Here is a 55,641-nt window from a genome sequence, read left to right as displayed (position 1 = left end):
TCGGGTCGGGCCACCACCGCCGGGTCGGTCACGGTGTCGCCGGCAGGGCGCTTGCCGGTGCGTACCCAGGACACCAGGTCGTCCCAGGCGGCGCCGGCCTCCGCCGGGGTGAACTCGCAGTGTTGCGTGGCCCGGATGGCCCGCTGAACCACCAGCCTGCTGCGACCGTTGCGCGCCACGTCGGTGGCGTACGCCTGCTCCATGCTGAACGGTACGAACAGGTCGCCGAGACCGTGCAGGCTGAGCACCGGCGCGGTGGGCCGACCGGCGATCCGCGGCACCTCGGTCAGCGTCGGCAGGAGCCGCTGCCGCAGGTTCTCCGGGGCGACCCGCTGCACCGTCGCGTTGACGTTCACCGGGCTGTTCGGGGCGTAGCGGGTGAGCAGGTTGGTGGAGAGCTGGCCGGGCCGCTGCGCGGGGGAGTTGCCGCTCCCGGTGGGCACGCTGATCGAGAAGAGGAAGTCCTTCCAGACCGCGAACGCCGCGTCGGCGCCCGGACGTGGCCCACCGGAACGGTTCACCGTGATCGCCCGCAGCTGCTTGCCCCGGTCCGTTGTGGTGTCCGGCCCGGTGGGGGTGAGCCCGGTCAGGCCGAGCGCCACCTGGATGCGGGGCACCGCGTTGGTCAGATAGTCGGCCGGCGTGGGATGCGCCGGCACCCCGGCGAGCGCCTGCGCGACCAGGTTGTAGTCCAGGTAGAAGTCGAGCAGCGTCTGATCACCGAGCACACCGCACATCGGCAACGCGCCGTTGTAGAAGCCGGGATACTGCTCCAGCGAACGACCGATGACGTACCCACCCATCGACACCCCGGCGACGTAGGTGTGCTGCGGTCGGCGGACCGTCCGCCCGAAGTGGTCGGCCAGATCCTTCGTGCCCAGCACCCCGGAGCGGATGTCGAAGCCGTTGCGGTCGTACGAGGACGAGGCCCACGCGTACCCCTGCTCCAGCAGGCGCTGGCGCAGCCCGAAGGCCGGCGGTTCCGGCGAGAGCACAGTGCCCTGGCCGCGGTAACCGTGCGCCCACAAGACCAGGTCGCCGTTCCACCGTGCCGGGACCTCGACGATGTACCCGGCGTGGCGGTGCACGCCCTGGCGGACCGTCGTCGGCTTGCCGCCCACGACCAGCGGCGCCAACGGCGGATTCTCGATGGTGTAGCCGGGCAGCGGCTCGCCGCCCCTCGAGTCGCGACCGGTGGCGTTGGCCGGCGCGGCACCGGCCAGGCCGACCGCGAGGGTCAGCGTCGCGGCGGCGGCGAGCAGGCGGCGGAGGTTGCGAACGGGTGTGGACAGCATCGATGCTCCCCATCGGACGGTCGTCGCCCGGGGGCGACCAGCGGGACGGTTGCCTACCGGCCGGTAGCGTCCTGAACCTAGAACCGCCGTCGACCAGTGTCAATGGGTTCGCTGATCCGTCGGTCAACACGGCGGTACAGCCGTACCCGGTCGTCCGGGCCGGGGGGCCGATCGGGTTGACTGGTCGTCGTGGACGAGTCGATCTGGGAGGCGGCCCGAGCGTCGCGGGGCTGGCTGGACGCCGCGAACGGCACCGGGCAGACCGAGCTGACCTGCCGCATCCTCAAGCTCACCGAGGAAGCGGGGGAGGCCTCGGCTGCCTGGATCGGTCTGCTCGGGCAGAATCCGCGCAAGGGTGTCACCCACACCCGCGAGGACGTCGCGGCGGAGTTGGCCGACGTCGCCTTCACCGCGTTGGTGGCCATCGAAAGCCTCGGACTGGACGCGCAGGCGGCTCTGGACGCCTGCGCCGCAAAGGTGCGCTCCCGCCTGACGGGCCAATAACCGCCCCTGGTGTCCGGTCGCCGTCGTCCCGCCTTCCCGGCGGTCGCCTGCCGACCCGTGTGAGAACTTTGCCGGCACTGGGTGTTATGCGCCGCTCGCTCTATTCGTGATCGACTCGGGTTTCCTGAAGTCGCGGTGTCCGGCCGTCCGGGACGCCCCGACTTCCGTGAACCCGAGTGGATCACGCGGGTGACGGCCGGTCCAACGCCGTGGGCCCGGCGGACGTGGGTGGTATGTCCGTTTGTGGGCGTTCGTGGGGTGTGGTCGGGTGCACTCGTGGGTCGGAATCATGGCCGGGGCGGGGTCGTTACATACCCTGACGATCGCAGTACCACCGACCCGCCGCCCGGACGCTTGAGGGCTGGTCGCGCAGGCTGGAATGCCAGCCTCCACCCGGTCGTTACAGTCCCCACGAACGACCGCAGGCACCGCCACGACGAGGGTGCCGGCAGATGGGCCGACCCCGGAATGACCCCGGCCCCCCGGTCGTTACACAGGGACCCGGCGCCACGAGCCCCCGCTCGGCAGGTCGCCGACCCCCGACGCCCCCACCCGGGCGTCACCCCCCTCAGACTTTCCCCCCTTTGTTAGTGCAGCGCCGGACGAGGTGCTCACACCCTGCCGCCGCCCCCCTTGGCGGTGTGGGTGTTCTACCCCCGAAGGAGCTACCCCCATGAACACGATCATGCGTAAGAGCGTTCTGTCCGTTGCTGGTCTCGCGTTCGCCGGTGGTGTCTTCGCCGGTCCGATCGCCCACGTGGCCAACCCGGTCGACGCCAAGCCCGTCGCGGTTGCGGTGCAGGCCGACAAGCCCGACACCAGCAAGCTGATCCCGCACGGCACCCAGGGCGACCAGTCCCGAATCACGCTGAACGACGAGCAGACCGCCAACGTCAAGGCGATCATCGCCGCCACGAAGAAGGCCGGCCTGCCCGAGCGGGCCGCGGTCATCTCGATCGCGACGAGCCTGCAGGAGTCGAAGCTGGAGAACCTGGGTCACCTGGGCGACATGAACGACCACGACTCGCTGGGCCTGTTCCAGCAGCGCCCCTCCAGTGGTTGGGGTACGCCGGAGCAGATCACCGACCCCGCCTACTCCACCACCGCGTTCCTGAAGGGTCTGAAGCAGGTCGACGGGTGGCAGGACATGGCGCTGACCGACGCCGCGCAGACGGTGCAGGTCTCGGCCTACCCGGACGCCTACGCCCAGTGGGAGCAGCAGGCCGCTGACCTGGTCGGCCAGTACTGGAACAGCTGACCCGCGTCGCAGCACGACCGCAGAACCAGCGCACCTAGGCACCACCGCACGGCACCGACCCGCTGGCCGGCACCCGCAACCCGGGGTGCCGGCCAGCGGCCTATCCGCTCCAGCCGGCCGCTGGCCGCCGTTCACCAGTCACCCTCCTCGTTCGCTGTTCGCTGTTCGCTGGCCGCTGTCCGCTGTTCGCTGTTCGCTGGCCGCTGGCCGCTGGCCGCTGGCCGCTGGCCGCTGGCCGCTGGCCGCTGGCCGCTGGCCGCTGGCCGCTGTCCGCTGGCCGTCAGGGCTGTCGACCACGGGGCCGTCGGTCGTCGGCCGTCGGGCTGGGGGTGCCGCCCTGCACAGGTCTTGGGGAGGCGAATGGTGCCGTCTGGTTGGCGGGTGTCTGTAGATCTTGGACAGTTTCCGTTCCGCGCGAACGGAAACTGTCCAAGATCTACGTTGGCGACGTAGCGGAGTGACGTGATCGGCGTCGAGTGATCCGATCGGCTGGTGGGTACGTACCCCTGGACGGGGACCGGCGGAGGGACACAGGCATGGCCGCAGTGGGGTACGGCGCGGATCGCGAACCGGAGTCAGAGCCGGAACCGTCCGGTGAGGCCGCACCGCGACGGTGGTCCACCGGTGCTCGCCTGTTGGTGGCTGCTGCCGCCGTCGTGTTGCTCCTGGGCGCGGCAGCGGTGGCCGTGATCGTTGCCGATCCCGACCACCTCGGCATGACCTACTCCGGCCAACCCGACGGCACTCGCCCGGACGGCACTGGCCCGGACGGCACTCGCCCCGATGGCAGCCGCGCCGACGGCACCCGGCCCGACGGCACCCGGCCCGGTGACGGCGACCGTCCGGGGGGCGTCGCTGACCCGGACGCGGCTGAGGGTCGCCGCGGTGGTGCGGGCGCCGCTGCCGAGCAACTGTTGACAGCGCCGTTGGCGGGTCGGCAGATGGGTACCTTCGTGCTCGCGGATGGGCTGTCCTCGTTCGAGCTGCGGGTAGCCGAGTTGGGTGATGACCTGTACCGGATCAGCACCCCGGCCGGCTCGGGTGTGGCGGGCCGACCGGCGGTTCGGGGGGAGACCGTGCGGCTCGACCTCGTGGAGTCCGGGAGGCGCGGGCCACGGGCCGTGCGGGTGTTGCTCAACGAGCGGGTCGCCTGGCGTCTTCACCTCGTTGGCGGGGTGAGCAGTCAGGTGTTGGACCTGACCCGGGCCCGGCTGCTGGGCGTGGAACTCGCCGGAGGTTCCAGCCGTACCGAGATTCTGCTGCCACCGATCACCGCCACCGCCCCCGGCAACCCCGCCGGCCCGCGCTCAGACCAGCCCGCCAGCATCCTGACCGTACGACTCACCGGTGGGACCAGCCAGCTCGACGTCCGCGTCCCGGGGGAGACTCCCGTGCGGGTTCGGGCGGGAGCCGGTGCCGGCTCGGTGGTGGTACGCGACGACCGCTGGGATGGGGTGGCCGCGGGCTCGGTGCTGGGTACGCCGGGCTGGGACCGGTCGGCGGAGCGCCTGTACCTGGACCTGGTCGCCGGTGCCAACAGCGTTCTGGTCTCCTCCAGCAACCGGTGAACCCAACGCCGGGCCAGCCCCATGGCCACGAGCTGGTGAACCCCGCCCGCCCTGGCTGGAAGCACCGCGGTCGCCAATGGGCGTGCGCGTACAGTCGGGCGGTGGAGCGTACTGAATCGATGCTGGCGCAGACCCGACCGCCTGGCGTGGCCGACGTCGATCCCGGCAGTGTGTTGTTGCCCGGCCACGACGTGCCGTTGGGTCGGTACACCACTGTGCGGCGGCTGCTTCCGCAGCGCGCCCGCCGGATGGTTGGCGCGTGGTGTTTCGTGGATCATTTCGGCCCGGACGATGTGGCGCAGCGGCCCGGTATGGAGGTGCCGCCGCACCCGCACACCGGGTTGCAGACGGTGACCTGGCTGCTCGACGGCGAGATTCTGCACCGGGACAGCCTCGGCAACGTGCAGCCGATCGTGCCCGGCCAACTGAACGTGATGACCTCCGGGAACGGTATCGCCCACTCGGAGCGCTCGCCGGCCACCCATCCGCCGGTGATGCACGGTGTGCAGCTCTGGGTGGCTCTGCCGGACCCGGCGCGGGCCGGAGCGGCCGACTTCGCGCACCACGCCGACCTGCCGCGCTGGCGGGACGGTGATCTCGACGTGACAGTGCTGGTCGGCGAGTTCGCCGGGGAGCGGTCACCGGCGGTGGTGCACACCCCGCTGGTGGGGGTGCAGTTGGAGCTGCGCGGCGAGGCGCCGGCGACGATGGAGTTGCGGCCCGATTTCGAGTACGCCGTGCTGGCGATGTCCGGGTCCGCGGAGGCGGCCGGGGTCGGGTTCGAGCCGGGGGCGCTGCTGTATCTGGGCTCGGGCCGCCGGGAGCTGACGGTGCGGGGCGGGGCCGGGGCCCGGTTGCTGTTGCTGGGCGGTACGCCGTTCGAGGAGCCGCTGGTGATGTGGTGGAACTTCGTTGGTCGGTCCCACGAGGAGATCGCCGCGGCCCGGGAGGACTGGATGGCCGGCGACGGGCGCTTCGGTGTGGTTGCCGACGATTCGGCGCCGCCGCTGCCGGCGCCCGCCCTGCCCACGACCCGCCTCAAGGCCCGCGACCGCACCGGCGGCCTGCACGGCTGACGGGCATGTCCGGCCGGTGTGTGGCTGGCCGGTGGCGCGGGTAGTCGCCGGCATGGCGACCAGTTTGATCACTCCGGTGGAGGACCGTAAACGTCTGGCGCGCCGGCTCGCCGGTAGCGGGCGGGGTTTCGCCGAGCAGTACGGGTTCCGGGTGACCAACAACCCGGCGAGCCTGTTCCAGGTGTTGTACCTGTCGGTGCTGCTGGCCCGTCGTGGTGACTTCCGGCGGGCGTTGGACGGGGCGCGGGCGTTGCGCGACGAGGGGTGGGACAGCGCGGCCCGGCTGGCGCGTTCGCTGCACGAGGACCGGGTCCGGGTGCTGCGCGCCAGCGGCCAGCGCGGTGACGTGGACGCGTTGGCCGCGGTGCTGGGTGACCTGGCTCGGACGGTGATCGAGCGGTACCGGGGTGATCTGCGCCGGTTGCGGGCGGTGGCGCACCACGACCCGGTCCGGGAGCGGGCGCTGCTGGCCGAGCTTCCGGGCGTGGACGACCAGGTTGTCGTCCTGTTTCTCCGCGAGGCGCAGGCGTTGTGGCGGGAGGTGGCCCCGGTGGCCGACCGGCGGGCGCTGGCTGCCGCACGTCGGCTCGGGCTGGGCAGGTCGGCGGACGACCTGGCCGGCCTGGCCACTGGCGAGTCCGAGCAGTTGGCCTGGCTGGTGGGGGCGTTGGCCCGGGTCGACCTGGAGCATCGGTACGCGGAGGTGACCGGCCGGCGGTGACGTGCCCTGGCCCACACTTCCCCAAATTCTGACCAAACGGAGGATGTTCTGCCGTATGGTTGGACCCGGCAGTGCTGGCCGCTCGGTTCGAGCGGACCTCCACCGCCTGGTGACCGCGACCGGTTCGGATGCGGTTCACCGCCTGGGCAGGCTTGCGTGGCGCCCTAGGTCGCGGTTCGTGACCCAGGGGCGCCCGCCTGTCCCGGCCCTTCGATCGGCCCCGCCCCGTGTCGCGCTCCGGGGGGCTGTGTGGCCGGGATCTTCACCGGGCCAGACCCGCCAGCAGGTTCACGGTCACGGCGATGATGAACGCGCCGAACAGGTACGACACCATCGAGTGGCGCAGCACCGTACGACGCATCTCGTTGCTGGTCAGGTTGGTGTCGGAGATCTGGAACGTCGTCCCGATGGTGAACGCGACGTACGCGAAGTCGGAGTAGCGCGGCGGTTCGGGCTGGTTGAAGTTCACCCCGCCGTCCGGGCCGGTGTAGTAGATCCGGGCGTACCGGGCGGCGAACACTGTGTGCACCACGAACCAGGAGAGCACCACGCTGAGCACTCCCACGCCGCTGTGCAGTTCTCGGGCCACCCCGGGGGGCGCGCTCTGCGCGCTGGCCACTACCAACCCGACGGCCAGCAGGCTGGCCAGGCAGGCGACGAGCAGCAGGGCGTCCCGGATCGCCCGGTTCGGGTCCTCGTGAACGGCCAGTTGGGCGGTCCGCTCGGCGTCCATCGGCCAGATCTTGTGCCAGACCAGCGCGAGCCAGCTCAGTGCGCCCACGTCCCAGCCGGCCAGCGCGGCGAGCGGCAGTGGCAGCAGCAGCGCGAAGGCGCAGCCGGAAACGACGCCGACCACCGCCACGACGGCGAGCTGCTTCGCCGCAGCCGGGAAACGCACGTCCGCTGGCCGGTCGGGGCCGGTGCGGGTCATCCGGGCCGCTCCCGGGTCGGGGTGGTGGGCGCCACCGCAGGATCAGATGCCGCGCAGGTGCTGCGAGACCCGGTTGTGCGTCTTGTCCCGGGCCTGCTCGGCCCGCTGGGCGGGGCCGACCTCGGGCGCCGCCTCGATCCCGGCGGACCGGGCCACCTCGGTTCCGTTGGCGTAGTCGACCGGCGGCAGGGCACGCAGCGCCTTCAGCACGTCCGGCGGGGCACCCTCCCGTTCGGCCTCGCGGACCACGTCGTCCTTCTCGGCCGGGTAGTCCAGGCTCGACAGGTACTGCAGGACGTCGGCGTAGCTCGCCATGGCGTGGGCTCCCTCAGGCATCGATGTGGTGACGACCGGCGGCGGTTACCCGTCCGCCGGCCGGTCACGCCCGCCCGGCGCAGGAAACCGGCGCCGTTTCTCCTCGGCCACCGCGGGTACCCGCAGGCGCCGACGCGAGCCAAGGGAGTACGCGATGAATTACGACACCTTCATCGACCAGGTTTCCCAGCGCACCGCCACGTCGTCCGAGCGGGCGGTCGAGCTGACCCGGGCCGTGTTGGAGACGTTCGCCGAGCGGTTGACCGGCGGTGAGGTCCTGGACCTGGCCGCCCAGTTGCCCCAACCGCTGCAACTCGTGCTCAAACCGAGTCCGAGCACCGAGCAGGCGGACCGGTTCGGCGCGGCGGAGTTCGTCGCCCGGGTCGCGTTGCGCGCCGGTGTGCCGGAGCCCGCCGCCGAGGACGCCAGCCGGGCGGTTTTCACCACCCTGCGCGAGGCGATCACCGGCGGCGAGTTCGACGACGTGGTGACCCAACTGCCACGTGACTACCGGGGCCTGGTCGAGCAGGCGATGGCCCCGGGCGCGACGTTGCGGCGCGGATGACAGCACTCGTACCGGGCACACACAGCGGTTTACCAGGGCAACCATCGATGTCCCGCTTGGCGTGGCGATTCCGCCTGGCCTAACCTTGTCGTGCGAGGGGAGTACTTCCCACGAACCATTCCGGTCAGTACGGCGCGCCCGGCGCGCCTCGGGTGGTTGCCCATCAGGTGGTGGGTGAAGGAGACCTCGAACATGACGGTGTTCGAGGAGACCCCACATGAGCCAAGTGTCGTATCTGTCCGCCGCCAGTGATTTGTCGTCGGTGGGCACGCCCACGCTGTGGGCGGTCACCATCATCGGGGTCCTCCTGCTGCTGGTGCTGGACTTCCTGGTCACCCGTCGCCCGCACGAGGTGTCCATGCGGGAGGCCATCGGCTGGTCGGCGTTCTACATAGCGCTGCCGCTGGCGTTCGGCGGCTGGATCTGGTGGCGATTCGGCTCCCAGCAGGGCGTCGAATACCTGACCGGTTACCTGGTGGAAAAGTCGCTCTCGGTCGACAACCTCTTCGTCTTCATGTTGCTGTTGGCGGCGTTCGCGGTGCCGGCGGTGCTCGCCCAGCGGGTGCTGCTCTACGGCATCGCCGGTGCGCTGGTGCTGCGGGCCGTCTTCATCGCCCTCGGGGCGGCGGCGCTGCAGACCCTCGACTTCGCCTTCCTGCTCTTCGCGATCATCCTCATCGCCACGGCGGTGAAGCTGCTGCGTGATGCCATGTCCGGGCATCAGCAGGAAGTCGACATCAACAAGATGCGGTCGGTGAAGCTGCTGCGCAAGGTCATGCCGGTGGTCGACGACTACCACGGCACCAGGATGACCGTCCGGCAGGGCGCGAAGCGGGCACTCACGCCGTTCGCCCTGGTGGTGGTCGCGGTGCTGGCCACCGACATCGTCTTCGCTGTCGACTCGGTGCCGGCGGTCTACGGCATCACCGAGGACCCGTACCTGGTGTTCGCCACAAACGCGTTCGCCCTGCTCGGCCTGCGGGCGCTCTACTTCGTCCTGCACGCGGCGCTGAGCCGGCTGGTGCACCTCAGCTACGGCCTGGCCGTCATCCTGGCGTTCATCGGCCTCAAGCTGGGTCTGCACTGGGCGCACGGCATCTGGGACAGCGTGCCGCAGATCCCCACCCTGGCCTCGCTCGGCGTGATCATCGGTGTGTTGGTGGTGGTCACGGTGACCAGCCTGCGCGCCACCCGCGGTGGCGACCTGCCCGAGGACCGCAAGGTCGTCGCGGAGCGGCACTGACCGCGCCGCGCCGGCTGACGACGGGGTACGCGGGAAAGCTCCCGCCCCACCGGCGCGGGTGGTACGACTGTGCAATGGGAATCGTGTCACCGGGCTTTCAGGGTCGGCCCCGAACGCAGGAGCCGGCCCTGCCACCCGGCCAGTATCTGACCGAGGACTTTCCGGTGCTCTCGGCCGGTCCGACGCCCCGGGTGTCACTGGACACCTGGGAGTTCGTCATCTCCGCCGAGAACGGCAGCGAACACCGGTGGTCGTGGCAGGAGCTGATGGCCCTGCCGCAGGAGACGCCGATGGTGGACATCCACTGCGTCACCCGCTGGTCCAAGCTCGGCACCAACTGGCAGGGCGTCTCACTGGACACGCTGCTCGCCGACGTCGACACGGGGGCGCACTTCGCGCTGGCGCACTCCTACGGCGGGTACACCACCAACCTGCCGCTCGACGACCTGCGCGGCGGCCAGGCCTGGGTGGTGCACACCTTCGACGGCGCCCCGCTGCCCGCTGAGCACGGCGGGCCGGCCCGACTGCTGGTGCCGCACCTGTACTTCTGGAAGTCCGCCAAGTGGGTGCGCGGCCTCCGACTCAAGACGATGGACGAGCCAGGGTTCTGGGAGACCGCCGGGTACCACGACTACGGCGACCCGTGGCGCGAACAGCGGTACCAGGGTGACTGAGCGCGCCGTGGCGACGAGCACCCAGCGCCGGACACCCAACCGTTGGCAGGTCGGCCGGCTGGTGGAGCGCCGGGTGGAGACACCGACCGCGCAGACACTGGTGCTGGAGGTGCCGGACTGGCCGGGGCACCTGGCCGGGCAGCACGTCGACCTACGGCTCACCGCCCCGGACGGCTACCAGGCGGCACGGTCGTACTCGATCGCCGGGCCGGCCGTGGACGGGCCGGGAGGACCGCGCATCGAGGTGACGGTGCAGCGGGTGCACGACGGCGAGGTGTCGCCGTACCTCATTGATGTCTTTGGCGGCGGCGACCCGGTGGAGGTCCGCGGACCGCTCGGTGGCTGGTTCATCTGGCGGCCCGAGGAGACCGCGCCGGTGCAGCTCGTCGCCGGCGGCTCCGGCGTCGTGCCGCTGATGGCGATGATCCGGGCGCGGCGGGCGGTGGGCAGCAAGGCGCCGTTCCGGCTGATCTACTCGGTGCGCACCCCCGGCGACGTGATCTACGCCGACGAGCTGCGCCGCCGGGTCCGCGACGACTTCGGCCTGGACGTCGCGTACGTCTACACCCGTGAGGCGCCGGAGGGCTGGCGCGGTGAGCCGCACCGGATCGGGCTGGCCGACGTCAACACGCACGGGTGGCCACCGGACCTGGAGCCACTCACCTATGTCTGTGGCCCGACCGCGTTCGTGGAGACCGTGGCCGACCTGCTGGTGGGGCTGGGTCACCCGTCGCGTCGGGTCAAGACCGAACGCTTCGGCCCCACCGGCTGACCACCCGCTCGCTCACGCAGTGCCGAGGAGATTTCAATGACGGAGATGTCGTACCTGGACGGCAACATGCTCGACGGCCCGATGCGTGAGTTGTTCACCGTCGACCTGAGCAGCGCGATGGGCCGCTGTGAGAACTGCGGGACGACCGGCTCGATGGCCAGCCTGCACGTCTACTCGAACGCCCCGGGTCTCGTCGCCCGCTGCCCCTCCTGCGAGGAGGTGATGGTGCGCCTGGTGCGCGGGCCGGACCGGGCCTGGCTCGACATGCGTGGCACCACCTATCTCCAGGTGCCGATGCCGATGGAACAGCCGTTCCCCGGCCCGCTCTGACGGATCGGTTGCCCGGCTGAGGCACCATGACCGGATGAGCACCGGCCGATGGCGTGGCGTGCCTCTCGCGGTCCGGTGTGTGGTGGCTGTCGCGGTGCTGGTCTTCGCCTACGGCACCGCGGTGCACGTGGTGCAGTTGCTCCTGCCCCGGTTCGGGCCGCAGCTCGCCCTGCCCGGGTGGCTGACGTTCTACTTCACGTCCCTGACGCTGTGGGATCCGTTGGCGGCGTCGCTGTTGGCCGCCCGCCGGGTGCAGGGGCTCGTGCTGGGCTGCGCGGTGCTGGTGACGGATGCGGCCGCGAACGGGTACGCCAACTACGTGCTGGACCCGGCGGTCGGTGTCACGCCGGGCCGGATCGGGCAGGCCGTCATCACCGCCCTCGCCGTCGGTCTCGTCGCGCTCACCCCGTGGCTGGCACCGTGGTTCGCCAGGTCTGCGGTCCAGCGGCGCTGACCCGGTTCCGCTACGGCGTGTCCCGGTTGGCCTGGGAGAGGACAGCGCGCACGGCGTCGACCACGGCGGCGGGTTGGTCCTTGTGGATGTAGTGGCCGCTGTCGGGCACCACGACGTGGACGCCGCGTGGGAAGACCGCGGCGGTCTGGTCGGCGAGGTCACCGGAGCGCTGTCGCAGGGTCGCGGGCTTGCCGCGGGTCGCGGTCAGGATCCTCATCGGTACGTCGGGGGCGGTCGACGTCGCGCGTGCGGCGCGTACGTCTCGGGTGCAGGTGTTGGCGAGACGGTTCTCCGCGCGAATGGTCGTGACCTGAGCGAACGTGCGATAGCTGGCCCGGTACGCCTCGGTGATCAACGCCTGCGCCTCCGGGTCGTCGGTGCAGCGCTCGGCGAGCGTGCGACCCATGTTGGCCGCGATCCGATCGAAGAGCCCGATGGCCTTGAGCACCGGGATGACGTTGAGCAGGAGGTTCGACGAGATACGAAGAGCCAGTGGCACCTCTGCCATGCTGTCCTCGTGGAACGGATCGAGCAGGACCAGACCAAGCGTCTGGTCCGGACTGGCGAATGCGGCCAGTTGGGCGAGCAGTCCGCCCCAACTGTGACCGACCAGGACGGCGGGACCGACGTCGTCCAGGAGTGCCACGAGGTCGCGTACCTGCGAGTTCAGTGTCAGCAACGAGTCGGGGTCGCTGGCTCCCAGACCGGCCCGGTCGTAGGCGATGACGCGGGACCTCTCGGCCAACGGGGGGAGGACGACGGCCCAGTCCAACTCCACTTCGCCCGCTCCGGAGATCAGGACGACCGGTGGGGCGACGCTGCCGGCTGCTACCCACCGCAGTTGTCGGCCGGACTCCCGGGCCAGCCGGCCACTGTCGACACCAGTTGGCACCAGGCTGGACAGCGCGACGACGACGGGGTCCTGGGGCTCGGTGTCCATTCAACCTCCTCGTCACGGCGCTTCAGATCGACGGCAGCTCGGTCGGGTGCACGTGGTCCGGTCGCGAAGCGAGGGGCCCTTCAGACGCGGAGGAGGTCGTAGGCCTGGGCGAGGTCGTCGGCCCACGGCGAGTCGTAGTCACGTTCCCACGCGCGGTGCAGACGGTCGCGGGTCGCCGATCGGCGTAACCAGTCGCCCAGGACGCTCGGCTTCTGACTCGTGAAGTTGAGTCTGCTGACCATCTCGGCCAGGTGACGGTCTGCCGACGGGGTGAGCGTGGCGTCCCAGACGTCGAGGAATCGTTCGACGCGCTCGCCGGCCGCGTGAGCCGCGTCGAGGACGTCCGTCGGATCGGTGAACGACCCGAGCCGCGACGGGTGATCCGCCAACAACGACCGCCACACGGCGTCGAGGTACGCCTCGACGGCCTCCTGCTCGACCCGTGGCCAGGTGCGCCACTCCTGACGGGGAAGTTTGCCCAGGACGATGACCGGTTCCAGGTCGTCGCACCCGAGCAGGCGCTCAAGGAGTACGGGGAGCAGGGCCTTCACGTCCGCCCGGCCACCGACCGTGTTGCCGAGGCTGATGGTCAGTGAGAACAGGTCGTGCTCGTCGACCAGCACCGAACCCCGGCAGTGCGGGCAGCCGTCGAGCACCGCACGGCGCGGATACCGGGCGAACGCGTCCCGTACGCCCGCCAGGGCCGTCGTCAGCTCGTTCTCCACTGGCCGATTCTCGCATCGACGGCTCACTGGGCGGTGCCCGCGAGCAGCCACCGTCGGACGGGGATCTCCAGCAGCGCCCGCTCGCCGTCCGGGCCGACCTGCCGGCCGACGTCCCAGCCGTCGTACTTGCGCGCGAACGCCTCGACGACGGTGCTCGGGAATCCACTTCGGTGCAGGTGGGCGGCGCCCTCCGCCACCACTGGCGCGTTGCCGCTCTCCAGAGCCACTGACACCCGCGGGTCGGCCACGACGTTGCGGGCCTTGACGCTGCGGCTCTCGCAACCGACCCAGAACGTCGCCGAGAGGTAGACGAACCAGACCGGCGTCAGGTGCGGGGACCCGTCGCGCCGCACCGTGCACAGCCAGACGTTCAGCTCCCGCGACAGTCGCTCTTCGACGTCGGCCGGGGGGATCGAGGGGGTTCGGCTCACCGGGCCAGTGGATCACAACGCGGCACGTCCCGACGACTGTCTTTCACCTGCTCCCGGGCGGGTGCGTCGGGTCGAATCAGGCAGCGGAGGGCTCGTCGATGGCGGTACCGGTACGTGTGGCCCGCGCGGCGCCCCAGTCGTACAGGGCCTGCAACACCGGGGCCAGGCTGAGTCCTTCCTCGGTGAGCCGGTACTCGACATGAGGTGGTGTGGTCTCGTGGTCGTGCCGCAGGACGAGCCCATCGGCCTCCAATTCGCGCAGACGCTGGGTCAGCATCTTCTCGCTGATCCCGGGCATTCGGCGGCGCAGCTCGCCGTAGCGGTGTACGCCCTCCTTGAGATGGGCCAGGATCACCGGTCGCCATTTCCCGCCGACAACGTCGACGGCGAGTTCCACCGGGCAGTGGTATCGCTTGGGCATCGTGGCCTCCCTCGGCACGTACCAAATGGTGCGTACTTGATCAACACCGCTGCGGGTGTTGAGCTGTAGCCATGGTGATGGAGTACATCAGGTACCGCGTCCCGCAGGAACGGCTGGACGGTTTCGAGGCGGCGTACGAGCGGGCCGCTGGCGCGTTACGCGCCGCGCCGCAGTGTGTGGACTACGAGTTGAGCCGCTGCCTTGACGACCCGGCCTGCTACCTGCTGCGCATCACCTGGACGTCGGTGGACGAGCACCTGAAAGGGTTTCGGGGCGGCCCGGTGTTCGGGCAGTTCTTCGCCGCGATCAGGCCGTACGTCGAGGACATCCAGGAAATGCGGCACTACGCCCGTACATCGGTCGCCGGCCCTGGTGGCGCCGCGCCGCCGAGCCTGTACGAGTGGGCCGGCGGCAACGACGCGTTCATGAGGCTCTGCGATGCCTTCTACCGCCTGGTCAGCTCCGACGACCTGCTCGCGCCGATGTTCGCAAACCTGGACCCCGACCACGCCCGGCATGTAGCGGTGTGGCTTGCCGAGGTCTTCGGGGGACCGGACACGTACACGACTGAGCAGGGCGGCTACCGCCACATGCTCGGCAAGCACCTGGGGAGGGCGATCAGCGAGGCGCAGCGTCGACGGTGGGTCAACCTGATGATGGACGCCGCCGACGAGGTCGGTCTACCCGATGATCCGGAGTTTCGCGCCGCCTTCGCGAGCTACCTCGAGTGGGGCACCCGGTTGGCGGTAGGCAATTCCCAACCGGACGCGGACCCGATCCGGCAGGCACCGGTCCCACGCTGGGGCTGGGGTGTCGCCCCGCCCTTCCGGGGATGACCCGCCGAAACTCGGGTGCGGTCTACCTGGCACACCCCTAGGCTCCGGCTCCGACGGCTGTCACGGCGTCCGGCCCGATGGGAGATGAGCGCAGCGATGACCGCACACCTGTTCGCGATCAGCTTCGACGCGAGCGAGCCCCTGCGGCTCGCGCAGTTCTGGGCCGGGCTCCTGGGCGGGGAGATCGCCGACGATCCACACGACGGCGTCCTGCTCCTACCCGCCGACGACAACGAGTACCACATCCGCTTCGCCCCGAACCAGCAGCCGAAGGTGGTCCAGAATCGGATGCACTTCGACCTGACCAGCAGTTCGCTGGAGGACCAGCGGCAGACGGTGGCCAGGGCGCTGGAACTTGGTGCGCGGCACGCCGACATCGGCCAGGGCCCGGAGATCGATCACGTGGTGCTCGCCGACCCCGAGGGCAACGAGTTCGACGTCATCGCACCGGGCAACAGGTTCCTCGCCGGCTGCGGCTTCATCGGTGCGCTGGCCTGCGACGGTTCGCAGGCCGTCGGCTACTTCTGGAGTGCTGCCCTGGGCTGGCCGCTGGTCTGGGACCAGGACCAGGAGACCGCGATCCAGTCGCCGCGCGGCGGCACGAAGTTCACCTGGGGTGGCCCGCCACCGATGCCGAACGGGGGCCGGGATCGGGTGCGTTTCGACATCGCTCCGGCTGTCGGCGTCCATTGGCAGGTCGAGGTCGACCGTCTGCTCTCGCTCGGCGCGACCCGCGTCGACGCCAACCAGGATGGGGCAGGCAGAGTCGTGCTGGCCGACCCCGATGGTCAGGAGTTCAGCCTCCTGACGTCCCGCTAGCCGGCGCCCACGACGTGCACGCGGCGGCCGGTTGGACAACGGCGGCACCGGTCGGTCAGAGTGATCCGCCGTGAGATACCTGCGTACCGGTGGTCCTGCCGCGATCCGGCGACCCCGGCCCACCGACTCGGACGAGTTCGTCGCCGCCGCGCGGCGCAGCCGGGACCTGCACCACCCCTGGTTGGCCGCGCCGGCCAGTCCGGAGGAGTACGAGCTCTATCTGCGCCGGATCCGTCGCCGCGACAGCGCCGGCTACCTGATCTGCGACCGGGCCAGCGGCGAGATCGCCGGCTACGTGAACATCAGCGGAATCGTGCTCGGTGCGCTGCGCGGTGGCTACCTGGGGTACGCGGCGTTCCTGCCGTACAGCGGGACCGGGCACGCATCGGCGGGCGTCGCCCTGGTGATCGACCACGCGTTCACCTCGGTCGGGTTGCACCGGCTGGAGGCGAACATCCAACCGGGCAACGAGCCGTCGCGGCGAGTGGCACGCAAGCTGGGTTTCCGGTTGGAGGGCTTCTCCCCGGACTACCTGTTCATCGACGGCGCCTGGCGCGACCACGAGCGCTGGGCGATCACCGCACCAACCCCCGCCTGACCGTCGGCCCGGCCGCGCCGGCCAGGTCGTGCTCGGCACCTTGGCCGCAGGAGCACCGGACCTTTCACCCGGACCGGGTGATGACGCCCCGTACCCTGCTTCCTACGGTGGGTGCATGGCTGCCGTTCGCGCGACCCCTGCCAATCCCTTCCCCGGTCTGTCCGTCGCGGAGGCGGACAGCGCCGACCAGCGGGCCATCCCGCCCGAGTTGGGCCCCGACTCGCTCGCGGTGCTCAGCGGGCCCACGTTCCTCTACTCCAACGCGTGCGGAGATGTGCCGACGGGCAGCATCGGTGGGCTCGTCCACCTGGACACCCGCCTGATCAGTGGGTGGAGCCTGACCGTCAACGGCAGCGAGTTGTTGCCGCTGCGCTCCGAGACGATCGACCACTACTCAGCGCAGTACGTGCTCACCAACCCGGAGCTGCCCGGGCTGCCGCCGAACACGCTGGGCCTGCGGCGCCTGCGCTACGTCGGCGACGGGTTCCACGAACGCGTGGAACTGGTCTCCTACCGGCTGGAGCCGGTCCGGGTGGAGCTGCGGCTGGCCGTCGCCGCCGACTTCGCCGACCTGTTCGAGGTCAAGTCGAGGGTCCGGGACCGCTCCGCCGAGATCAGCCGGGACCACGCCGTCGACGGGTCCGAGCTGTGCTTCTCCTACCAGCGCGGTGACTTCTCCGCGCAGACCCGGGTGTGCTGCGCGACCCCGGCCGACCGTATCGAGGGCGACGACCTGGTCTGGGAGCGGTACCTGGGCCCCCGCGAGGAGTGGCAGGTCGACCTGCACGTGCCATTGCCACCCGGGATGGGGGTGGTGGAGCCGGTCCGGGGCGACATCGCCGACGTCATCCACGGCCGGGCCGACGACCCGCTGCGCCGATGGCTGGAGGACCGGGCGGTGCTGCGCAGCGACAACGCGGCGTTGCAGCACACCGCGCGGCAGTCCCGCAACGACCTGGCGGCGTTGCGGCTCGACCTGGAGGTCAAGGGCCAGCGAATTCTGCTCCCCGGCGCAGGACTGCCCTGGTTCCTCACCGTCTTCGGCCGGGACACCCTGATCACCGCGTATCAGACACTCGTCGCCGGGCCCGCGCTGGCGAAGGGCACGCTGCTCACACTGGCCCGGCTCCAGGGTGAGACGTGCGACGACTTCACCGACGAGGAGCCCGGCAAGATCCTGCACGAGGTGCGCAGCGGCGAGTTGACCCGCAGCGGCGAGAAACCGTTCGGGCCGTACTACGGCACCGCCGACGCCACCCAGCTCTGGTTGATCCTGCTCTCCGAGTACTGGCGCTGGACGGGCGACGACGAGACCGTCCGGCACCTGCGGGACAACGCGGTGGCCGCGTTGCGCTGGATCGACGATTACGGCGACCGGGACGGTGACGGCTACGTCGAGTACGCCACCCGCTCGCCCGAGGGGCTGGGCAACCAGTGCTGGCGGGACTCCCCGGACGGCGTCTGCTTCGCCGACGGCCGAATCCCCGTGCTCCCGCTGGCCACCAGCGACGTACAGGGCTACACCTACGACGCCAAGATGCGGCTGGCCGAGTTGTTCGACGGGCCGTTGGACAATCACACGTTGGCGCGCCGACTGCGCGACGAGGCCAACACCCTGCACGAGCGGTTCAACCAGGACTTCTGGATCGAGGAACGGGGCGGCTACTACGCGGTCGCTCTGGACGGCGACAAGAACCGCGTCGACTCCAAGACCTCCAACATGGGTCACCTGCTGTGGAGCGGAATCGTGCCACCGGAGCGAGCCGATGCGGTGGTGCATCAACTCATGTCGCCGGACATGTTCTCCGGTTGGGGCATCCGTACCCTGTCCCGGGAGGAGCGGCTCTACAACGCCCTCGGCTACCACCTGGGCACGGTGTGGCCGCACGACAACTCCATCGCCGCGCTCGGCCTGGCCCGGTACGGGTACCGGGCCGAGTCGAACCGGATCAGCCTGGCGATGATCGAGGCGGCCGAACAGTTCGGTCACCGGCTGCCGGAGGCGCTCAGCGGGTTCGACCGGGAGCGACTGCTCTTCGCCGTGCCCTATCCGACCGCGTGCAGCCCGCAGGCGTGGGCGGCCGGCACGCCGCTGGCCCTGATCCGCGCCATGCTCGGCCTCAACCCGGTCAACGGCCGGCTGGTCCTCGATCCGGACGTCCCGGAGGAGCTGGGCCGGATCGCCGCCGAGCGGGTCCGGGCGTTCGGTCAACAGTGGGAGTTGGAGGCTATCGGTCGCAGCGGCCACGTCCGGCTTCAGCCGAGCTGAGCACGGGCTGGCGCGTAGGACGTTTGTCGCGGGCTTCGACGGGAAACGGCCCGCAATGACGAAACCTCGTGTGGTGATCGTGGGGGCCGGGTTCGCCGGTTACCACGCGGCGAAGACGTTGAGCCGGATCGCCCGGGACCGGGCCGAGATCGTGGTGCTGAATTCCACCGACTACTTCCTGTACCTGCCGCTGCTGCCCGAGGTGGCGGCCGGGGTGGTCGAGCCCAAACGGATCGCCGTTCCGCTGACCGGGACGCTCAAGGGCGTCCGGGTGGTCGTCGGCGAGGCGGACCACGTCGACCTGCAGAACCGCTGGGTCGGCTTCACCCAGGCCGAGGGGGAGAAGAACCGGCTGGCGTACGACCGGCTGGTGCTCGCCGTGGGCAGCGTCAACAAGCTGCTGCCCATCCCGGGGGTGACCGAGTACGCGCACGGTTTCCGTGGCCTCCCCGAGGCCGTCTACCTGCATGATCACATCGTCCGGCAGATCGAACTGGCCGAGCAGGCCGAGGACCCGGCCGAGCAGCAGGCCCGCTCCACGTTCGTGGTGGTCGGCGCGGGCTACACCGGCACCGAGGTCGCGGCGCACGGGCAGCTGTTCACCGACGCGTTGCACGCCCAGCGGCCCCGGCTCACCGTCCGGCCCCGCTGGATGCTGCTCGACGTGGCGTCCCGGGTGCTGCCGGAGTTGGACAAGCGGATGTCGGACACCTCGCACAAGGTGCTCAACCGGCGCGGGGTGGACGTGCGGATGGGTACCTCGGTGGCCGAGGCGACCTGCGACGGGGTGAAGCTCACCGACGGCGAGTACGTGCCGACCTGCACCCTGGTGTGGTGTGTGGGGGTACGCCCCGACCCGTTCGTCAACGAACTGGGCCTGCGGACCGACCGGGGTCGACTCGTCACCGACGAGTTCCTCAACGTTCCCGGCTATCCGGAGGTCTTCGCCTGCGGTGACGCCGCCGCGGTGCCCGACCTCGTCAATCCGGGCAAGGTGTGCGGGATGACCGCCCAGCACGCGCAGCGGCAGGGCAAGCGCGCGGCGTACAACATCGCCGCGTCGTACGGTTTCGGCCGCCGCAAGCCGTACAAGCACCACGACCTGGGTTGGGTCGTCGACCTGGGTGGCAAGGACGCGGCGGCGAACCCGTTGCAGGTCAACCTGGCCGGGTTGCCGGCCAAGGCGGTCACCCGGGCGTACCACCTGATGGCGATGCCGGGAAACCGCACGCGGGTCAGCGCCGACTGGGCGTTGGACGCCGCGTTGACCCGGTCGGCGGTCCAGTTGGGGCTGGTGCCGGCCAACGCGGTGCCGCTGGAGAGCACCACACCCGAGGTCGCGACCCGGTCCCGCTGAGCGGGCACCGGCCAGGTCGTCGGGAGCAGGGCGGCCCGCCCGGCCAGGTTGTCGCGAAGCAGGCCGGCCGCGACGGTCAGTCGGTGGAGCCGGCCGGCCGCGCGGACCGCGCGGCCGGACCGGCCGGCGGGGCGGGTCGCAGCCGGCGCGGGCCGTACTCGCGTAGAAGGGTCTGGACGATGCCGGCGGCGGGGATGGCCAGCAGCGCGCCGAGCAGACCGGCCAGCTCCGCCGCGAGCAGCACACTGATCAGCACCGTCAACGGGTTCAGCCGGACCGCGCGGGACAGGATGAGCGGCTGGAGCAGGTGGTTCTCCACCTGTTGGTAGACCACGAAGAAGACCAGCACCACCACCCCGGCGGTGGGGGAGTGCAGGAAACCGGCACCGGCCGCGATCACCGCGCCGAGTGTCGCCCCGACCAGCGGTATCAGGTCGGCCACCGCCACCAGCAGGGCGATCACCGCCGCGAAGGGCACCCCGGTGAGGGTCAGCACCACGAAGGTCAACGCCCCGCAGATCACGCTGATCAGCAGGTTCCCGGTGAGATAGCCGGTGACGGTGCGCGACACCTCCCGGCCCACCCGGCGCAGCCGCTCGCCCTGACCGTCCCCGGCCGCCGTGAGCAGGCCGCGGGTGATCCGCGGCGCCTCCAACACCATGAGGTACGCGAGCACGATGACAGTGACCAGCCCGGCGACCGATTCGACGACGCCGCGCAGCACACCGACAGCGGGTTGGCGCAGTCGGCCGCCGAGGTCGCGAAGCTGCTCGGAGTGCTCGCTGACGTAGCGGCGTGCCCCGGTGCGCTCCAGCGCCTGCCCCACCGGGCCCCGTCCGGCGCGGGCCTCCCGCAGCAGCTCGGGCGCCCGGTCGGCGAAGCGGCCCAACTCCCCGAACAACGGCACCAGGATGAGCGCGGCCAGGATCGCCAGGAGCACGAACGCGGCGAGGAACACCAGCAGGGTGGCCAGCGCTCGACGCCGGACGAAGCGGCGTTGCAGCCGGTCGACGAGGGGTTTGAGCGCGACGGCGAAGAACGCGGCGACCACCGCCCAGACCAGCACCCGCCGGGTCGCGTACACGAACCCCAGCGCGAGCGCGGTCGCCAGCACCAGACCGATCACGATCAGGGTTCGGCGGCCGGTCGCCCGATCGTCGACGTTGCTCATCCGGCGGGCCTTCCCCGCGCCCGCCGTCGGAAACCCGGCATTGCGGGCACAACGGCGATCAGTGGCGGGAGTTGTCGTCCGCGTCGGTGACGGGGTGGGCGCCCGCGACGAACGTGTCGAGCGCGGTGGCGTGCAGCAGCCCGCCGGGCACCGGGTCGCGCAGGGCGGCCACCGCCAGCCGGGCCACCGGCAGCCCGCCGGGGCGGGAGGTCGCGGCCAGCACCAGGTTGCCGTACCTGCGGCCGCGCAACATCCGCCGGTCACCGACCACGCACACGTCGGCGAAGACCGCCCGCAAGGTGGACACCTGCACCCGGGTGCCGACCAGCGGAGGCAGGTCGGTGACGTTGACCAGGTACAACCCGTCGGGGCGCAGGACGCGGGCAACCTCGGCGGCGAACTCGACGGTGCGCACGTGCCGGGGCATCCGGGCCGCGCGGTAGATGTCGGCGATCACCAGGTCGTGGCGGCCGTCCGGGGTGTCGGTCAGAGCGTCCCGGGCGTCGGCGACCTCCACCCGCACCTCCGGCGGCAGCGGCGGCAACTCCCGGGCCACCAACTCGACCACCGCCGCGTCCCGCTCGACGACCCGTTGCGGGGAGCCGGGCCGGGTGGCGGCCAGCCAGCGGGGCAGCGTCAACGCGCCGCCACCCAGGTGCAGGACGTTCAACGGGGCGCCGGCCGGGGCCGCCACCTCCACCGCCGAGGCGATCCGCCGGACGTACTCGAAGTGCAGGTGCCGAGGATCCTCGACATCCACGTACGACTGCTCGACCCCGGCGGACAGCAGTGTCCGCCCGGTCCGGCGGACCGGGTCGGCGACCAGCTCCAACCGGTCGGCGGCGCGGTTCATGACTGGCACGCTAGCCCAGCCCACGGCGCGCCCGGCACGGCGGACGGGCCGGCGGAGCGGGGTCGCCCCCGTCCCGCCGACCCGCCGGTGTCGTGGTGGGCGGTCAGCCGCCGGCCATCCCGGCCCCCACCTCGTCGATCGCGTCGTCGATCTGTCGGGCGAGGTCCACGTCGAGCGCGGTGACCCCGTTGGCCTGGCTGGTCCGCACCGTCAACACGGCGGCGGTGTCGCCCGGACGCCCGATGCTCGGGCCACGGCCATTGTCCTGGCGCAGCCGGTCGAGCCGGGCGAGCACCCGATCCAGGTTGTCGGGCGGCAGCGCGACCACCCGGTAGAGGCCCTGGCTGTCGCCGGCCCAGTAGGGCAGGTCGTCCAGCGCCGCGCTGATCTCGTCGGCGTCCAGGGTGGGTGTGGTGGTGGAGGCGCCCACCAGGCCGCCGCCGGCCTCCGGCGGGTTCAGCAGGTCGCGCAACCCGTCGGGTACGTGCAGCGACTCGACCAGGTCGCCGTCCTGCTCGGCGAGCGCGGCGATCGTCGCCTCGGCCTGGTACCGGGCCTGCTCCGGGGTGTTGCCGCTGATCCGGCCCACCTCGGCCAGGAAGCCGGGCAGGTCCTGGTGCCGTTCGATGCCGTCGACCGGCAGCACGTCGTGCAGCGACGCCGGCACCGCGGCGAGCAGCCGCTGCCGCTCGGCGGCCTCCAGGGCGAACGCGAGGACCAACACTGTCGCCTCGGTGCCCACCTTGGCGGTCTTGAAGTCGACCCCGGAGCGACGCCGAACCTCGTCGACCAGGTCGTGGTAGCCCATGCTGTTCACACCGGCCGCGCCGCTCGGCGGGGACGGCTGCGGTCGCGGGTTGTCGGCGCTACCCACGGGCGGCGGTGCCGGCCCGCCGCGCGTGGTGTCCGACTTGTGTACTCCGGCCGCTGGTGGGCCGGCCCGCTTACCCGCATCGAGGCTCGTGAGCTGCTTGGACGCGCTCAGGCTGGCGCCGATCTCGCTGGGCTGGCGATTCTGCTCCCGGGCCTGCCGGGCCAGTGCCCGACGCCTCTGGTTGTCGCCCTCCATCTGCTTGCGCATGCTGGCATCCCTTCCGCTGGGGATCGTGGCTGCGCCAGTCGCCTTCCCGCCGTCCCGGAGAAGGAAACGGAGGCCGTCGGCCGGGTCGGAGCCGCCTGCGCCACGCTTCATCCGGCGGGGGTGAGGGGTGCTCACCCGCATGGCCCGCACGATCGGATCAGGACCGGAGTTCTTCCGAGGTACGCGGAAGGAAGGTCGTCATGAAGGAAGTTGTCGAGATTGTCCCCGCTCGACCCGGCTGGTACGCCCGCTGGCAGCTCACACCCGAGGTCACCAGGTGTTACCCGGTGAGCCTGTGGGCGCTGCTGGAGGAGGCCGACGGAACGGGCCGCGAGGTGATCGGGATGGACTGCATCGGTCAGTGGCCCGGCGCGGACGACAACGAGGCGGGTGGGCAGTTCGTCCGCTACCTGTACCAGACGCCCGATTCGGGGGAGCCCGAGGACGTGGACGCGGCCCCGATCGGCGAGCTGCGTGAGGACGGCCCCCGGCTCCAGCCGATGACGGCACCCTAGACATTCCTCCGGCCCCCGACCCCAGGTCCCAGGGTCGGGGGCCACCCCGTTTCGCTTCCCGGGGGGTGGCCTCGGGTCAGCCGATGGCGCGCACGTCGTCGTCGGCGTACGCCTCGGCCAGCAACTCACTCAGGCCCGTGCGGTCCAGCATCCGCTGGAGCTGAGGGTTGACCCCGGTCAGTCGGATCGCCCCGGCGGCGCGGTGCACCACCAGCAGCGCGCTGAGCCCGGAGGAGTCGCAGAGGGTCACCCCGGTCAGGTCGACAAGCACCGGAGCGTCGTCGTCGCCGCGCAGCCCGGCCGCCGCGGCGATCAGCTCGGGCGCGCTGTCGTAGTCGAGTTCGCCGGTCAGCCGGAGTCGGACGTGCCCGGCGGCGAGCCGGGTCGTCTCGATGGTCAACAGCTGGTCGGGCATCCCACCATTCTCCTTGTCGAGCGACAAAACGCAAAGCGGGGGCGGCGATACGCCCCCGTGTCCCTCGTCCAATGCCCCCGCCGTGGCGGTGCCCGCCACCTGCCGTGAGATGCCGCTTTCCGGGTTCGGGCGTAGGGTGGCTGGAGAGTTTTGACAGTGGACGCCGGTTCCGGCACGGGTTCGGTGAACGACAAGGAGTGAGGCTCAGCTGGTGACTGCTTCCGACGTCAGGGACTGGGACCCGGGCGACGGACGGCTCTCCACGCCGAGCACGACACGACCCTCGGCGTGGTCCGCCGACGTTCGCCGCCCCACAGCGGCCCTGCCCCCGCTGGCCCCCGACCGGGGGCAGGCCACGCCCGACTGGTTAGAGGTCGTCGAGCACTTCCGGGAGGGCCTGGTGGTGTGCGACGCCGACGGCGTCGTGCGGCACGTCAGCCCGGTGGCTGAGCGGTTGCTGCCCGAGGTGACGCCCGGCGAGCTGCTCGTCGCGGCCGGTGTGCCCGGGTTGAGCGAAGGCGTCCCCGGAAGCTTCACCCATCGCGGGCGCCGGCTCACCGCGCGCCAGGTGCCGCTCTCCGGCGACCGTTGCTGCTGGTACGTCGAGGACGTCACCGACAGCGTCAGCCGCGCCGACGCGCTGCTCGCCGAACGGGCCCGCTCGGCGTTCCTGGCAGTGGTCGGCGACAAGCTGGGCAACCCGCTGCACCCCGACCGGGCGGCCGCCGCGGTCGTCCGACTCGCCGTGCCGACCCTGGCCGAGGTGGCGGTGCTGGTGCTCGCCCCGCGGGCCGGGCGCGCCCGCTGGTGGCGGGCCTCCCGCACCGACGACGAGGTGCCGACGGTGGACAGCGGCGTACTGGGCGGTGGCGAGCTGCCGACCGCCATCGCCGACGGGTTGACCGGGGCCGAGCCGCACGCGGTGGACTGGCTGGTGGAGCAGGCGGTCGACGCCGGTTGGCTGCCGGGGCTGGCCGGCACCGACAGCGCCGCCCGGGTCGTCCCGCTGCCGGGGCGTGACGCGCCGGTCGGTGTGCTGCTGGTGGCCCGTCGCGCCACCCGCTGGTACGACGAGGACGACGTGGAGCTGGTCCGGGCGTTCGCGGCCCGCGCCGGCGCCGCGTTGACCACCGCGCTGCTCTACCGCGACCAGGCCGAGGTGGCCGACACCCTCCAGGCCAGTCTGGTGCCGGTCGAGCCGGTCGAGGCCGTCGGTGTGCAGTGGGGCACCGCGTACCGGCCCGCGCAGGCGGGGCTGCGCATCGGCGGCGACTTCTACGGTTCGCACCGGCTCACCGACGGTGGTTCGGTGTTCTTCCTCGGTGACGTGTCGGGCAAGGGCGTCGAAGCCGCCGTCTTCACCGGCCAACTGCGCCAGTGCCTCCAGGCGCTGCACCGGTTGGAGTCGCACCCGGCGCGGTTGCTGCGGCTGCTCAACGACGCGTTGCTGGAGACGACCCAGGCGCACGGTCAGGGCCGCTTCGCCACGATCGTGCTCGGCGTGGCCCGCCCGGAGCGCGACGGCGGTCTCACGCTCACCATGGCCGGTGGCGGTCACCTGCCACCACTGGTGCTGCGCGCCTCCGGTGAGGTGGAGACGGTGCCGCTGCGCGGCATGCTGATCGGAGTGGTCCCCGACCCCCGCGTCGGGGAGGTGACAGTGCGGCTGGCGCCGGGCGAGACCTGCCTGCTCTACAGCGACGGGGTGACCGAGGCCCGGGGCGGCCGGCGCGGCGACGAGCTGTTCGGCGCGGAGCGGCTGGTCAACGCGCTGACCGGCTGCCACCGGATGCCCGCGCCGGCCCTGGCCGAACGGGTCGAGCAGATCACCTGCGACTGGTTGGCGCAGGGCGACCACGACGACATCGCGGTGCTGGCGCTGCGGGCGGCCGGCCTGAGCGGTCGCGGTGCACGGCACCTGCACTCGGTGCCCGCCGGCATCGACCAGACAGAGGGGACTGACGCGTGACCGCCGCCATGGCCACCACGGACCTCGGCGAGGCGTACTCCGGGTACCTGGACCACCTCGCCGACGCCGACGAGTACGCCGCGACCGACCTGGCGATCGGCCTGCTCGACGCGGGCGTCCCGGCGGAGCGGGTGCTGCTCGACCTGGTCGCGCCCGCCCAGGCCGAGGTGGGCGAGCGGTGGGCGCGCAACGAGTGGAGCGTCGCCCAGGAGCATGCGGCCACCCACATCAGCGAGCAGGTGGTGGCGGCGGTCTCCGCGCACGTGAGACCGCGGCCGACCGGCGGCCGGGTCGTGGTCGCCTGCATGGACGGCGAGTGGCACGCCCTGCCGCCCCGGCTGGTGGCCGAGATACTGCGGTTACGCGGGTGGCAGGTGACCTTCCTGGGCGCCAGCGTCCCCGCGGCCCACCTCGTGTCGTACCTGCACCGCTACGACGCGCACGCGGTCGCCCTGGCGTGCGCGCTGCCGATGCGCCTGCCGTACGCCCACCGGATGATCGAGGCCTGCCGCCGCTCGGACGTGCCGGTGGTGGTCGGCGGGCGTGGGTTCGGCACGGACGGCCGGTGGGCGCGCCGGCTCGGGGTGGCCTGGGCGCCGGACGCGCCCTCGGCGGCCGAGTTGATCGCCGACGAGCGGGCGCTGCGCGGAGCGCCGCCGGCCCGCCTGGCCCACCTGGCCGACGACGAGTACGCCAGCCTGGTGCGCCGTCGCGGTGAGCTGATCGACAGCGCGTTGGCGGAGCTGCGGGAGCGGGTGCCGGCGGCGCGGGCGTACACCGCCGCGCAGCTCGACGCGACAGTGAGCGACCTGGGCCACATAGTGGATTTCCTGGCCGCGGCGGTCTACGTCGACGACCCCTCGTTGTTCACCGAGTTCGTGGAGTGGCTGTCGGGGATTCTGGGCAGTCGTGGGGTGCCCGCCGGGGCGGTCGTCCTGCCGCTGGAGCACTACGCCGCCGCGTTGCGGGACTTCCCTCGGGCGGCGCGGGCGTTGGCGCTGGGATGCGCGGCGCTGCCTGGTGCCGCCCGCTGACCGACCCGCCGGTGGCTCCCGGATCGATCACCGCGCTCGGCGGCGGACGAGTCAGCTCTGCGTATACTTGCCGGACTGCAAACGTCCCACCCCAGGGTGGAGCGAGGGGGAGAACGGTGACGTTCAGCGTCAACTACGTCGAGCGCGACGGTGGTGGCGCCTGCCTGCGGCTCGTGGGCGAGCTGGACCTGAGCACCGCCCCCGAGCTGAGCGCCGCGATCGACCGGCTCACCGCAGCGGGCGAGACCCGGGTGCTGCTCGACCTGACCGACCTCACGTTCTGCGACTCCACCGGAATGGCCGTGTTCGTCAGGGGCGACAATCAGGCGGCGGCCGACGGGGGGTGGCTCCGGCTCACCGGCGCCAACGGGCGGGTCGAACGGGTGCTGCGCGTGACCGGCCTCGCCGACGTGTTGCGCTACGAACCGGAGTCGGTCGACCCCGCGTCCCGCAGTGCTTCCTGATGGGCTAGATTTCCCCGCCAGCATTTCCCCGCCAACGCGGTGACCGTCAGGGTCCCGTCCCCGCCGACTCCGAGGCAGGTAGTGATGGGCGTAGACAGCCCGCAGCCGGTACGCATCCTGGTGGTCGACGACGACCCGGGTGATGTGCTGATGATCGAGGAGGCGCTGGCGGACTCCGACGTCGACAAGATCATCGACGTGGTGAGTGACGGCGAGGAGGCGATGGAGTTTCTCCGCGCCGAGGGCCGGCACGAGCAGGCCCGCCGACCGGACGTGATCCTGCTGGATCTGAACATGCCGCGGATGGACGGTCGGCAGGTGCTCGGCGCGGTCAAGCAGGACGAGGATCTGCGGACCATCCCGATCGTCGTGCTGACCACCTCCAACGCCGACACCGACATCGTCGGCAGCTACACGTTGCAGGCCAACGCGTACGTCACCAAGCCGATCGACCTGGACGACTTCAACGACGTGGTCCGCCGCATCGACGAGTTCTTCGGCCGGGTCGTCGTGCTGCCCAAGCGCATCTGAGGCCCGCGCCACCTGCGCGCATGCTGAACATTTTTCCCGAACCCCCTCGGCGCGAGCGGTCGCGGCCGAGGATCCAGGTGGGGAAGTAACAGCAGCTGCCTGGGGGGCGACAGTATGAGGTTCTCCGTCGTTGAGACCGGTTACGACCAGCGGCAGGTCGACTACTGCCTGGACGAGCTGGGGATCCGGTTGTCCCGGCTCGCGGCGCGGGCCGAGGGCGCGGCCGGGACGGCCCGGGAGTGGGACGAGATCCGCCAGGAGGCAGCCTGGCTCAGCGGGCTCCTGCGACGACTCGACCTGGGCGACGCCGCCCCCCGGCACGCCGATGGGGCGGCGCGGCGCGAGGCCGCCGAGATCCTGGCCCAGGCCCGCGCCGAGCTCGACGAGGCCCGCGAGGAGGCACGGCGGGTGCGGGAGCGGGCGTACGCGGAGGCCGTGCAGGCCCGACGTGACTTCGAGGCGGCGCTGGACGCTCGCCGACGGCGCGAGGTGCGGGTGGACGAGATCCTCAGCCAGGTGACTGTCGACCAGGTGCCCGCCGACACGCCCACCGCAGCGGCCGGGGTCGCGGGCGGCCGGGTCGGGGTCGGCGGTCCGGACGCGGGCGCGGAGCCACCGCCGGGTCGTCGCTGAGACGTACGGGCGTGGGTGCCCGGCTCAGGTGGTGAGCGCCGCCGCGACGGTGGTCGCGCGGTCCTCATGCTGGGCGTACGCGTCGGGGTACGCGGAGATCTGCACGGACTGGGCGGCGGCGGTGACGCTCATGTCCTGCCAGCCGGGGATCTCGTTGAGGGCCGTGTAGAAGGCCCGCGCGGCGTACGACGGTCGCATCAGCTGGGCCACGGTGCCCCAGCCGCTGCTGGGCCGCTGCTGGAACAGCCCGACCGAGTCGTGGTCGGAGCCGCTGCCCTGGTTCGGGTACTCCGCCGACTCCGGGAGGACGTCGCTGGCCAGGTTGTAGAGGTTGCTCTCCTGCATGGCGGTGGACAGTGCCACCACCAGGGCGCGGCGCGGCATCTTCATCTCCAGGCCGACGTCCACGATGACCTTCGCGTTGTCCATCTGTGCCTGGTCGAGGCCGGCGACCGGCCGGGGGCGGCGGGGCTTGACCGGCTTCTTGGGCGCCTTGCGGACGGCGGTGGGAGAGGGAGTGGGCTTCGCCGTCGGGCTGGGCAGGATCCGGGCGGGGGCGGCGTCGCGGTCCAGCGACCGGGAGGCGCGCTCGTCGGCGATGGCGGCGCGGTCGGCCACCGCCTCGGCAAGCGGCTCGACCGTACGGGGGGTGTCGTCGTTGCCTCGCGCGGTGGCGACCGCGACGAGGCTGAGGCAGCAGGTGACACCGGTGGCCAGCGCCACCCGCACCGGGGTCGAGCCCAGCAGGCCACGCCGTGACGGTTCGGGAACGCGGTGACGGCCGATCGTCCGTTCGGTTGATGCGGCGTCGTCCGAGGGGGTGTTCGGGCGCGCGTCGGTCAGCTTCTGGGCGGAGGGGTCGTCGGGATGCACCTGACGAGGCTAAAGAGCTGAATGCCCGATGCCATCAGCCCGTACGGTGGCATGCGCCACAATTTGCCCTGATCATGGCGACTTTAACGGGCAAAACAGCAGCGAAGCTGATCAACCTCGCGGATCACTCCAGACGGTTATTCCCGATTTGCCGGGTGAATGCGGTCGCCCCACCACTCCGCCGGCCGCATCTCCAGCCCCCGTCGGGACTCACCCGAACAGCCGAGGCCCCCTCCATCAACCGGTCCCCCCTGCACCGCCCCACTGTTGGAGCGTGGAGTCAGTGTCGGCCGTTCTCGGCCGGGGTGACGGTCAGGCGGTGTCGGCTGGCATCGCCGCTGGAGAACGGCCAGAGCCGGTCGGCGTACTCGACCAGGTCGGCCAGTTGATCTCGGCTCAGCCCGGCCGAGGAGATCTCCGCGTGGACGTCGGCCCGGTATCGGCCGTCGTTGTCCCGCCCCAGCTTCGCCTCCGCCCGGACCTGCACGGTGTGCGCCTCGTCGGTGATCTCCCCGGCCACCTCCACCGCCGCGTGATGTAGGCAGGAGGCGAAGGCCGCGGCCAGCAACTGTTCCGGGGTCAGCCCGGTGCAGTGCGGCGCCAGCGGTGAGGCCAGCGCGGTGGAGAGCCCGCCATCGTCGGTGCGTACGTGACCGCCCTCGGCGGTCGCTGTGGCCTCACGCAGCCAGGAACTCTGATCCGGCATCGCGTTTCTCCCGTCGCTCACCAGGCCGGCTACCCCTTCGCCGCCCGAAGAAACGCCATGCGTCGTCTGGTCAGCGCCCGGCGGGCAGGTTCGGCTCGTCCACCAACGCCACCGCCTCGGTGGCCTCCGCGGCGGCTCGTTCGGTCCACGGCGACGTCGGGGCCGGCCGACGGGTCGTCGGGATCGTCATCGGCACGTACACCCGGGCGTCCACCGCCTCGGCCAGCAGCAGCGCGGCGACCAGGCTGGTCGGACGCTTCTCGGGGTCGTCGGCCAGGCAGGAGTGGCACAGCTCGGCGACCTCCGGCGGGAGCCCGGCGATGTCGGGCAGCGGCTCCGGTGGCCGACGGCGGCGCACGAGCAGCAGTTCGCTCGCGGTCGCCGCGCGGTAGGGCAGGCGGGCGGTGAGGCTGTAGTAGAGCAGCACGCCGAGGGCGTACATGTCGGCGGCGGGGGTGGCCGGCGCCTCGTCCAGCTGCTCGGGCGCCAGGTACGCCGGGGTGCCCAGCACCATTCCGGTCGGCATCGGGTCCGGCGCGCCGGCGGCGATGGCGATGCCGAAGTCGAGCACCTTCACCCCGGCCGGGGTGAGCATGACGTTGGCCGGCTTGACGTCCCGGTGCACGATGCCCTCGGCGTGCGCGGCGGCCAGCGCGGCGGCGACCTCCGCACAGACCCGCACCGCGATCTGCCAGTCGAGCGGCCCGGCGCGCAGGTGCACGGCGAGCGTCTCACCCTCGGCCAGCTCCATGACGATGTAGGGCACGGGTCGGCCGGGCCACGTCGAGGAGGTGCCGAAGTCGTGCACGCTGGCCACGTTGGGGTGCTCCAGCCGGGCAGCCGACCGGGCCTCCGCCCGGATCCGGTCCACCGGGCCGTCCCGGTCGTCGCGGCCGGGCGAGAGGAGCTTCACCGCGACCGGCCGGTCCAACACCTGGTCGTAGGCCCGCCACACCTCGGACATCCCGCCCACACCGATGCGCTGTTCGAGCCGGTACCGCCCGTCCAGCATCCGCATCGACCGCTCCTCGTCCTCGCCCCGCCGACGGCGGGTGCACAACTGGCGGTACCCGAGCGCCGAGCTGGGCAAACCGGAGCCCGATTCGGGGCGGACGGCCCCGCGCACCTCGCTGCGCCACGGCGGTGGGTGCGGTAGCTTGCGAGCCAGAGCCGGTGTCACCGATTGTGCCGGCACGGTCACCCGAGGGGACGCCGCGATGAGCGAGGTCACCGTACGCTTCGTCGGTGGGCCCGCGGACGGGCTGGTCCGGCTGCTGCCGGCCGGGTCGGACGGCGCCCCGCCCCAGCGTTGGATCATGCGTCACCCGGATGGCACGGGCCCGGTGCAGCCCGGCCCCGACCACCTCTACGAACGTGACCGGCCCGACGAGGCCGGCGGCTGGAGCATGCGGTTCGTGCGTACCGACGCGTACGGGGTGTCCGAGTGACCACGAGGCGGGGCTGACCGGCGGTGTCGCCGGCGTCGCGTCGGCCCGGCCGCACAGCTCGCGCACAGCTTCCGCAGGGGCGCGGCACAGGCGCGGCGGCCACCATGGGGCCCATGGTCATGAACGGGCAGGCCGCGCCGAGCCGGATCGAGCTGCGTCGCCCCGACGGTGAACCCGTCCGGGTGCTGGTGGTCGACGACGAACCCACGCTCACCGACCTGCTGTCGATGGCCCTGCGCTACGAGGGTTGGCAGGTCCGCACCGCCGGCAACGGCATGGCGGCGTTGGGCACCGCCCGACAGTTCCAGCCGGACGCCGTGGTGCTCGACGTGATGCTGCCCGACCTGGACGGCTTCCAGGTGCTGCGTCGGCTGCGCGAGCACGCCCCCACGGTGCCGGTGCTCTTCCTGACCGCCCGCGACGCGGTCGAGGAGCGCATCGCCGGGTTGACCGTCGGCGGCGACGACTACGTCACCAAACCGTTCAGCCTGGAGGAGGTGATCGCCCGCCTGCGCGCGCTGCTACGCCGCTCCGGGCTGGCGATCGCCGCCCGGGAGGAGGCGGTACTGACCGTCGGTGACCTCAGCCTCGACGAGGACAGTCACGAGGTCCGCCGGGCCGGGCAGCTCGTCACCCTCACCGCTACCGAGTTCGAGCTGTTGCGTTACCTGATGCGCAACCCACGCCGGGTCCTCAGCAAGGCGCAGATCCTCGACCGGGTGTGGAACTACGACTTCGGTGGCCAGGCCAACGTGGTGGAGCTGTACATCTCGTACCTGCGCAAGAAGATCGACGCCGGCCGCGCGCCGATGATCCACACGCTGCGTGGCGCGGGTTATGTCCTCAAACCCGTCGAGTAGCCGCCGCCCGCTGCGCGCCGCCCGTCGGTGGCTGGCCGCGCGCTCCCTGCGTACCCGACTGGTGTTCGCCCTGCTCGCGCTGCTGGCGTTGGTCAGCGTCGCCATCGGTGGCCTGACCACCGTGGCGCTGCGGCACTTCCTGATCGACCGGCTCGACGCCCAGCTGGCCCCGGCGACGGGCATGCGGGGCGACCGGCCGGGGCGGCCGGCCTTCCCCGGTGACGGACCGGGCATCCCACCCGGGCTGCCGTCCGGCACGGTGGTCGCCGAGATCACCGACGGCCGCGTGGCCAGCGCCCGGACCCTGACCAACAGCGCCTCCAACGCGTTTCCCGACCCGCAGCCCGTCCCGGTGGGGGAGGTCGCCGCGCTGGCGGACCTGACGGTCGACGCCAGACCGCGCACCGTCGACCTCGGCGATCGCGGTGACTACCGGGCCGTGGCCCGCCAGTACTGGGACGGCCGGGTACGCGTCATCGCGATCCCCCTCTCCGGCGTCCAGGAGACCGTCTGGGCGCTGGTCGCCGCACAGACCGGGGTCGCCGCGGTCGGGCTGCTGCTCGCCGGCGTGGCGGGCGCGCTGATCGTGCGGGCGACCCTGCGACCGCTCAACCGGGTGGCCGCCACCGCCACCCGCGTCACCGAGCTGCCCCTGGACCGGGGGGAGGTGGCGCTCGCCGTCCGGGTCCCGGCCGCCGACACCGACCCGCGCACCGAGGTCGGTCAGGTCGGCGCGGCACTCAACCGGATGCTGGGCCACGTCGCCGACGCGCTCACCGCCCGGCAGGCCAGCGAGACCCGGGTACGCCAGTTCGTCGCCGACGCCAGCCACGAACTGCGGACGCCTCTCGCGGCGATCCGCGGCTACGCCGAGGTGGCCCGGCGCGGCCGTGACGAGGTCCCCGCCGACGTGGCGCACGCGCTGCGCCGGGTGGAGTCGGAGAGCACCCGGATGACCAGCCTCGTCGACGACCTGCTGCTGCTGGCCCGCCTCGACACCGGCCGGCCGCTCGCCGTCGAACCGGTGGACCTGACCGCCCTGGTGGTGGACGCCGTCAGTGACGCGCACGTCGCCGGACCCGAGCACCGCTGGCAGCTCGAACTGCCCGAGGTGGCGATCCAGGTGCCGGGCGACGCCGCCCGGCTGCACCAGGTGGTGGCGAACCTGCTCACCAACGCCAGGGTGCACACCCCGCCCGGCAGCACTGTCACCACCACGCTGGCCGTCGACGCCGCCAGTGCCGTGCTCACCGTCGCCGACGACGGGCCGGGGGTGCCTGTGGAGCTGCAACCGGAGATGTTCGAGCGGTTCGCCCGGGGCGACAGCTCCCGATCCCGCGCCCACGGCAGCACCGGCCTCGGTCTGGCGATCGTCGCGGCGGTGGTGGAGGCGCACCACGGCGCGGTCGGTGTGGACAGCCGTCCAGGTCGGACACTGTTCACCGTTCGGCTGCCCAATCCCACCACTGACGCATAGTCGGCGCACGGCACATCGGCGTCGGTCAGCCGACCAGCATCTCGGTGAGGACCTCGACGACGCGTCGGGTGTGCCGCCCGTCGGGGTCCTCGTCGGGGTTCAGGTCGGTCACGCTCATCCCGAGCAGCCGGTCGGCGCGGGTCAACGGCGTGACCAACGCGATCAGGTCCGCCCAGCGCGGGCCGTCCGGTTCGGGGTAGGTCACCGCGGGCAGGTCGCGCGGGTCCACCACGTCCAGGTCGAGGTGTAGCCAGGCCGGGCCGTCGCCGTCGGCGGCCAGGCTCGCGCCGACCGTCGCCGCGCCCCGGCGCAGCAGCTCGGCGGCGTTGATCTGGTGGATCGCCGGGTCGATCCGGGCCGCCTCGACCCGGCTGCTCTCGTCGGTGGCCGGGCGGTGCCCGAGCAGGTGGACGCGGCCGGGCTCGATCAGCGCGCCGCCGGGGCCGACGGCGGCGGGGCCGTACCCGGTGACCACCGAGAGGTCCATGTCGGCGGCCTCACCGGTCGGTGAGGTCGTGCCGTCGAGGAAGTCCGGGTGGGCGTCGACGAACCACAGGTCGGTCGCCGGGGGTAGGGCCCGGCAGACGCCGGGCAGGATCGCGCAGTCGCCGCCGAGCACCAGTGGCCGGTGGCCGTCCGCGATCAACGCACCGATCCGGGCGGCGATGGCGCCGCCGGCCCGGACCAGGCCCGCCGCGCCGATCACCCCGCTGGCCGGATCGCGGCTCGGGTCGCGCAACCGCGCCTCGTCGATCTGCCCGTCGTCGTCGGCGGCCAAGGCCTCGCGCAGGCCGGCGCGGCGCAGCGCCGCCGGGGCCCGCTCCTCGCCGCGCCCGGCGCCGGAGGAGTCCAGCGGCGCGTCCACGATCATCCAGCGCACGTCCGCAGCGTACCGGCGCGACCGGCCGTCCCGGCCGCATTCTGTGGTGCGGCTGGGAGTACGCCGATGTGCCCGCGACAGCGACGACGACCGGCGTACGGTGAGGGACAAGTCCGGCTTTCTGGGTCAAAAGCCTCATCGGTGTACGCCCTGGGACGCCGGTGTCGAGGCGGCGAGGGCAAGGAGCGATCGGTGGAACATCTGGCCTACCTGGACGCGGGGTCCGGCAGCCTGATCGTGCAGGCGGTCGTCGGTGGGGTGGCTGGCGCCGCGGTCGCCGCGAAACTCTACTGGCGACGGCTGGTCGACCGGTTCCGCCGGCAACCCACCGACCAGCGCTGAGCGGGCCAGCACCGACAATGGCGATCTCACCCACCGAGGTACGGCCCGAGCCGGCCTCCTTCCGCGACCCCGCCAACCGGGTCTTCCACGTCGGCGACGAGGTGCTGCGCGGGCTGGACCCTCGGGCCGCCGAGCACTGGCGGGCACTGACCGGCAGCACGTTCTTCCCGGCGCTCGTCGCCGCGCGCAAGGTCTGCGCCACCGAGGACGCCCCGCCCACCCTTGTCCCAGCCGCGACCGGAACACCGTGGGCGGCAGTGCTGCGCCACGAGCGCATCCCGTTCGTCTCCCACCCGTACGAGTGGTCGTTCAGCATGCTGCGCGACGCCGCCCTGCTGCACCTGGAGATCCTGACCGCCGCGCTCGGCGAAGGTTTCACCACGAAGGACGGCTCGGCGTACAACCTCCAGTGGCGCGGCGCCCAACCGGTCTTCATCGACATCGGCTCCTTCGAGCCGGTCCGCGATGGCGAACCGTGGGCCGGCTACCGACAGTTCTGCCAGACCGTGCTCTACCCGCTGATGCTCACCGCCCACCTGGGCGTCGACTTCCAACCGTGGCTGCGCGCCCGGGTCGACGGCATCGAGGCCGACGAGCTACGTCCACTCTTCAACGGCGCCCGCCGGCTGCGCCCCGGCGTGCTGACCCACCTGCACCTGCACGGGGCCATGCAGCACCGCAACGCCGCCGCCAGCACCACCGAGGTACGCGACCAACTGCGGGCCGCCGGCTTCTCCCGGGAGCTGCTGCTCGCCACCGTACGCGGCATCGAGAAACTGGTCCGCAAGCTGGACCGCCGCCCGCCCGAGAGCCACTGGTCGGACTACCAACGCACCTGCGGCTACTCGGCCCGCGACCGGGTGGCGAAGGAGCAGTTCGTGGCCGCCGCTGTCGCCGCCGGCGCCCGCCCCCGCCTGGTGCTCGACCTCGGCGCCAACGACGGCCGGTACTCCCGGCTGGCGGCCGGGCACGCCGACTACGTGGTCGCCGTCGAGCAGGACCCCACAGTCGTCGACGAGCTGTACCGACAGCTGCGCTCCGAGGGGCAGCGCCGGATCCTGCCGTTGGTGCTGGACCTGGCCGACCCGTCGCCGGGTGGCGGCTGGCGGGGCGTCGAGCGGGCCGGTTTCGCCGAGCGGGCGTCCGCCGACGTGGTGCTCGCCCTGGCCGTGGTGCACCACCTGGCGATCGGGCGCAACGTGCCGCTGCCGGAGGTCGTCGACTGGCTGGCCGGGCTGACCGCGCCGGGCGGCGCGGTGGTGGTGGAGTTCGTCCACCCGGAGGACCCGATGGCGACCCGGCTGCTGGCCAACAAGCCCGCCGGTCTCTTCCCGGACTACCGACGCGACACCTTCGAGACGTTGCTCGCTGCCCGAGGACGGATCACCGACCGGCTGGAACTGCCCTCGGGCACCCGCACGCTCTACCGGACGGTGATGGGTGGCTGAACCGGCCTCCGTCGACCCGCCGGCCCCGGACCACCGGCCGCCGGCCCCCGGACGGTGGGACCGGGGCTGGCGAGGTGAGCTGGGCCGGCTGCTGGAGATCGTCGCGCTGGTCGGTCTCGTGGTCACCCAGCCACTGCTGGACGTGCTCGGCCGCAGCCCCGACTTCTTCCTCTTCCACCGCGCCGACCCGGCCCAGATCCTGCTGCTGCTCGCCCTGGTGACGGTGCTTCCCACGGCTGCGGTGGCGGTGCTCGGCGCGCTCAGCCGACTGGCCGGCCGGACCGCCCGCGCCCTCACCCACACCGGCCTGGTCGGGCTGCTGGTCGCCGCCCTCGCCGTGCAGGTGGGCCGACACGTCACGCCACTTCGGGGCGTACCGCTGCTGCTGGTGGCCGTGCTGGCCGGAGCCGCCGGCGCGGCCGCGCACCGGCGGTGGCGGGCGCCGGGCCGCGTGTTGCGACTGGCCGCCGCCGGCCCGGTGGCCTTCGTGGCGCTCTTCCTGCTCGCCTCACCCACCTCGGCGGTGGTCCTGCCGCGCGGCGACGGCGGCGCGGCAGGCACCGCGCAGGGCTCGGCCGTGCACCCGCCGGTGGTCATGCTGATCCTCGACGAGCTGCCGCTGGTCAGCCTGCTCGGCGCGGACGGGAAGATCGACGCCGGGCGGTACCCGCACTTCGCCGAGCTGGCCGGCGGCTCCACCTGGTACCGCAACTCCACCGGCGTCAGCGGGTGGACGCCCAACGCGCTGCCGGCGATGCTCACCGGCCGCTACCCGGCCAAGCCGGTCGCCCCGCACTACTCGCAGTACCCGGACAACATCTTCACCGCCTTCGGCGGCCTGTACGACATCCGCGCCGAGGAGAGCATCACCCGGCTCTGCCCGCCCAGCCGCTGCGAGCAGCCGGTCACCCCGGAGCAGGGGCTCGGCGTGCTGGCCCGGGAGACCGGCAAGCTGCTCGGCCGGGTCGCCGGGCCGACGGACAGCGCTGTCGACCCGGAGGACTCCTACCGCGAGCAGACCCGCGCCGAAGCCGGCCTGGACGCCGCCGAACCGGTGCCGGCCGACCCGAAGTTCCGCTGGGACAGCCTGGACGACAACCAACCGGCCCGGTTCACCAGCTTCCTCGCCGGGCTGAAGCCGACGACCCGGCCCACCCTGCACTTCCTGCACCTGCTGATGCCGCACTCACCGTGGGCGTACCTGCCGTCCGGGGCGCGCTACGACGCCCCCGAGGACCTGCCCAACGACGGCGCCGGGTGGGTCGACCTGGCCCGGCAGCGGCACCTCGCCCAACTCGGCTACACCGACCGGCTGATCGGCGAGACGCTGCGGACGCTGCGCGCCAACGGCCTCTACGACCAGGCCCTCGTCGTCGTGACCGCCGACCACGGCGTCAGCTTCCGCCCCGGCGCGCAGGGCCGGGGCATGGACGCCATCAAGGCCGCCGCCGGGGAGGTCGCGTGGGTGCCGACGTTCGTCAAGGAACCCCGGCAGCAGAGCGGCCGGGTGGACGACCGCAACTGGGAACACGTCGACCTGCTGCCGACAGTGGCCGACGAGGCCGGCGTCCGGTTGCCCTGGCGGGTCGACGGGCGCTCCGCCCGGCAGGCCCCCCGCACCGACGGTACGAAGCACTTCTACGACCGCCCCGGCGAACCGGTCACCTTCCCCGGTGGCGTGCCCGCCCCGCCACCCCTGCCGACACCCCACCCCCTGGTCGGCACCGAGGTACGCGCCGGCCCCGCCGCCGGCAGCGCCCGGGTCGCCGATCTGGCCGCGTTCACCGCCATGGACCCGGACACCGGCACCCTCCCGGCACTGGTCTGGGGCGACGTCCCGGACCGGATCCCGGACGGCACCCTCCTCGCCGTCGCCGTCAACGGTCGCATCGGGGCCGTCGTCCCCGTGGTGCCGGCCGACCCCGGCGGACGCCGGTTCGCCGCGCTGCTCGCCGACGACAAGCTGTTCCACGCCGGCACCAACCAGCTCGACGTCTTCCAGGTCGCGACGGACGGTACGCTGCGACGCCTCACCCTGTCGTGACCTGGCTTCCGGGTTCGGTCCGGTCCGGTCCGGAGGTTGGTCCGGCCGGGCTTCCGGGTTCGCTCCGGTCCGGTCCCGTCTGGCGGGATGCCGGGTTTCCCGGCCGCCCGGTCGGGAATCGGGTGACGCATACCTCACCGCCGAACCACGGCGGGCGTTGTCCCCCGAGCCGCAATTACGGTAGAAGCGAAGGCAATTCAACGTAGATCTGCCGGCGAAGCGAGGAACCACATGACGGAAGTCAAGCTCGATCACCCCGGTGGGCAGCTGTCGATGCCGGTGCATCCTGCGGTCGAGGGCCCCGCCGGTATCGGGGTGAGCAAGCTGCTGAAGGAAACCGGGATGACCACGTACGACCCCGGTTTCGTCAACACCGCCGCTGCCTCATCCGCGATCACCTACATCGACGGCGACGCGGGCATCCTGCGTTACCGGGGGTACCCGATCGAGCAGCTGGCCGAGAAGTCCTCCTTCCTGGAGGTCTCCTACCTGCTCATCTACGGTGAGCTGCCGACCGAGCAGCAGCTGACCGAGTTCACCGAGTGGATTCGGCGGCATTCGCTGCTGCACGAGGAGATGCGCCGCTTCTTCGACGGCTTCCCCCGGGACGCCCACCCGATGGCGGTGCTCTCGTCCGCGGTGAGCGCCCTGTCCACCTTCTACCAGGACAGCCTGGACCCGTTCGACTCCGAGCACGTGGAGATCTCAACGGTCCGGCTGATGGCGAAGGTCCCCACCATCGCCTCGTACGCCTACAAGAAGTCCATCGGTCAGCCGCTGCTGTACCCGGACAACTCGCTGGGGTACGTGGACAACCTGCTGCGGATGACGTTCGGCGTGCCGGCGGAGCCGTACGAGGTCGACCCGGTGATGTCGAAGGTGCTGGACATGCTCTTCGTCCTGCACGCCGACCACGAGCAGAACTGCTCCACGTCGACCGTCCGCCTGGTCGGCTCCAGCAACGCCAACCTGTTCGCCTCGGTCTCGGCCGGCGTGAACGCGCTGTTCGGCCCCCTGCACGGTGGCGCGAACCAGGCGGTGCTGGAGATGCTCCAGCAGATCCACGCCGGCGACGGCGACGTCCGGTCCTTCGTCCGCAAGGTCAAGGACAAGCAGGACGGCGTCAAGCTGATGGGCTTCGGCCACCGGGTCTACAAGAACTACGACCCGCGGGCGGCGATCGTCAAGAAGGCCGCGCAGGACGTACTGGGCCGGATGGCCAAGCCCGACCCGCTGCTGGACATCGCCATGGAGCTGGAGGAGATCGCCCTCGCCGACGACTTCTTCGTCTCCCGTCGGCTCTACCCGAACGTGGACTTCTACACCGGCCTGATCTACAAGGCCATGGGTTTCCCGACCAAGATGTTCACTGTGCTCTTCGCGCTCGGTCGGCTCCCCGGCTGGATCGCCCAGTGGCGCGAGATGATCAGCGACCCGGAGACCAAGATCGGCCGTCCGCGGCAGGTCTACGTCGGCTCCGCCGAGCGGGACTACGTCCCCTTCGGCGAGCGCTGACCCGCTCCTCGCTTCACCAGCAGGCCGTCGACCCCTCCCGGGGGTCGGCGGTCTGCCGCGTTTCCGCGCTCCGAGCTGCCCCGTCCCGGCATGATCGACTCGGTCCTCGGGCGTGATCCAACCGACCGTCCGGCCTGATCGCCGCTTGGCGTGATCGACTCGGGTTTCTTGAAGGCGCGGTTTTCCTCGTGCCGGGACACCCCGACTTTCAGGAAGCCGAGTCGATCAGGCGCGGTGGTGCCGAGGCAGGCCCTGACCGTCGGGCGGCCCTGACCGTCGGACGGCCCCGACTGGCGATGATCGCCGACGGGCCGGGAGGTCAGAAGGCGGAGATGTCCTGGGCCCGCTCGCTGCGACTCAGCGCGCTGATCAGCGCGGACTGGCCACGGCGGCGCACCGCCAGGCGGACCAGCAGGTCGCGTACGGGGTCGAAGACGTCCGCCGGGAACTCCGGCGTGGATAGGCCGACGCTCACCGCGAGGTCGTCGGAGTGGACCACGATCTCCAGCTGACGGGTGAGCAGGAACTCGCTGCGCGGAAGGGCCCAGCCCTGCCACGGGATCGGCACGACGTCACGGGCGGCGCCCCGCGAGAGCAGGTGGCCGACCTCCGTCAGCGCCTGGGCGGAGCGGGCATGCAGGTCGGCCGGCCCGCGTACGGCGTCGGACTCGTCGGGGCCGGAGGCGACCGTGTTCTCGTCCGGGGACCCCTCGGAGACCCAGGCGGCCCGCTCGTAATGGTTGTCGGCCGACTCCAACACCGGCAGGTCAGTCGGCATCGGCAGTAGCTCCGCCGCGCGGACCGCCTGACGTCCCAGGTGGCACGCCAGCCCACCCACGGACAGGTGTGGCAGCGCGCTCGGGCTCGACCACTGCTCGGTCACCTCGGGGCGTCGGATCAGGTCCAGCGCGATCGAGGCGGCGACCGGAAAGCTGGCGTCCAGGGCGTCGACAGGACGAGACATTCGCACATTCTGACAGCCCTGGCCGACAGCCGCTGAGCTGCACGCCCCGGCCTGACGGCCTGACACTGAGCCGCTCGGCGCCGAGCGGCGCGCCCCGCCTGACGGCCCGACACTGGGCTGCCCGGCTGCCCGGCTGCCCGCTACTCGCCCGGCGCCCCGGCGCTCAGCTCCCAGCGCAGAACTGCCCGGCGCGCTCGCCACAACATGATCGACTCGGCTTTCAGGAAGTCGGGGGGTCCCCAGCACCGGGACACCCCGACTTCAAGAAAACCGAGTCGATCAACCGCAAGTCGGGGCATCCCCAGCACCGGGACACCCCAACTTCAAGAAAACCGAGTCGATCAACCCCACCCGAGCCCGAACCCAGCCCGAGCGCAGCCCAGGCCAGACCGGGCCAGGCCCGAGGCCGAGCCGGGATCGGGCCTGGACGGGGAGGGTCAGCGCAGGCCGGCGGCGGCGAGCAGGTTGCCCTCGGGGAGCGCCGGGAGGGCCCGGCCCTGCGACATCCGCTGTTCGGCGCGCTCGGCGGTGAACGCGGCGTCGTGGTGGATGGCGGCGGCGTAGCTGGCGGCGGTGCGTTGGGCGATCGCGGCCCAGCCGTACTGGTCGTGGACCATCCGGCGGGCGTGGCGGGCCATGACGCGGGAACGGTCGGGGTCCGACAGCAGCGCGTCCACGGCGTCGGTGAGGCTGTCCGGGTCGTGCGGGCGGAAGGTCATTCCGGTGACGCCCGGGTCGACGATCTCGCCGAGGCCACCGGTGGCGGCGACGGCGAGGGGAGCGCCGGCCGCGGCGCCTTCCAGGGCCACCATGCCGAACGGCTCGTAGATGCTCGGTACGGCGAAGCAGTCGGACGCGGCCATCAGCGCGGGCAGGTCGGTGCCGCCCAGGAAGCCCGGCATGGTGACCATGCCGCCGAGGCCGCGGCGGTGCACCTCGGCCTCCAACTCGGCGCGGTACGGGCCGTCGCCGGCGATCACGGCACGCAGCCCGGGGTGCCGCTCGCGCAGCCGGGGGAGCGCGGCGATCAGGTGCTGGACGCCCTTCTCGTACACCAGGCGGCCGGCGAAGGTGACCAGCGGGCCGTTCCCGGCGAAGCGGGCGCGGGCGGCGGCCACGGCGCGGGCGGGCACCCGCCAGCGGTGCGGCTCCACGCCGTTGGCGACCACGTCGACCCGTCCGGCCGGTACGCCGAACAGCGCGTTCACCTCGTCGCGCATGTACCCGGAGCAGACGATCACCCGGTTGGACTCGCTGCTGAGCCACTGCTCGACGCCGTGGATGGTGCGGTTCATCTCCTCCGGCAGCCAGCCCTGGTGCCGGCCGGCCTCGGTGGCGTGGATCGTGCTGACCAGCGGGATGTCCAGGTGGTCGCGCAACGTCATAGCGGTGTGCGCGACGAGCCAGTCGTGGGCGTGGATGACGTCGTAGGAGCCGGCCTGGGTGGCGCGCAGCGCGGTGCGGGTGAGGGTGTGGTTGAAGGCCATCGTCCAGGCCAGCAGCGAGCCGGTGGCGAGGGGGAAGGTCACGGGGTCCTCGGGAGCCCGCAGGATGCGTACGCCGTCGGCGTATTCCTCCAGGGGTGCGCCGTCGGAGTGGCGGGTGACGACGGTGACCTCGTGGCCGGCGGCGGCGAGGGCGACGGAGAGGGCGTGCACGTGTCGACCGAGACCGCCGACGAGCACCGGCGGGTACTCCCAGGACAGCATGAGGATGCGGCGGGTCTGCGGGGGCACCCCGGGGCCGGACTGCGCCGGCACGGGCGTGCCGGGCTGCGCTGTGGGGCCGGTCTGCGCGGGGGGCCGGGAGGTCACTGTGGGCCGGTGGGCCCGGTCCTTGGTGGTGGCAGCGAGCTGCTCGTCGACCCGCACTGTCACATCAATCTCCATCCATGCATGGTGAGGCGCGCCGGCATCAGTGGCGGCGGAGCGAGAGGTGTAAGGGGTGGCAGATGGCCTGACGGGACGCGCGCGGACGCTTGCCCCCGAACAAGGAAAGTCCATCGGGACCAAGAACGCACCTCGAAAAGGGTCATCGTGACGGAGGACACCCGATCGGTGTAGCGCGCATCAGACGGGCGGTTTTCGCCCGTCGCCTGAAAGGATGGATTGGCGCGCCCGAGCCGGGGGCACTACCTGCGTGCGCGCGGGCGATCTCGGCCGGTGCGCACATAACCATGGTCTAAGGAGCGACATGCAGGTCTGGCCGGGCGAGCGGTACCCCCTGGGCGCCACCTACGACGGGATGGGCACCAACTTCGCCATCTTCTCCGAGGTGGCCGAGCGGATCGAGCTGTGCCTCTTCGACGAGTGGGACACCGGCGCGGAGCGCCGCGTCGAGCTGCGCGAGGTGGACGCCTACGTGTGGCACGCGTACCTGCCGGGCATCGAGCCGGGCCAGCGCTACGGCTACCGGGTGTACGGCCCGTACGACCAGGCGAACGGGCTGCGCTGCAACCCGCACAAGCTGCTGATCGACCCGTACGCCAAGGCCATCGACGGTGACGTGGAGTGGGACCCGGCGGTCTACGACTACGACCTGAACGAGCCGGAGCGGATGTCGGAGACCGACTCGGCGCCGTTCATGCCGAAGTCGGTGGTGGTCAACCCGTACTTCGACTGGGGCAACGACAAGCCGCCGCGCACCCCTTACCACCACTCGGTGATCTACGAGGCGCACGTGCGTGGGCTGACCATGCGTCACCCGGACATCCCGGAGGAGCTGCGCGGCACGTACGCGGCCATCGCTTCCCCGCCGATGATCGACTATCTGACCAGGCTCGGGGTGACGGCGATCGAGCTGATGCCGGTGCACCAGTTCATCCACGACAACCGCCTCGTCGACCTGGGGCTGCGCAACTACTGGGGTTACAACAGCATCGGCTTCTTCGCCCCGCACCACGGTTACTCCGCGCTGGGCCGGACCGGCCAGCAGGTGCAGGAGTTCCGGGGCATGGTGAAGGCGCTGCACGCGGCCGGCATCGAGGTCATCCTCGACGTGGTCTACAACCACACCGCCGAGGGCAACCACCTCGGGCCGACGCTGAGCTTCAAGGGCGTGGACGCCCCGAGCTACTACCGGCTCAGCGAGGAAGACCCCCGCTACTTCGTCGACTACACCGGCACCGGCAACAGCCTCAACGTGCGCAGCCCGCACTCGCTGCAACTGATCATGGATTCGTTGCGGTACTGGGTGACCGAGATGCACGTCGACGGCTTCCGGTTCGACCTGGCGGCCACCCTGGCCCGCGAGTTCTACGAGGTGGACCGGCTCTCCACCTTCTTCGAGGTGGTGCAGCAGGACCCGGTGGTCAGCCGGGTGAAGCTGATCGCCGAACCGTGGGACGTCGGCCCCGGCGGCTACCAGGTGGGCAACTTCCCGCCGCTGTGGACGGAGTGGAACGGCAAGTACCGCGACACCGTGCGGGACTTCTGGCGCGGTGAGCCGGCCACCCTCGCCGAGTTCGCGTCCCGGATCTCCGGCTCCGCCGACCTTTACCAGGACGACGGCCGCCGACCGTTCCACAGCATCAACTTCGTCACCGTGCACGACGGGTTCACGCTCAACGACTTGGTGTCCTACAACGACAAGCACAACGAGGCCAACGGCGAGGAAAACCGCGACGGCGAGAGCCACAACCGGTCCTGGAACTGCGGGGTCGAGGGCGACACCGACGACGAGGCGGTCCTCGCCCTGCGGGCCAAGCAGCGGCGCAACTTCCTGGCCACCCTGATGCTGTCGCAGGGCGTGCCGATGATCGGCCACGGTGACGAGCTGGGCCGCACCCAGCATGGCAACAACAACGTCTACTGCCAGGACAGCGAGCTGGCCTGGGTCGACTGGGACAACGCCGACGAGCACCTGTTGGACTTCGTCCGCACGCTCACCGCGTTCCGCAAACGTCACCAGGTGTTCCGCCGTCGCCGGTTCTTCACCGGGCTGCCGGTGAACGGGCGCGGCATCGACGAGCCGCTGCCCGACCTGGCCTGGTACACCCCGGACGGGCGGGAGATGACCGGCGAGGACTGGGGCAACGACTTCGGCCGCTCGGTGGCGCTCTTCGTCAACGGCGAGGGCATCCGCGAACGCGGCCAGTACGGCCAGAAGCACCACGACGCGTCGTTCCTGCTCTGCTTCAACGCCCACGACGCGCCGCTGGACTTCACGATGCCCGGCAGCGAGTACGGCCAGAAGTGGGAACGGGTGATCAGCACTGCCGAACCCGAGCCGGACGACGCCACGGTGATCAGCGCGGGCGGCACCATCCGGGTGCCGGACCGCTCCCTCGTCGTGCTGGAGAGGACGATCTGACATGCCGGCCACCCCTCCCAAGGCCACCTACCGGATCCAGGTCCGCCCCGGCTTCGACCTGGACGCCACCGCCGCGATCGTCGACTACCTGGACGACCTCGGCGTCAGCCACCTCTACAGCGCCCCGCTGCTGACCGCCACCCCCGGCTCCCAGCACGGCTACGACGTGGTCGACCACCGGGCCGTCAACCCGGAGCTGGGCGGGGAGGCCGCCCGCCAGCGGCTGCTGGCCGCCCTGCGGGACAAGCAGCTCGGCCTGGTCGTCGACATCGTGCCCAACCACGCCGGGGTCGCCGTCCCGGCCGCCAACCCGGCCTGGTGGGACGTGCTGCGCCGGGGGCGCGACTCGGCGTACGCCGACTGGTTCGACATCGACTGGGACCGGGGCCGGCTGCTGCTGCCGGTGCTGGGCGACGACCCGGCCGCCCTGGACGACCTCAAGGTGGTCGACGGGGAGCTGCGCTACCACGAGCACCGCTTCCCGATCGCCGACGGCACCGGCGACGGCAGCGCCCGCGAGGTGCACGACCGGCAGCACTACGAGCTGGTCTCCTGGCGGCGCGGCGACGCCGAGCTGACGTACCGCCGATTCTTCGCCATCGCGGGCCTGGCGGGTCTGCGCGTGGAGGACCCGGCGGTCTTCGCCGCCACCCACGAGCTGATCCTGCGCTGGGCCGCCGCCGGGGAGGTCGACGGCATCCGCGTCGACCACCCGGACGGCCTGCGCGACCCGGCCGGCTACCTGGCCCGGTTGCGGGCCGCCGCGCCCGACGCCTGGCTCGTGGTGGAGAAGATCCTGGAGTACGGCGAGGAGCTGCCGGACTGGCCGGTGGACGGCACCACCGGCTACGACGCCCTGGCCGCTGTCGGCGGGCTCTTCGTCGACACCGACGCCGAAGGTGACTTCACCGCGCTGGACAACCGCCTCACCGGGCAGCACACCTCCTGGGAGGACCTGACCCACACCACCAAACTGGCCGCCGCCACCCAACTGCTCGCCGCCGAGCTGACCCGGCTGGCCGCCCTCGCCCCCGAGGTGCCCACCGAGCAGGCCCGCGCGGCGCTCGCCGAGCTGGCCGCCGCGTTCGCCGTCTACCGGGGCTACCCGCCGCACGGCGCCCGGCACCTCGCCGCCGCCCGCTCCGAGGCCGGCCGCCGCCGCCCCGACCTGGCCGGCGCCCTGGACGCTGTCACCCGCCGACTGCGCAAACCCGACGACGAGCTGGGCATGCGGTTCCCACAGCTCACCGGCGCGGTGATGGCCAAGGGCGTGGAGGACACCGCGTTCTACCGCTGGACCCGGTTCGTGGCGCTCAACGAGGTCGGCGACAACCCCGCCCACTTCGGGGTGCCGCCGGCGGAGTTCCACCGCTTCGCCGCCGCCCAACAGGTCCGCTGGCCAGCCAGCATGACCACCCTCTCCACCCACGACACCAAACGCGGCGAGGACGTCCGCGCCCGCCTCGCCGTGCTCAGCGAACTGCCGGGCCGCTGGGCCGAGCAGGTCAAGACCTGGATGGAGTACGCGCCGCTGCCCGACCCGGCCTTCGCCCACCTGCTCTGGCAGACCGCCGTCGGCGCGTGGCCGATCGAGCGGGAACGGCTGCACGCGTACGTCGAGAAGGCCGCCCGGGAGGCCGGGGCGTCGACCAGTTGGGCGGACCCCGACCCGGCCTTCGAGCAGGCAGTGCACGCCGTGGTGGACCAGATGTACGACGACCCGAGCCTGCACGACGAGCTGACCGAACTCGCCGCCGCCATCGCCCCGGCCGGCTGGTGCAACTCGCTCGGACAGAAGCTGATCCAACTCACCATGCCCGGTGTGCCGGACACCTACCAGGGCACCGAGCTGTGGGACAACTCCCTCGTCGACCCGGACAACCGCCGCCCTGTCGACTTCGACGTACGCCGAGAGTTGCTGGCACGCATCGACGGCGGCTGGCGTCCCCCGGTCGACACCGACGGAGCGGCGAAGCTGCTCGTCGTGTCGCGGACCCTGCGGCTGCGGCGGGCGCACCCGGAGCTGTTCACCACCTACCGGCCGGTGCCCGCACACGGGCGGGTGGGCCGGCACGTGGTGGCCTTCGACAGGGGCGGCGCGATCGCCGTGGCGACCCGGCTGCCGCTGGGCCTGGCACGCGCCGGTGGGTGGTGTGACACAGCTCTGTCACTTCCCGTTCACGAGATGAAGGACCTGTTCACCGGCCGGGTCTACAGTGGCGGGGAGACCCCTCTGGACGACCTTCTGGCCGACTATCCCGTGGCTCTGCTGACTCCTTCCACCGCTTCCGTGGAGGCTGCGTGATGACCGAATTCAGCGTGTGGGCGCCGGACGCCGAGCGGGTGCGGCTGCGCCTGGCCGGCGACACCGACCACGAGATGCGTGCCGCCGCCGACGGCTGGTGGCGGGTCGAGGTGCCCGACGCCGGGCTCGACTACTCCTTTCTGCTGAACGACGACGAAACCCCACTGCCCGACCCCCGGTCACCGTGGCAGCCTGCGGGAGTGCACGGGCCGAGCCGCCGCTACGACCACGCCGAATTCGCGTGGTCAGACAGCGCGTGGACCGGCCGGCAACTGCCCGGCAGCATCCTCTACGAGCTGCACATCGGCACCTTCACCCCGGAAGGCACCTTCGACGCGGCCATCGACCGCCTCGACCACCTCGTGTCACTGGGCGTCGACCTGATCGAGCTGCTCCCGATCAACGCCTTCAACGGCGAACACAACTGGGGGTACGACGGCGTCTGCTGGTACGCCCCACACGAGCCCTACGGCGGCCCCGACGGCCTGAAACGGTTCGTCGACGCCGCCCACGCCAAGGGGTTGGGGGTGATCCTCGACGTTGTCTACAACCATTTCGGGCCCTCCGGGGCCTACGCGCCGCAGTTCGGGCCCTACCTCGCCGAGCAGAGCAACAGTTGGGGCCGCTCGATCAACCTGGACGGCCCGCACTCCGACGAGGTACGCCGCTACATCATCGACAGCGTGCTCATGTGGCTGCGCGACTACCACGTCGACGGGCTGCGTTTGGATGCCGTCCACGCCCTGCACGACTCGAGGGCCGTGCCCATCCTGGAAGAACTGGCCGTCTCCGTCGAGTCGCTGTCGACGCACCTGGGTCGGCCGCTGTCGCTCATCGCCGAATCGGACCTCAACGACCCGCGGGTCATCACCCCGCGCGAGGCGGGTGGGTTCGGGCTGCACGCCCAGTGGAACGACGACGCGCACCACGCCCTGCACACGTTGCTGACGGGGGAGCGGCAGGGCTACTACGGGGACTTCGGCTCCCTGGAGACGCTGTCTGACGTGCTGACCGGTGGGTTCTTCCACGCCGGCACCTGGTCCAGCTTCCGGAACCGGCACCACGGGCGGCCTGTTGATCCTCGGGTGCCTGGACACCGGTTCGTGGCGTACCTGCAGAACCATGACCAGATCGGGAACCGAGCTACCGGGGATCGCATCTCGGCTTCGCTGTCGCCTTCGCTGCTGCGGGTGGGGGCTACGTTGCTGTTGACGGCGCCGTTCACTCCCATGTTGTTCATGGGGGAGGAGTGGGCTGCCTCTACGCCTTGGCAGTTCTTCACCTCGCACCCGGAGCCGGAGTTGGCGTCCGCGGTGCGGACCGGGCGGCGGCGGGAGTTCGCCTCGCACGGGTGGCCGGAAGGGGACGTGCCTGATCCGCAGGACCCGGAGACGTTCGTGCGGTCGCGGTTGGACTGGGCCGAGCTGGACAAGCCCGAGCACCGGGAGATGTTGGCGTTCTACCAGCGGTTGATCGCGCTGCGTCGGTCGCTTCCTGACCTGTCTGATCCTCGGATGAACGCTGTCTCTGTGCAGCACGGGGATCAGTTCCTGGTGATGCGGCGGGGAGACACCCTGGTCGTGGCGAACCTGGCTGGGCGGGGGCAGGGGGTGTCGCTGCCCGGGGTGGCGCGGCGGGTCTTGCTGGCTACGGGGGAGGGTGTCACGGTGATGCGGGACCGGATCCAGTTGCCTGCGGAGACTGCGGCGATCGTGGCATTGTGAAGCCTAGGCGGTTGCGCAAACGAACCCGCAGCCGTCAATGCCACCCATAAGGCTCACATTGCTCTCCGCATCCTCGGCGATCGAACTGTCACTACGTCAGCCGCTGAGCGGTTTGATTAGCATAGTGGTACTTGCCAAGTCTCAAGACATCCGTGGCGCATCAGTCTAAGAATGCGGGGGTGTGGCTGGCTTGGGCTAGGCCATAAATCACGACTTCCGGACCGCGGATGTGAATCCGACAACAAAGAGCGTCGCAAACCCCCATGAGAGTGCCTGGAGTAGCCAACCAACTATGGCTAGCCAATCGCTAGCGACCGTGCCTACGAGATCACACTGACTCCTTATGTTTGTCTTGATAAGAGGAATAGTTAGGTCAATTGCTACACCAATTCGTTCACTAGCACGGCATGGCGTCCCTGGGTTGGGAGAGTTTTTAGTGTGCACTAGCGCTGGTGAGGTTAAGCAGAGAACGCTCGAGATAATTGCAACCGCAAGTAGGCCAATCAGAGTTCTCCAGGGTTGGTATCCATATCCGAGGAGCAAGCCGGTGGTTCGAGCCCAAAGGCGATTCGATCGGCCTGTCAGCGTGTGTGAGTCAATTTGGTGCTTCCGCTGTGCCCTTAGAACAATACGGGCCTCGCTCTCATGTCCAGCTGCGCGGTGAACGGCGGCAAGCTGCTGATAAGGCTGCGGGGCGTAGCCTCCCGTGTCATGACGTAGAAGCGAAAGCCACTGCTGCAAATCTAGCCCAGACGGCACCCGAGGATAGGTGAGACCGTCAATAGAAATTCGCTTGTCAGGCGAGCTGCTGTTAGTGATTCGTTCAGGATTGAAAAAGAACGACGTCCCTACCGACGCGTGATCTAAGTTTAGAGTAGGGATTTTTCCCGACCCCGTGGCGGTCAGATCCTTGCCCACCAGAAGGTCGCCCTCAACGTCCAGCCCATCCGCTACGATCGCCGGACCTGAACCGTTCTTAATCGTTGCCCCCCGAACCTCCACGGTTGAGATTCTTGCGTTGAGCAGCCGAATCGTAGCAAATGCGCTACCGCTTTCGGCGGCGAAGCCGTTGCGGATTAGGAGACTGTCAGCTGTCATGCCATCGGCGGATATCGCAGGACCTGATTTGTTGTGTAAGTTGGCGCCAGAGAAATCGACGAAGCTGTCGATCCGTGAACGGTTCAGGCGTACCGTCCCGAGCGTGCCATCGCCGTATGCTTCGAACCCGTAACGCAGAAATAGGGAACCCGAAACTCGCAAATTGTCCGCGCCGATTCCCGGTCCCGATTCGTTATATATCCTCGAACCGTTGCAGTTAAGGTTGCCGCCCACCTTGGCGGCGATCATATTTACTGCGCCGCCAAACTTCGGCATCGCACGAATTGTGCATCCGTGAATGTTAAGAGCGGACCTTAAGTTTGCATGAGGTAGGTTGAGGGCTGGCGCGACGGTATTGGCTAACAGGCAATCGTGGAGCTGAAGTCCAAGCAAATCTGCGCTTTCCGCGGTTATTCCTTCAGGGAGGTAGCACGACTCCAAGCGGAGCCCTACGTCCGTCCTCGCGTTGTCGAGATCCAGACGGCCGACAATGCAGGCACCTCGAATGCGCACTCCCCTCGGATCAATCACGCCGTGACGGCCGAGCAGTATATCCCTCACCATGGAAGCTGCAATGGTGCGTTCGTCGCCCCACTCCTGCATCGAAGCTTCGTCTATCGAGTGTGAACCTGCTAGATCCAGCATGTTGCCCTGAACGGCGGCTGTCAGTAGGCGCTGCTCATTGGTTGTATTCAAATCAGGTTCTGAGGGCATGACCTATTAGACCCATTTTCGGGAATAGATGCAAGCTCCTAAACGATACGCTGCGGCTCAAGGTCGCTGGCAAGATTTCGGGTGAAGGACGAGTGCCAAGCGGTGGACCGGCACCTAGTTCGTGACGCGTGGCTCAGGCTAGCGCCTGGACTTCCCGCAGCAGCCCAACCGCCGTGGGGCAGTGGCTCATGTTGTGGTCTGTCGCAGCTTTACCGCGCGGTCAGCGTAACCACTGCAAAGCGCTTCCGGTGTACCGTCGAGCCCATGCGGGGGTAGGAGTCTGTAGCGCCTATCCCAGTCCTCTAGCCGGGGGTGGCCGAAGGCATGGTGAAGAAGCCGGACACCATCGGTGCCAGGATCAGGTACTGGCGGATGCGCCGCGGCGGGATGACCCAAGCCGTCCTTGCTGGGCTCGCTGGCGTCACCCAGTCGTACGTGTCGCAGGTCGAGTCGGGTCGGAAGACCATCGACCGTCGCTCCACTCTGGTCGCTCTTGCGGCCGCTCTCCAGGTTACGGTGGCTGACCTGCTCGGCCAGGGCACAGAGTCCGGCGATCCGGCTCGCGAGAGCGCCGCCGAGTGCGTACCGGCGATCTGGTCAGCCCTGATCGAGATTGAGGACGGCGAGCGCCGCCGGTCGACCTACACGGCGGAGCGCCTAGCCGCCGAGATCGCCCGAGCCGAGCAGCTCCGCACCTCGTGCAACTACCCGGCGATCGCTCGTATGCTGCCCAACCTCCTGCTTGAAGCCGCCGCCGTGGGCGGCAGTGCGCTCGTCCAGGTCGCCTACCAAGCCGCCACCTGCCTGCGGAATCTCGGCTACCGCCACTTAGCCCTTAACGCCGCCCGGCTCGCCGGGGCGGTCGCCGAGGACACCGAGGATCCGGCCTGGATCGCGGCCTCCCGCTTCGCCTATGCGCAGAGCCTGCCGATTGAATCCGCATCGGTCGCTGCCCGCGCCGCCGACCGGTCACTGACCGAGCTGCAAGCCGACGCCGCCGACGAGCGGGTGCGACAGATGCTCGGACAGCTCCATCTCTCGGCCGCGCTGACATCGACGGTCAGCGGTCGATTGGATGTGGCTCGCGATCACCTTGCCGAGGCAGCGCGCGAGGCGGCAACGCTCGGGGATCCCGTCGACGGTGCCGGCTTCAACGGCTGTGGATTCGGGCCAACCAATGTCGGTCTGTGGGAGATGTCCATTGCGGCGGAGCAGGGCGAGTCCGGCCGGGTGATTGAGCTGTCTCGGACGGTCCGACCGCAGGTGCTTGCAGCGTCGATCCGCCAGCAGTCCTACTGGCTAGACCTCGGTCGCGCACTGGCGGACAGCGGTCGCCGAGACGTCGAGGCGCTATCTGCATTCGTGCAGGCTGAGCGGGCAGCACCCATCCCGTTCGCCATCAACCCCCTCGCTCGCGATGCCGTAATGACGCTCGCGCAGCGCGCCCAGCGCCGAGCCATCCCCGACGAGCTGCGCCTGCTCGCCGGTCGCATCGGCATCAACCTGGCTGCATAACTGAAAGTTGTCGCCCTTCGGGCGGTTCTGCCCTGACATCCGGCTTCGGAGTTGAATGTCCCGTCCGGACGAGCCTGGCACCGTCATGCAGCTGGCACCAACGTGGCGCCTGTCCAGATTGACGTGGCATCTACGCCGGGCCGTGTTTGTGCTCATGACTTGGCGGCTTCCGCACGCTGTCCACCCCCGGGGCACTCCTCGGGCGGGGCGTAGGCACGAATGGTGCCGTTGTGCCGCGCAACTTTTCCGTCGGCGGTGAGGGCTACGGCGCGTTTACAGACGGGGCACCGGGCCCGCTGGTGCTGCGAGCGCTGAGTCACCTTGCCTCCCCATGCGGGTCGTTGCACGTCTTCACTCTCATCGCCTACCGATGCCGCCCATCATTGCCGATCGAGGCTCGGAAGTGGGCTGACCACGGAAGGTGCCAGACCCGCCCGGACGACGTCGAGCGTCACTGATGCGGTGCGCTGCGGGTGTAGCGTCCAACCGTGCGGGCGTAGCGCTTCGACGCCGCAATCCGGTCCTCTAACTGGGGTGGGCGTAGGCATGGTGACGAAGCCGGACACCATCGGTGCCAGGGTCCGTTACTGGCGCATGCGCCGTGGCGGGATGACTCAGGCCGTCCTCGCTGGGCTCGCTGGCGTCACCCAGTCCTACGTGTCGCAGGTCGAGTCGGGCCGGAAGACAATCGACCGTCGTTCCACTCTGGTGGCTCTCGCTGCAGCCCTCCAGGTCACGGTGGCGGACCTGCTTGGTCAGGGCACCGAGTCCGGCGACCCGGCTCGTGAGAGCGCCGCCGAGTGCGTGCCGGCGGTCTGGTCGGCCCTGATCGAGATCGAGGACGGCGAGCGCCGCCCGTCGACCTTCACGACGGAACGCCTGGCGGCCGAGATCGCCCGCGCCGATCAGCTCCGCAATTCGTGCAACTACCCGGCCATGGCCCGCATGCTTCCGAGCCTGCTACTCGAAGCCGCTGCCGTGGGTGGGACCGCGCTCGCTCAGGTCGCCTACCTAGCCTCCACCTGCCTTCGGCACCTCGGCTATCGTCACCTGGCCCTAAATGCCTCCCGGATTTCAGTATCGGCTGCCGAGAACGTTGAAGATCGAGCGTGGATCGGCGCATCCCGGTTCATCTACGCGCAGAGCCTGCCGATCGAGTCTGCGCGCTTGGCAGCCAGAGTCAGTGACCGCTCGCTGGTGGAGCTTCAGGGAGACGCCTCCGACGCCCGGGTGCGGCAGATGCTCGGACAGCTTCACCTCATGGCAGCGCTGGCTTCGACGGTGGACGCTCGTCCGGATGTTGCCCGCGACCACCTCGCCGAGGCCGCCCGCGAGGCGGCGAGTCTGGGAGATCCGGCCGACGGCGGCGGCTTCAACGGGTGTTGCTTCGGGCCAACCAATGTGGGGCTCTGGAAGATGTCCATCGCGGCCGAGCAGGGCGAGTACGGCAAGATAGTCGAGCTGTCCCGGACGATCCAACCGCAGGTGCTCAAGGCGTCGAATCGCCAACTGTCGTACTGGCTCGACATCGGGCGCGCGCTTGCGGACGGCGGTCGCCGGGACTCTGAGGCCCTCACCGCATTCATCCGGGCCGAGCAGGCCGCGCCGATCCCGTTCGCGATCAATCCCTTCGCCCGCGATGCCGTAGTGACCCTGGCCCAGCGCGCCCAGCGCCGGGCCATCCCCGACGACCTGCGCCTGCTCGCCGGCCGCATCGGCATCAACCTGGCCATATAACTGCCAGTAATCACCGCATCACTAGTCGGCCCTAGTGTCCGGTTTGGGACGCGAGCACGTCCTGATGGCCTGGGGCGGCGGGTGATAGCGAGCCTCCGGGCCCCGACGGAGGAGGCGGGGATGAGCGGACAGGACGACAACGCTCCGGAGAACACGGGCGAGGTGGCCGAGCGAGAGGCTGCCAAGCAGCGCCTCTTGGCGCAGGCCGAGGCGGAGCGCGTACCCGTGGAGGACACGACCCGTGCGGTCCCGGACCGGCGGTGGCGGCGTGACCAACGATGACCTCCCGATCGGTCGCCGCGTTGCCCGCTGGCGGGTGCGGCGGTCGATGACGCAGCAGATGCTTGCCGACCGGCTGCGCAGGTCGAAGAGCTGGGTGGACAAGGTGGAGCGGGGCGTGCGCGCCCTGGACCGGTACTCGGTGATCCAGGAGTTGGCCCACGTCCTGCGGGTCGACCCGGAGGTCCTGCTCGGTCAGCCGCGGCCAACGCCTGCCGGCCCGCCGGACGGGGTGGACGACATCCGAGCCGCTCTCGCCCGCTACGACGCCCCGCAAGCCCATGAGCAGACGATGGAAGAAGTAAGAAGGCAGGTCGGCTACGCCTGGTTGACCTACCAGCACGCGCACTACGGGCAGTTGGTGCGGGTGTTGCCGGGTTTGCTCGACACCATCCAAGGCGCGCAGACACCGGAGTTGCTGGTGCAGGCGTACCGGATCACCTCGTCGTTGCTGGTGAAGCTCGGCGAGGCTGACCTGGGCTGGCTGGCCGCCGATCGGGCGACGTCCGCCGCTGGCGACGACCCAATCCTCGCGGCGACGGCGGCCATCTCGGTGGCCCAGGCGCTCCGCGCGTCGGGCCGCGACCGCCTCGCGTTGGCCGCGACGCTCGCCGCCGCGAACCGCATCACCTC

The 55,641-nt window shown here is 70.9% G+C and carries 54 protein-coding genes (2 of these 54 running past the window's edge); 36 read left to right on the top strand and 18 right to left on the bottom strand.

The features are described 5' to 3' along the window. Positions 1-1,295 carry the 5' portion of an alpha/beta hydrolase family protein gene (locus OG598_RS13080; RefSeq protein ID WP_328654676.1) on the bottom strand. Its footprint begins 76 nt before the window's first position, so 1,295 of the gene's 1,371 nt are visible here — the first part of the coding sequence; it begins with the start codon at positions 1,293-1,295; the stop codon falls past the left edge of the window. A gap of 189 nt (positions 1,296-1,484) precedes the next feature. Between OG598_RS13080 and OG598_RS13075 the strand changes: the two genes are divergently transcribed. The 5 genes from OG598_RS13075 to OG598_RS13055 all read left to right on the top strand — a co-directional run bounded on the left by OG598_RS13075 (position 1,485) and on the right by OG598_RS13055 (position 6,422). Further along, a complete protein-coding gene (locus OG598_RS13075; protein WP_328654675.1) occupies positions 1,485-1,799 on the top strand; it encodes a MazG-like family protein in 315 nt (104 codons plus the stop codon). A 673-nt stretch (positions 1,800-2,472) separates the two neighbouring features. Then, on the top strand, positions 2,473-3,057 hold the full coding sequence (locus tag OG598_RS13070; RefSeq protein WP_328654674.1) for a hypothetical protein: 585 nt from the start codon (positions 2,473-2,475) through the stop codon (positions 3,055-3,057). Between the two features lie 536 nt (positions 3,058-3,593). Continuing rightward, positions 3,594-4,625: a hypothetical protein gene (locus tag OG598_RS13065; RefSeq protein ID WP_328654673.1), complete on the top strand. Its 1,032-nt coding sequence runs from the start codon at positions 3,594-3,596 to the stop codon at positions 4,623-4,625. A 101-nt stretch (positions 4,626-4,726) separates the two neighbouring features. Continuing rightward, complete coding sequence (locus tag OG598_RS13060; protein WP_328654672.1) at positions 4,727-5,701, top strand: pirin family protein; 975 nt, start codon at positions 4,727-4,729, stop codon at positions 5,699-5,701. Between the two features lie 52 nt (positions 5,702-5,753). Beyond that, positions 5,754-6,422: a hypothetical protein gene (locus OG598_RS13055; protein WP_328654671.1), complete on the top strand. Its 669-nt coding sequence runs from the start codon at positions 5,754-5,756 to the stop codon at positions 6,420-6,422. 262 nt (positions 6,423-6,684) lie between these two features. Here the strand turns inward: OG598_RS13055 and OG598_RS13050 are convergent, their stop codons facing one another. Both OG598_RS13050 and OG598_RS13045 read right to left on the bottom strand, forming a co-directional pair. Next, complete coding sequence (locus tag OG598_RS13050) at positions 6,685-7,353, bottom strand: DUF1345 domain-containing protein (RefSeq protein ID WP_328654670.1); 669 nt, start codon at positions 7,351-7,353, stop codon at positions 6,685-6,687. 42 nt (positions 7,354-7,395) lie between these two features. After that, on the bottom strand, positions 7,396-7,668 hold the full coding sequence (locus tag OG598_RS13045) for a DUF2795 domain-containing protein (protein WP_328654669.1): 273 nt from the start codon (positions 7,666-7,668) through the stop codon (positions 7,396-7,398). Between the two features lie 154 nt (positions 7,669-7,822). Here OG598_RS13045 and OG598_RS13040 point away from each other — a divergent pair, with 154 nt between their 5' ends. From OG598_RS13040 to OG598_RS13015, 6 genes are all read left to right on the top strand, one after another. After that, the gene (locus OG598_RS13040) at positions 7,823-8,233 is read left to right on the top strand and encodes a DUF2267 domain-containing protein (protein WP_238660011.1); all 411 of its coding nucleotides are present in this window, start codon (positions 7,823-7,825) and stop codon (positions 8,231-8,233) included. Between the two features lie 217 nt (positions 8,234-8,450). After that, a complete protein-coding gene (locus OG598_RS13035) occupies positions 8,451-9,476 on the top strand; it encodes a TerC/Alx family metal homeostasis membrane protein (protein ID WP_328654668.1) in 1,026 nt (341 codons plus the stop codon). A gap of 74 nt (positions 9,477-9,550) precedes the next feature. Further along, complete coding sequence (locus OG598_RS13030; RefSeq protein ID WP_091408112.1) at positions 9,551-10,150, top strand: sulfite oxidase-like oxidoreductase; 600 nt, start codon at positions 9,551-9,553, stop codon at positions 10,148-10,150. 7 nt (positions 10,151-10,157) lie between these two features. Further along, a complete protein-coding gene (locus tag OG598_RS13025) occupies positions 10,158-10,922 on the top strand; it encodes a ferredoxin reductase (RefSeq protein ID WP_328655324.1) in 765 nt (254 codons plus the stop codon). 36 nt (positions 10,923-10,958) lie between these two features. Continuing rightward, entirely contained in the window at positions 10,959-11,252 is a 294-nt protein-coding gene (locus tag OG598_RS13020) for a DUF6510 family protein (RefSeq protein WP_328654667.1), read from the top strand. Between the two features lie 34 nt (positions 11,253-11,286). After that, positions 11,287-11,706 (top strand): hypothetical protein, encoded by a 420-nt coding sequence (locus OG598_RS13015; protein WP_328654666.1) that lies wholly within the window; start codon positions 11,287-11,289, stop codon positions 11,704-11,706. 10 nt (positions 11,707-11,716) lie between these two features. On the opposite strand, the gene OG598_RS13010 is transcribed toward OG598_RS13015, so the two are convergent. From OG598_RS13010 to OG598_RS12995, 4 genes are all read right to left on the bottom strand, one after another. Next, positions 11,717-12,646, bottom strand: coding sequence for an alpha/beta fold hydrolase (locus OG598_RS13010; RefSeq protein WP_328654665.1), 930 nt, complete (start codon positions 12,644-12,646; stop codon positions 11,717-11,719). 80 nt (positions 12,647-12,726) lie between these two features. Beyond that, the gene (locus tag OG598_RS13005) at positions 12,727-13,371 is read right to left on the bottom strand and encodes a hypothetical protein (protein ID WP_328654664.1); all 645 of its coding nucleotides are present in this window, start codon (positions 13,369-13,371) and stop codon (positions 12,727-12,729) included. A 23-nt stretch (positions 13,372-13,394) separates the two neighbouring features. Next, entirely contained in the window at positions 13,395-13,802 is a 408-nt protein-coding gene (locus tag OG598_RS13000) for a pyridoxamine 5'-phosphate oxidase family protein (RefSeq protein ID WP_328654663.1), read from the bottom strand. Positions 13,803-13,878: 76 nt separating this feature from the next. Continuing rightward, positions 13,879-14,223 carry a winged helix-turn-helix transcriptional regulator gene (locus tag OG598_RS12995; protein ID WP_328654662.1) on the bottom strand — a complete coding sequence of 115 codons (345 nt, stop codon included), beginning with the start codon at positions 14,221-14,223 and terminating at the stop codon, positions 13,879-13,881. A gap of 77 nt (positions 14,224-14,300) precedes the next feature. Between OG598_RS12995 and OG598_RS12990 the strand changes: the two genes are divergently transcribed. The 5 genes from OG598_RS12990 to OG598_RS12970 all read left to right on the top strand — a co-directional run bounded on the left by OG598_RS12990 (position 14,301) and on the right by OG598_RS12970 (position 20,102). Continuing rightward, entirely contained in the window at positions 14,301-15,059 is a 759-nt protein-coding gene (locus OG598_RS12990; protein ID WP_328654661.1) for a group II truncated hemoglobin, read from the top strand. A 96-nt stretch (positions 15,060-15,155) separates the two neighbouring features. Next, positions 15,156-15,878: a VOC family protein gene (locus OG598_RS12985; RefSeq protein ID WP_328654660.1), complete on the top strand. Its 723-nt coding sequence runs from the start codon at positions 15,156-15,158 to the stop codon at positions 15,876-15,878. 70 nt (positions 15,879-15,948) lie between these two features. Beyond that, the gene (locus OG598_RS12980; protein WP_238682783.1) at positions 15,949-16,476 is read left to right on the top strand and encodes a GNAT family N-acetyltransferase; all 528 of its coding nucleotides are present in this window, start codon (positions 15,949-15,951) and stop codon (positions 16,474-16,476) included. A 115-nt stretch (positions 16,477-16,591) separates the two neighbouring features. Beyond that, on the top strand, positions 16,592-18,745 hold the full coding sequence (locus OG598_RS12975) for an amylo-alpha-1,6-glucosidase (RefSeq protein WP_328654659.1): 2,154 nt from the start codon (positions 16,592-16,594) through the stop codon (positions 18,743-18,745). Between the two features lie 55 nt (positions 18,746-18,800). Further along, on the top strand, positions 18,801-20,102 hold the full coding sequence (locus OG598_RS12970; RefSeq protein WP_210785140.1) for an NAD(P)/FAD-dependent oxidoreductase: 1,302 nt from the start codon (positions 18,801-18,803) through the stop codon (positions 20,100-20,102). A 76-nt stretch (positions 20,103-20,178) separates the two neighbouring features. Here OG598_RS12970 and OG598_RS12965 read toward each other — a convergent pair whose 3' ends face one another. The 3 genes from OG598_RS12965 to OG598_RS12955 all read right to left on the bottom strand — a co-directional run bounded on the left by OG598_RS12965 (position 20,179) and on the right by OG598_RS12955 (position 23,207). Next, a complete protein-coding gene (locus OG598_RS12965) occupies positions 20,179-21,273 on the bottom strand; it encodes an AI-2E family transporter (protein ID WP_328654658.1) in 1,095 nt (364 codons plus the stop codon). A 58-nt stretch (positions 21,274-21,331) separates the two neighbouring features. Further along, complete coding sequence (locus OG598_RS12960; protein ID WP_328654657.1) at positions 21,332-22,126, bottom strand: spermidine synthase; 795 nt, start codon at positions 22,124-22,126, stop codon at positions 21,332-21,334. Between the two features lie 103 nt (positions 22,127-22,229). Continuing rightward, positions 22,230-23,207, bottom strand: a complete 978-nt coding sequence (locus OG598_RS12955) for a DUF2267 domain-containing protein (protein ID WP_328654656.1) — start codon at positions 23,205-23,207, stop codon at positions 22,230-22,232. A gap of 200 nt (positions 23,208-23,407) precedes the next feature. Between OG598_RS12955 and OG598_RS12950 the strand changes: the two genes are divergently transcribed. Beyond that, entirely contained in the window at positions 23,408-23,722 is a 315-nt protein-coding gene (locus OG598_RS12950) for a hypothetical protein (RefSeq protein ID WP_091408152.1), read from the top strand. A gap of 76 nt (positions 23,723-23,798) precedes the next feature. Here OG598_RS12950 and OG598_RS12945 read toward each other — a convergent pair whose 3' ends face one another. Next, positions 23,799-24,137 (bottom strand): STAS domain-containing protein, encoded by a 339-nt coding sequence (locus OG598_RS12945; RefSeq protein ID WP_328654655.1) that lies wholly within the window; start codon positions 24,135-24,137, stop codon positions 23,799-23,801. 211 nt (positions 24,138-24,348) lie between these two features. Here OG598_RS12945 and OG598_RS12940 point away from each other — a divergent pair, with 211 nt between their 5' ends. From OG598_RS12940 to OG598_RS12920, 5 genes are all read left to right on the top strand, one after another. Next, entirely contained in the window at positions 24,349-26,106 is a 1,758-nt protein-coding gene (locus OG598_RS12940; protein WP_328654654.1) for a PP2C family protein-serine/threonine phosphatase, read from the top strand. A gap of 8 nt (positions 26,107-26,114) precedes the next feature. Then, complete coding sequence (locus OG598_RS12935; RefSeq protein WP_442931506.1) at positions 26,115-27,140, top strand: cobalamin B12-binding domain-containing protein; 1,026 nt, start codon at positions 26,115-26,117, stop codon at positions 27,138-27,140. A gap of 116 nt (positions 27,141-27,256) precedes the next feature. Further along, a complete protein-coding gene (locus tag OG598_RS12930) occupies positions 27,257-27,604 on the top strand; it encodes an STAS domain-containing protein (protein WP_328654652.1) in 348 nt (115 codons plus the stop codon). Between the two features lie 84 nt (positions 27,605-27,688). Further along, entirely contained in the window at positions 27,689-28,135 is a 447-nt protein-coding gene (locus tag OG598_RS12925) for a response regulator (RefSeq protein ID WP_091408166.1), read from the top strand. A 114-nt stretch (positions 28,136-28,249) separates the two neighbouring features. After that, the gene (locus OG598_RS12920; protein WP_328654651.1) at positions 28,250-28,768 is read left to right on the top strand and encodes an ATPase; all 519 of its coding nucleotides are present in this window, start codon (positions 28,250-28,252) and stop codon (positions 28,766-28,768) included. Positions 28,769-28,792: 24 nt separating this feature from the next. On the opposite strand, the gene OG598_RS12915 is transcribed toward OG598_RS12920, so the two are convergent. From OG598_RS12915 to OG598_RS12905, 3 genes are all read right to left on the bottom strand, one after another. Next, the gene (locus tag OG598_RS12915) at positions 28,793-29,641 is read right to left on the bottom strand and encodes a hypothetical protein (RefSeq protein ID WP_328654650.1); all 849 of its coding nucleotides are present in this window, start codon (positions 29,639-29,641) and stop codon (positions 28,793-28,795) included. 280 nt (positions 29,642-29,921) lie between these two features. Continuing rightward, positions 29,922-30,347 carry an OsmC family protein gene (locus OG598_RS12910; RefSeq protein ID WP_030332593.1) on the bottom strand — a complete coding sequence of 142 codons (426 nt, stop codon included), beginning with the start codon at positions 30,345-30,347 and terminating at the stop codon, positions 29,922-29,924. 70 nt (positions 30,348-30,417) lie between these two features. Continuing rightward, positions 30,418-31,365, bottom strand: coding sequence for a serine/threonine-protein kinase (locus OG598_RS12905; RefSeq protein WP_328654649.1), 948 nt, complete (start codon positions 31,363-31,365; stop codon positions 30,418-30,420). A gap of 199 nt (positions 31,366-31,564) precedes the next feature. On the opposite strand from OG598_RS12905, the gene OG598_RS12900 reads away from it, so the two are divergent. The 3 genes from OG598_RS12900 to OG598_RS12890 all read left to right on the top strand — a co-directional run bounded on the left by OG598_RS12900 (position 31,565) and on the right by OG598_RS12890 (position 34,132). Beyond that, positions 31,565-31,795 (top strand): hypothetical protein, encoded by a 231-nt coding sequence (locus OG598_RS12900; protein WP_091408172.1) that lies wholly within the window; start codon positions 31,565-31,567, stop codon positions 31,793-31,795. A 119-nt stretch (positions 31,796-31,914) separates the two neighbouring features. Continuing rightward, complete coding sequence (locus tag OG598_RS12895; protein WP_442931505.1) at positions 31,915-32,655, top strand: response regulator transcription factor; 741 nt, start codon at positions 31,915-31,917, stop codon at positions 32,653-32,655. 31 nt (positions 32,656-32,686) lie between these two features. Then, entirely contained in the window at positions 32,687-34,132 is a 1,446-nt protein-coding gene (locus OG598_RS12890) for a sensor histidine kinase (RefSeq protein ID WP_328655323.1), read from the top strand. A gap of 25 nt (positions 34,133-34,157) precedes the next feature. On the opposite strand, the gene OG598_RS12885 is transcribed toward OG598_RS12890, so the two are convergent. Then, entirely contained in the window at positions 34,158-35,003 is an 846-nt protein-coding gene (locus OG598_RS12885) for an arginase family protein (RefSeq protein ID WP_328655322.1), read from the bottom strand. 201 nt (positions 35,004-35,204) lie between these two features. Between OG598_RS12885 and OG598_RS12880 the strand changes: the two genes are divergently transcribed. The 4 genes from OG598_RS12880 to OG598_RS12865 all read left to right on the top strand — a co-directional run bounded on the left by OG598_RS12880 (position 35,205) and on the right by OG598_RS12865 (position 40,361). Beyond that, a complete protein-coding gene (locus tag OG598_RS12880; RefSeq protein WP_165947858.1) occupies positions 35,205-35,354 on the top strand; it encodes a hypothetical protein in 150 nt (49 codons plus the stop codon). 17 nt (positions 35,355-35,371) lie between these two features. Next, on the top strand, positions 35,372-36,802 hold the full coding sequence (locus tag OG598_RS12875) for a class I SAM-dependent methyltransferase (protein ID WP_328654647.1): 1,431 nt from the start codon (positions 35,372-35,374) through the stop codon (positions 36,800-36,802). Further along, positions 36,795-38,846: a sulfatase-like hydrolase/transferase gene (locus tag OG598_RS12870; RefSeq protein ID WP_328654646.1), complete on the top strand. Its 2,052-nt coding sequence runs from the start codon at positions 36,795-36,797 to the stop codon at positions 38,844-38,846. The genes OG598_RS12875 and OG598_RS12870 overlap by 8 nt, the downstream gene beginning before the upstream one ends. A 231-nt stretch (positions 38,847-39,077) precedes the next feature. Further along, positions 39,078-40,361 (top strand): citrate synthase, encoded by a 1,284-nt coding sequence (locus OG598_RS12865; RefSeq protein WP_091408199.1) that lies wholly within the window; start codon positions 39,078-39,080, stop codon positions 40,359-40,361. 319 nt (positions 40,362-40,680) lie between these two features. Here OG598_RS12865 and OG598_RS12860 read toward each other — a convergent pair whose 3' ends face one another. Then, entirely contained in the window at positions 40,681-41,325 is a 645-nt protein-coding gene (locus OG598_RS12860) for a maleylpyruvate isomerase N-terminal domain-containing protein (RefSeq protein ID WP_328654645.1), read from the bottom strand. Positions 41,326-41,762: 437 nt separating this feature from the next. Continuing rightward, complete coding sequence (locus tag OG598_RS12855) at positions 41,763-43,214, bottom strand: glycosyltransferase family 4 protein (RefSeq protein WP_328654644.1); 1,452 nt, start codon at positions 43,212-43,214, stop codon at positions 41,763-41,765. Positions 43,215-43,518: 304 nt separating this feature from the next. On the opposite strand from OG598_RS12855, the gene glgX reads away from it, so the two are divergent. The 3 genes from glgX to treZ are packed head-to-tail and all read left to right on the top strand — an operon-like array spanning position 43,519 to position 49,665. After that, positions 43,519-45,636 (top strand): glycogen debranching protein GlgX, encoded by a 2,118-nt coding sequence (glgX, locus tag OG598_RS12850; RefSeq protein ID WP_328654643.1) that lies wholly within the window; start codon positions 43,519-43,521, stop codon positions 45,634-45,636. A gap of 1 nt (position 45,637) precedes the next feature. Next, a complete protein-coding gene (gene treY / locus OG598_RS12845; RefSeq protein WP_328654642.1) occupies positions 45,638-47,941 on the top strand; it encodes a malto-oligosyltrehalose synthase in 2,304 nt (767 codons plus the stop codon). After that, positions 47,941-49,665 (top strand): malto-oligosyltrehalose trehalohydrolase, encoded by a 1,725-nt coding sequence (gene treZ / locus OG598_RS12840; protein ID WP_328654641.1) that lies wholly within the window; start codon positions 47,941-47,943, stop codon positions 49,663-49,665. Before treY ends, treZ begins: the two co-directional genes overlap by 1 nt. A 207-nt stretch (positions 49,666-49,872) precedes the next feature. Here the strand turns inward: treZ and OG598_RS12835 are convergent, their stop codons facing one another. Continuing rightward, positions 49,873-51,477 (bottom strand): hypothetical protein, encoded by a 1,605-nt coding sequence (locus tag OG598_RS12835; protein ID WP_328654640.1) that lies wholly within the window; start codon positions 51,475-51,477, stop codon positions 49,873-49,875. Between the two features lie 324 nt (positions 51,478-51,801). Between OG598_RS12835 and OG598_RS12830 the strand changes: the two genes are divergently transcribed. The 4 genes from OG598_RS12830 to OG598_RS12815 form a co-directional block, all read left to right on the top strand. Then, positions 51,802-52,992 (top strand): helix-turn-helix domain-containing protein, encoded by a 1,191-nt coding sequence (locus OG598_RS12830; protein ID WP_328654639.1) that lies wholly within the window; start codon positions 51,802-51,804, stop codon positions 52,990-52,992. A gap of 546 nt (positions 52,993-53,538) precedes the next feature. After that, positions 53,539-54,729 (top strand): helix-turn-helix domain-containing protein, encoded by a 1,191-nt coding sequence (locus tag OG598_RS12825; RefSeq protein WP_328654638.1) that lies wholly within the window; start codon positions 53,539-53,541, stop codon positions 54,727-54,729. A 120-nt stretch (positions 54,730-54,849) separates the two neighbouring features. Further along, positions 54,850-55,011 carry a hypothetical protein gene (locus OG598_RS12820; protein WP_225855464.1) on the top strand — a complete coding sequence of 54 codons (162 nt, stop codon included), beginning with the start codon at positions 54,850-54,852 and terminating at the stop codon, positions 55,009-55,011. Then, positions 54,998-55,641: the 5' portion of a helix-turn-helix domain-containing protein gene (locus tag OG598_RS12815; protein WP_328654637.1), read on the top strand. It continues 511 nt past the right edge of the window; 644 of the gene's 1,155 nt are visible here — the first part of the coding sequence; it begins with the start codon at positions 54,998-55,000; the stop codon falls past the right edge of the window. The genes OG598_RS12820 and OG598_RS12815 overlap by 14 nt, the downstream gene beginning before the upstream one ends.

Source organism: Micromonospora sp. NBC_00330, from assembly GCF_036136635.1.
GTDB lineage: Bacteria > Actinomycetota > Actinomycetes > Mycobacteriales > Micromonosporaceae > Micromonospora > Micromonospora salmantinae.
The sequence above is the reverse complement of the archived record's forward strand: the minus strand, read 5'-3'. Positions and strand labels throughout refer to the sequence as shown.

What these genes read in the sequence shown, in the direction of transcription:
- OG598_RS13070 (WP_328654674.1), top strand. Translation starts at nt 2,473, where the DNA reads ATGAACACGATCATGCGTAAGAGCGTTCTGTCCGTTGCTGGTCTCGCG.
- OG598_RS13065 (WP_328654673.1), top strand. Translation starts at nt 3,594, where the DNA reads ATGGCCGCAGTGGGGTACGGCGCGGATCGCGAACCGGAGTCAGAGCCG.
- OG598_RS13055 (WP_328654671.1), top strand. Translation starts at nt 5,754, where the DNA reads ATGGCGACCAGTTTGATCACTCCGGTGGAGGACCGTAAACGTCTGGCG.
- OG598_RS13050 (WP_328654670.1), bottom strand. Translation starts at nt 7,353, where the DNA reads ATGACCCGCACCGGCCCCGACCGGCCAGCGGACGTGCGTTTCCCGGCT.
- OG598_RS13045 (WP_328654669.1), bottom strand. Translation starts at nt 7,668, where the DNA reads ATGGCGAGCTACGCCGACGTCCTGCAGTACCTGTCGAGCCTGGACTAC.
- OG598_RS13040 (WP_238660011.1), top strand. Translation starts at nt 7,823, where the DNA reads ATGAATTACGACACCTTCATCGACCAGGTTTCCCAGCGCACCGCCACG.
- OG598_RS13035 (WP_328654668.1), top strand. Translation starts at nt 8,451, where the DNA reads ATGAGCCAAGTGTCGTATCTGTCCGCCGCCAGTGATTTGTCGTCGGTG.
- OG598_RS13030 (WP_091408112.1), top strand. Translation starts at nt 9,551, where the DNA reads ATGGGAATCGTGTCACCGGGCTTTCAGGGTCGGCCCCGAACGCAGGAG.
- OG598_RS13020 (WP_328654667.1), top strand. Translation starts at nt 10,959, where the DNA reads ATGACGGAGATGTCGTACCTGGACGGCAACATGCTCGACGGCCCGATG.
- OG598_RS13015 (WP_328654666.1), top strand. Translation starts at nt 11,287, where the DNA reads ATGAGCACCGGCCGATGGCGTGGCGTGCCTCTCGCGGTCCGGTGTGTG.
- OG598_RS13010 (WP_328654665.1), bottom strand. Translation starts at nt 12,646, where the DNA reads ATGGACACCGAGCCCCAGGACCCCGTCGTCGTCGCGCTGTCCAGCCTG.
- OG598_RS12995 (WP_328654662.1), bottom strand. Translation starts at nt 14,223, where the DNA reads ATGCCCAAGCGATACCACTGCCCGGTGGAACTCGCCGTCGACGTTGTC.
- OG598_RS12990 (WP_328654661.1), top strand. Translation starts at nt 14,301, where the DNA reads ATGGAGTACATCAGGTACCGCGTCCCGCAGGAACGGCTGGACGGTTTC.
- OG598_RS12985 (WP_328654660.1), top strand. Translation starts at nt 15,156, where the DNA reads ATGACCGCACACCTGTTCGCGATCAGCTTCGACGCGAGCGAGCCCCTG.
- OG598_RS12975 (WP_328654659.1), top strand. Translation starts at nt 16,592, where the DNA reads ATGGCTGCCGTTCGCGCGACCCCTGCCAATCCCTTCCCCGGTCTGTCC.
- OG598_RS12970 (WP_210785140.1), top strand. Translation starts at nt 18,801, where the DNA reads ATGACGAAACCTCGTGTGGTGATCGTGGGGGCCGGGTTCGCCGGTTAC.
- OG598_RS12965 (WP_328654658.1), bottom strand. Translation starts at nt 21,273, where the DNA reads ATGAGCAACGTCGACGATCGGGCGACCGGCCGCCGAACCCTGATCGTG.
- OG598_RS12960 (WP_328654657.1), bottom strand. Translation starts at nt 22,126, where the DNA reads ATGAACCGCGCCGCCGACCGGTTGGAGCTGGTCGCCGACCCGGTCCGC.
- OG598_RS12955 (WP_328654656.1), bottom strand. Translation starts at nt 23,207, where the DNA reads ATGCGCAAGCAGATGGAGGGCGACAACCAGAGGCGTCGGGCACTGGCC.
- OG598_RS12950 (WP_091408152.1), top strand. Translation starts at nt 23,408, where the DNA reads ATGAAGGAAGTTGTCGAGATTGTCCCCGCTCGACCCGGCTGGTACGCC.
- OG598_RS12945 (WP_328654655.1), bottom strand. Translation starts at nt 24,137, where the DNA reads ATGCCCGACCAGCTGTTGACCATCGAGACGACCCGGCTCGCCGCCGGG.
- OG598_RS12935 (WP_442931506.1), top strand. Translation starts at nt 26,115, where the DNA reads ATGGCCACCACGGACCTCGGCGAGGCGTACTCCGGGTACCTGGACCAC.
- OG598_RS12925 (WP_091408166.1), top strand. Translation starts at nt 27,689, where the DNA reads ATGGGCGTAGACAGCCCGCAGCCGGTACGCATCCTGGTGGTCGACGAC.
- OG598_RS12920 (WP_328654651.1), top strand. Translation starts at nt 28,250, where the DNA reads ATGAGGTTCTCCGTCGTTGAGACCGGTTACGACCAGCGGCAGGTCGAC.
- OG598_RS12910 (WP_030332593.1), bottom strand. Translation starts at nt 30,347, where the DNA reads ATGCCGGATCAGAGTTCCTGGCTGCGTGAGGCCACAGCGACCGCCGAG.
- OG598_RS12905 (WP_328654649.1), bottom strand. Translation starts at nt 31,365, where the DNA reads ATGCGGATGCTGGACGGGCGGTACCGGCTCGAACAGCGCATCGGTGTG.
- OG598_RS12900 (WP_091408172.1), top strand. Translation starts at nt 31,565, where the DNA reads ATGAGCGAGGTCACCGTACGCTTCGTCGGTGGGCCCGCGGACGGGCTG.
- OG598_RS12895 (WP_442931505.1), top strand. Translation starts at nt 31,915, where the DNA reads ATGAACGGGCAGGCCGCGCCGAGCCGGATCGAGCTGCGTCGCCCCGAC.
- OG598_RS12885 (WP_328655322.1), bottom strand. Translation starts at nt 35,003, where the DNA reads ATGATCGTGGACGCGCCGCTGGACTCCTCCGGCGCCGGGCGCGGCGAG.
- OG598_RS12875 (WP_328654647.1), top strand. Translation starts at nt 35,372, where the DNA reads ATGGCGATCTCACCCACCGAGGTACGGCCCGAGCCGGCCTCCTTCCGC.
- OG598_RS12865 (WP_091408199.1), top strand. Translation starts at nt 39,078, where the DNA reads ATGACGGAAGTCAAGCTCGATCACCCCGGTGGGCAGCTGTCGATGCCG.
- OG598_RS12860 (WP_328654645.1), bottom strand. Translation starts at nt 41,325, where the DNA reads ATGTCTCGTCCTGTCGACGCCCTGGACGCCAGCTTTCCGGTCGCCGCC.
- OG598_RS12855 (WP_328654644.1), bottom strand. Translation starts at nt 43,214, where the DNA reads ATGGAGATTGATGTGACAGTGCGGGTCGACGAGCAGCTCGCTGCCACC.
- glgX (WP_328654643.1), top strand. Translation starts at nt 43,519, where the DNA reads ATGCAGGTCTGGCCGGGCGAGCGGTACCCCCTGGGCGCCACCTACGAC.
- treY (WP_328654642.1), top strand. Translation starts at nt 45,638, where the DNA reads ATGCCGGCCACCCCTCCCAAGGCCACCTACCGGATCCAGGTCCGCCCC.
- treZ (WP_328654641.1), top strand. Translation starts at nt 47,941, where the DNA reads ATGACCGAATTCAGCGTGTGGGCGCCGGACGCCGAGCGGGTGCGGCTG.
- OG598_RS12835 (WP_328654640.1), bottom strand. Translation starts at nt 51,477, where the DNA reads ATGCCCTCAGAACCTGATTTGAATACAACCAATGAGCAGCGCCTACTG.
- OG598_RS12830 (WP_328654639.1), top strand. Translation starts at nt 51,802, where the DNA reads ATGGTGAAGAAGCCGGACACCATCGGTGCCAGGATCAGGTACTGGCGG.
- OG598_RS12825 (WP_328654638.1), top strand. Translation starts at nt 53,539, where the DNA reads ATGGTGACGAAGCCGGACACCATCGGTGCCAGGGTCCGTTACTGGCGC.
- OG598_RS12820 (WP_225855464.1), top strand. Translation starts at nt 54,850, where the DNA reads ATGAGCGGACAGGACGACAACGCTCCGGAGAACACGGGCGAGGTGGCC.